At 51.3% G+C, this 51,179-nt stretch carries 47 protein-coding genes and 1 tRNA gene (1 of these 48 only partly in view); 14 read left to right on the forward strand and 34 right to left on the reverse strand.

The genetic code is table 11. From position 1 onward, the window contains the following. The 3 genes in view from gloB to A9165_RS05130 are tightly spaced (at most 55 nt apart) and all read left to right on the forward strand, a layout consistent with a single transcriptional unit that may run on beyond the window. Positions 1 to 105 carry the end of a hydroxyacylglutathione hydrolase gene (gloB, locus tag A9165_RS05120; RefSeq protein WP_008607553.1) on the forward strand. 663 nt of this gene lie to the left of the window's left edge, so the window shows 105 of its 768 coding nt (coding positions 664-768); its start codon lies off the left edge, out of view; the stop codon is at positions 103 to 105. Between the two features lie 55 nt (positions 106 to 160). Beyond that, positions 161 to 1,747 (forward strand): LysM peptidoglycan-binding domain-containing protein, encoded by a 1,587-nt coding sequence (locus A9165_RS05125; RefSeq protein WP_065955143.1) that lies wholly within the window; start codon positions 161 to 163, stop codon positions 1,745 to 1,747. Between the two features lie 18 nt (positions 1,748 to 1,765). Then, positions 1,766 to 2,245 (forward strand): hypothetical protein, encoded by a 480-nt coding sequence (locus tag A9165_RS05130; protein WP_008607550.1) that lies wholly within the window; start codon positions 1,766 to 1,768, stop codon positions 2,243 to 2,245. A 4-nt stretch (positions 2,246 to 2,249) separates the two neighbouring features. Here the strand turns inward: A9165_RS05130 and A9165_RS05135 are convergent, their stop codons facing one another. The 16 genes from A9165_RS05135 to pspA form a co-directional block, all read right to left on the reverse strand. Next, positions 2,250 to 2,456, reverse strand: coding sequence for a hypothetical protein (locus A9165_RS05135; protein WP_065955144.1), 207 nt, complete (start codon positions 2,454 to 2,456; stop codon positions 2,250 to 2,252). A 2-nt stretch (positions 2,457 to 2,458) separates the two neighbouring features. Beyond that, positions 2,459 to 3,301 (reverse strand): GAF domain-containing protein, encoded by an 843-nt coding sequence (locus A9165_RS05140; RefSeq protein ID WP_065955173.1) that lies wholly within the window; start codon positions 3,299 to 3,301, stop codon positions 2,459 to 2,461. A 234-nt stretch (positions 3,302 to 3,535) separates the two neighbouring features. After that, positions 3,536 to 4,177, reverse strand: coding sequence for a maleylacetoacetate isomerase (gene maiA / locus A9165_RS05145; protein ID WP_008607544.1), 642 nt, complete (start codon positions 4,175 to 4,177; stop codon positions 3,536 to 3,538). Beyond that, positions 4,174 to 5,193 carry a fumarylacetoacetate hydrolase family protein gene (locus A9165_RS05150; protein WP_065955145.1) on the reverse strand — a complete coding sequence of 340 codons (1,020 nt, stop codon included), beginning with the start codon at positions 5,191 to 5,193 and terminating at the stop codon, positions 4,174 to 4,176. Before A9165_RS05150 ends, maiA begins: the two co-directional genes overlap by 4 nt. 21 nt (positions 5,194 to 5,214) lie before the next feature. Continuing rightward, on the reverse strand, positions 5,215 to 6,345 hold the full coding sequence (locus tag A9165_RS05155; protein WP_008607542.1) for a homogentisate 1,2-dioxygenase: 1,131 nt from the start codon (positions 6,343 to 6,345) through the stop codon (positions 5,215 to 5,217). Then, entirely contained in the window at positions 6,338 to 7,411 is a 1,074-nt protein-coding gene (gene hppD / locus A9165_RS05160; protein ID WP_008607541.1) for a 4-hydroxyphenylpyruvate dioxygenase, read from the reverse strand. The genes A9165_RS05155 and hppD overlap by 8 nt, the downstream gene beginning before the upstream one ends. Positions 7,412 to 7,638: 227 nt before the next feature. Next, a complete protein-coding gene (gene tyrR, locus A9165_RS05165) occupies positions 7,639 to 9,201 on the reverse strand; it encodes a transcriptional regulator TyrR (protein WP_065955146.1) in 1,563 nt (520 codons plus the stop codon). A 132-nt stretch (positions 9,202 to 9,333) separates the two neighbouring features. Then, the gene (locus A9165_RS05170) at positions 9,334 to 9,675 is read right to left on the reverse strand and encodes a 4a-hydroxytetrahydrobiopterin dehydratase (protein ID WP_008951460.1); all 342 of its coding nucleotides are present in this window, start codon (positions 9,673 to 9,675) and stop codon (positions 9,334 to 9,336) included. A gap of 10 nt (positions 9,676 to 9,685) precedes the next feature. Further along, positions 9,686 to 10,486: a phenylalanine 4-monooxygenase gene (gene phhA, locus A9165_RS05175; RefSeq protein ID WP_065955147.1), complete on the reverse strand. Its 801-nt coding sequence runs from the start codon at positions 10,484 to 10,486 to the stop codon at positions 9,686 to 9,688. 211 nt (positions 10,487 to 10,697) lie between these two features. Further along, positions 10,698 to 11,633: a chemotaxis protein gene (locus A9165_RS05180; RefSeq protein WP_065955148.1), complete on the reverse strand. Its 936-nt coding sequence runs from the start codon at positions 11,631 to 11,633 to the stop codon at positions 10,698 to 10,700. A 32-nt stretch (positions 11,634 to 11,665) separates the two neighbouring features. Further along, positions 11,666 to 12,919 carry a PLP-dependent aspartate aminotransferase family protein gene (locus A9165_RS05185; RefSeq protein WP_065955149.1) on the reverse strand — a complete coding sequence of 418 codons (1,254 nt, stop codon included), beginning with the start codon at positions 12,917 to 12,919 and terminating at the stop codon, positions 11,666 to 11,668. 143 nt (positions 12,920 to 13,062) lie between these two features. Next, positions 13,063 to 14,073, reverse strand: a complete 1,011-nt coding sequence (locus tag A9165_RS05190) for a YcjF family protein (protein WP_008607532.1) — start codon at positions 14,071 to 14,073, stop codon at positions 13,063 to 13,065. Beyond that, positions 14,070 to 15,455 carry a YcjX family protein gene (locus A9165_RS05195; RefSeq protein ID WP_065955150.1) on the reverse strand — a complete coding sequence of 462 codons (1,386 nt, stop codon included), beginning with the start codon at positions 15,453 to 15,455 and terminating at the stop codon, positions 14,070 to 14,072. Before A9165_RS05195 ends, A9165_RS05190 begins: the two co-directional genes overlap by 4 nt. 21 nt (positions 15,456 to 15,476) lie before the next feature. After that, positions 15,477 to 15,893 carry an envelope stress response membrane protein PspC gene (pspC, locus tag A9165_RS05200; protein ID WP_008607530.1) on the reverse strand — a complete coding sequence of 139 codons (417 nt, stop codon included), beginning with the start codon at positions 15,891 to 15,893 and terminating at the stop codon, positions 15,477 to 15,479. Then, the gene (gene pspB, locus A9165_RS05205) at positions 15,883 to 16,122 is read right to left on the reverse strand and encodes an envelope stress response membrane protein PspB (RefSeq protein WP_008607529.1); all 240 of its coding nucleotides are present in this window, start codon (positions 16,120 to 16,122) and stop codon (positions 15,883 to 15,885) included. Before pspB ends, pspC begins: the two co-directional genes overlap by 11 nt. 30 nt (positions 16,123 to 16,152) lie before the next feature. Continuing rightward, complete coding sequence (pspA, locus tag A9165_RS05210) at positions 16,153 to 16,818, reverse strand: phage shock protein PspA (RefSeq protein ID WP_008607528.1); 666 nt, start codon at positions 16,816 to 16,818, stop codon at positions 16,153 to 16,155. Positions 16,819 to 17,005: 187 nt separating this feature from the next. Between pspA and pspF the strand changes: the two genes are divergently transcribed. The 7 genes from pspF to A9165_RS05245 all read left to right on the forward strand — a co-directional run bounded on the left by pspF (position 17,006) and on the right by A9165_RS05245 (position 24,667). Further along, entirely contained in the window at positions 17,006 to 18,097 is a 1,092-nt protein-coding gene (pspF, locus tag A9165_RS05215) for a phage shock protein operon transcriptional activator (RefSeq protein WP_008607525.1), read from the forward strand. Continuing rightward, complete coding sequence (locus A9165_RS05220) at positions 18,094 to 19,704, forward strand: ABC transporter substrate-binding protein (RefSeq protein WP_008607524.1); 1,611 nt, start codon at positions 18,094 to 18,096, stop codon at positions 19,702 to 19,704. The genes pspF and A9165_RS05220 overlap by 4 nt, the downstream gene beginning before the upstream one ends. Continuing rightward, positions 19,701 to 20,717, forward strand: a complete 1,017-nt coding sequence (locus tag A9165_RS05225; RefSeq protein WP_065955151.1) for an ABC transporter permease subunit — start codon at positions 19,701 to 19,703, stop codon at positions 20,715 to 20,717. The genes A9165_RS05220 and A9165_RS05225 overlap by 4 nt, the downstream gene beginning before the upstream one ends. A gap of 1 nt (position 20,718) precedes the next feature. Next, positions 20,719 to 21,612 carry an ABC transporter permease subunit gene (locus A9165_RS05230; RefSeq protein ID WP_065955152.1) on the forward strand — a complete coding sequence of 298 codons (894 nt, stop codon included), beginning with the start codon at positions 20,719 to 20,721 and terminating at the stop codon, positions 21,610 to 21,612. After that, complete coding sequence (locus tag A9165_RS05235; RefSeq protein WP_065955153.1) at positions 21,612 to 22,607, forward strand: oligopeptide/dipeptide ABC transporter ATP-binding protein; 996 nt, start codon at positions 21,612 to 21,614, stop codon at positions 22,605 to 22,607. Before A9165_RS05230 ends, A9165_RS05235 begins: the two co-directional genes overlap by 1 nt. Beyond that, positions 22,604 to 23,368: an ATP-binding cassette domain-containing protein gene (locus tag A9165_RS05240; RefSeq protein ID WP_065955154.1), complete on the forward strand. Its 765-nt coding sequence runs from the start codon at positions 22,604 to 22,606 to the stop codon at positions 23,366 to 23,368. The genes A9165_RS05235 and A9165_RS05240 overlap by 4 nt, the downstream gene beginning before the upstream one ends. 105 nt (positions 23,369 to 23,473) lie before the next feature. After that, positions 23,474 to 24,667: a PDC sensor domain-containing protein gene (locus tag A9165_RS05245; RefSeq protein WP_065955155.1), complete on the forward strand. Its 1,194-nt coding sequence runs from the start codon at positions 23,474 to 23,476 to the stop codon at positions 24,665 to 24,667. A gap of 58 nt (positions 24,668 to 24,725) precedes the next feature. Here the strand turns inward: A9165_RS05245 and A9165_RS05250 are convergent, their stop codons facing one another. The 9 genes from A9165_RS05250 to A9165_RS05295 form a co-directional block, all read right to left on the reverse strand. Further along, on the reverse strand, positions 24,726 to 26,633 hold the full coding sequence (locus A9165_RS05250; RefSeq protein ID WP_083216228.1) for a SurA N-terminal domain-containing protein: 1,908 nt from the start codon (positions 26,631 to 26,633) through the stop codon (positions 24,726 to 24,728). Between the two features lie 141 nt (positions 26,634 to 26,774). Then, positions 26,775 to 27,047 (reverse strand): nucleoid-associated protein HU-beta, encoded by a 273-nt coding sequence (gene hupB, locus A9165_RS05255; RefSeq protein ID WP_008607515.1) that lies wholly within the window; start codon positions 27,045 to 27,047, stop codon positions 26,775 to 26,777. Between the two features lie 210 nt (positions 27,048 to 27,257). After that, a complete protein-coding gene (lon, locus tag A9165_RS05260; RefSeq protein ID WP_065955157.1) occupies positions 27,258 to 29,654 on the reverse strand; it encodes an endopeptidase La in 2,397 nt (798 codons plus the stop codon). Positions 29,655 to 29,762: 108 nt separating this feature from the next. Continuing rightward, a complete protein-coding gene (clpX, locus tag A9165_RS05265) occupies positions 29,763 to 31,043 on the reverse strand; it encodes an ATP-dependent protease ATP-binding subunit ClpX (protein WP_008951451.1) in 1,281 nt (426 codons plus the stop codon). A gap of 50 nt (positions 31,044 to 31,093) precedes the next feature. Beyond that, on the reverse strand, positions 31,094 to 31,699 hold the full coding sequence (gene clpP / locus A9165_RS05270; protein WP_008607512.1) for an ATP-dependent Clp endopeptidase proteolytic subunit ClpP: 606 nt from the start codon (positions 31,697 to 31,699) through the stop codon (positions 31,094 to 31,096). A 134-nt stretch (positions 31,700 to 31,833) separates the two neighbouring features. Further along, the gene (gene tig / locus A9165_RS05275; RefSeq protein WP_065955158.1) at positions 31,834 to 33,144 is read right to left on the reverse strand and encodes a trigger factor; all 1,311 of its coding nucleotides are present in this window, start codon (positions 33,142 to 33,144) and stop codon (positions 31,834 to 31,836) included. A gap of 255 nt (positions 33,145 to 33,399) precedes the next feature. Next, the gene (locus A9165_RS05280) at positions 33,400 to 34,653 is read right to left on the reverse strand and encodes a glutamate-5-semialdehyde dehydrogenase (RefSeq protein ID WP_065955159.1); all 1,254 of its coding nucleotides are present in this window, start codon (positions 34,651 to 34,653) and stop codon (positions 33,400 to 33,402) included. After that, positions 34,650 to 35,771 (reverse strand): glutamate 5-kinase, encoded by a 1,122-nt coding sequence (proB, locus tag A9165_RS05285; protein WP_065955160.1) that lies wholly within the window; start codon positions 35,769 to 35,771, stop codon positions 34,650 to 34,652. The genes A9165_RS05280 and proB overlap by 4 nt, the downstream gene beginning before the upstream one ends. Positions 35,772 to 36,761: 990 nt before the next feature. Beyond that, positions 36,762 to 36,838: transfer RNA gene (locus A9165_RS05295), tRNA-Pro, on the reverse strand. A 198-nt stretch (positions 36,839 to 37,036) separates the two neighbouring features. Between A9165_RS05295 and folD the strand changes: the two genes are divergently transcribed. Next, a complete protein-coding gene (gene folD, locus A9165_RS05300) occupies positions 37,037 to 37,897 on the forward strand; it encodes a bifunctional methylenetetrahydrofolate dehydrogenase/methenyltetrahydrofolate cyclohydrolase FolD (protein WP_065955162.1) in 861 nt (286 codons plus the stop codon). A gap of 72 nt (positions 37,898 to 37,969) precedes the next feature. Here the strand turns inward: folD and cysS are convergent, their stop codons facing one another. After that, positions 37,970 to 39,349 carry a cysteine--tRNA ligase gene (gene cysS, locus A9165_RS05305; RefSeq protein ID WP_065955174.1) on the reverse strand — a complete coding sequence of 460 codons (1,380 nt, stop codon included), beginning with the start codon at positions 39,347 to 39,349 and terminating at the stop codon, positions 37,970 to 37,972. 135 nt (positions 39,350 to 39,484) lie between these two features. Here cysS and A9165_RS05310 point away from each other — a divergent pair, with 135 nt between their 5' ends. Continuing rightward, positions 39,485 to 39,982 carry a peptidylprolyl isomerase gene (locus A9165_RS05310; protein WP_008607473.1) on the forward strand — a complete coding sequence of 166 codons (498 nt, stop codon included), beginning with the start codon at positions 39,485 to 39,487 and terminating at the stop codon, positions 39,980 to 39,982. 15 nt (positions 39,983 to 39,997) lie between these two features. Then, positions 39,998 to 40,744, forward strand: coding sequence for a UDP-2,3-diacylglucosamine diphosphatase (locus A9165_RS05315; RefSeq protein WP_065955163.1), 747 nt, complete (start codon positions 39,998 to 40,000; stop codon positions 40,742 to 40,744). Between the two features lie 6 nt (positions 40,745 to 40,750). Here the strand turns inward: A9165_RS05315 and A9165_RS05320 are convergent, their stop codons facing one another. Beyond that, complete coding sequence (locus A9165_RS05320) at positions 40,751 to 41,536, reverse strand: tRNA-(ms[2]io[6]A)-hydroxylase (protein ID WP_065955164.1); 786 nt, start codon at positions 41,534 to 41,536, stop codon at positions 40,751 to 40,753. Positions 41,537 to 41,740: 204 nt separating this feature from the next. Here A9165_RS05320 and A9165_RS05325 point away from each other — a divergent pair, with 204 nt between their 5' ends. Next, positions 41,741 to 42,340: a Yip1 family protein gene (locus A9165_RS05325; protein WP_008607470.1), complete on the forward strand. Its 600-nt coding sequence runs from the start codon at positions 41,741 to 41,743 to the stop codon at positions 42,338 to 42,340. Between the two features lie 79 nt (positions 42,341 to 42,419). Here A9165_RS05325 and purF read toward each other — a convergent pair whose 3' ends face one another. From purF to A9165_RS05360, 7 genes are all read right to left on the reverse strand, one after another. After that, a complete protein-coding gene (purF, locus tag A9165_RS05330) occupies positions 42,420 to 43,931 on the reverse strand; it encodes an amidophosphoribosyltransferase (RefSeq protein WP_065955165.1) in 1,512 nt (503 codons plus the stop codon). A 17-nt stretch (positions 43,932 to 43,948) separates the two neighbouring features. Beyond that, positions 43,949 to 44,437, reverse strand: coding sequence for a CvpA family protein (locus A9165_RS05335; RefSeq protein WP_065955166.1), 489 nt, complete (start codon positions 44,435 to 44,437; stop codon positions 43,949 to 43,951). Between the two features lie 59 nt (positions 44,438 to 44,496). Further along, positions 44,497 to 45,159 (reverse strand): SPOR domain-containing protein, encoded by a 663-nt coding sequence (locus A9165_RS05340; protein WP_065955167.1) that lies wholly within the window; start codon positions 45,157 to 45,159, stop codon positions 44,497 to 44,499. Then, the gene (folC, locus tag A9165_RS05345) at positions 45,156 to 46,436 is read right to left on the reverse strand and encodes a bifunctional tetrahydrofolate synthase/dihydrofolate synthase (RefSeq protein ID WP_065955168.1); all 1,281 of its coding nucleotides are present in this window, start codon (positions 46,434 to 46,436) and stop codon (positions 45,156 to 45,158) included. Before folC ends, A9165_RS05340 begins: the two co-directional genes overlap by 4 nt. Before the next feature lie 16 nt (positions 46,437 to 46,452). Next, positions 46,453 to 47,313: an acetyl-CoA carboxylase, carboxyltransferase subunit beta gene (accD, locus tag A9165_RS05350; protein WP_008607463.1), complete on the reverse strand. Its 861-nt coding sequence runs from the start codon at positions 47,311 to 47,313 to the stop codon at positions 46,453 to 46,455. Positions 47,314 to 47,463: 150 nt separating this feature from the next. Further along, the gene (gene truA / locus A9165_RS05355; protein WP_008607462.1) at positions 47,464 to 48,252 is read right to left on the reverse strand and encodes a tRNA pseudouridine(38-40) synthase TruA; all 789 of its coding nucleotides are present in this window, start codon (positions 48,250 to 48,252) and stop codon (positions 47,464 to 47,466) included. A 52-nt stretch (positions 48,253 to 48,304) separates the two neighbouring features. Further along, positions 48,305 to 50,929, reverse strand: coding sequence for a FimV/HubP family polar landmark protein (locus tag A9165_RS05360; protein WP_065955169.1), 2,625 nt, complete (start codon positions 50,927 to 50,929; stop codon positions 48,305 to 48,307). Positions 50,930 to 51,179: the final 250 nt, after the last annotated feature.

Consider the following 51,179-nt stretch of genomic DNA (forward strand, 5'->3'; position numbering starts at 1 on the left):
TTTTTACGCTGCGAAAACAGTAGGCTACAACGGAAATTTAATCAAAACTCGGCTTTGGCTTTGTTTACTTACTTAAGACAAGCCAAAGATCAGTTTAAATCCTGACTTGCAATGTCTGGTCAGACAGGTAATATCGTCTTTTTACATTTGGAACCATGTTATGACTGTAAGAATCTCTGCCGTTGTATTGCTGGCACTGCTTACTGGCTGTGTCAGCACGACAGGGTCTAACTCTGATAACACGGCTGTTACTGCGGTTCAGCCTGCAGTAAAACCCAAAACCACTGATTTTCATAAAGATACTGCATCTGTCGAATTGATTGCTGAACGCTTGTGGAGTGCCGGCCTCAGTGAGGAGCAATTGTTGGAGGCATCCGAGCTGGAAGACCTCTGGCAACGGATCCAGGCGCAGTTATCTTTTAAAGTTCCGCAAACGCGCCCTATTATTGAGCAACGTAATTTTTATGCCGATAACCAGGGTTATCTGGATCGGATTGCCGGTCGGGCGCAACCCTTTTTGTTTTTTATCGTCGAAGAGCTGGAAAAACGGCAAATGCCACTCGAACTGGCGTTATTGCCTATCGTTGAGAGTGCCTTTGACCCTTACGCCCAATCGCCATCACGTGCTGCCGGTATGTGGCAGTTTATGCCGGCCACCGCTAAGCGTTTTGGTTTAGCGCAAAATAGTTGGTACGATGGCCGTAAAGATGTGGTGCAATCTACCCGGGCGGCGTTAGATTATTTAGAGTATCTGTATAACACCCTGGAGCATGACTGGCTCAACGCTATTGCCGCTTATAACGCCGGTGAAGGTCGTATTATGCGGGCGATCCAGGCTAACAAAAAGCGGCGCTTACCGACAGACTTCTGGTCGCTTGACTTACCCGCTGAAACTACCGCCTATATCCCAAAATTACTGGCACTGGTTGACATTCTAAAGCGACCGGAAGAGTTTGAAATTGTCTGGAAATTTATTGCTAACGAACCCAAGATTGCAATAGTCGATGCCGGCCGGCAATTGGATCTGGTCGTCGCCGCGGAGCTGGCTGGCATTAGTATTGCCGATTTACAGGCGTTAAATCCCGGCTACAGCCAGTGGGCAACCGCACCGGAAGGACCACACCAACTGGTATTACCGGTAGAAAAAGCCGAACATTTCTCTGCCCAGCTAGCCCAAACGCCGGTAGAAAAAATGATGCAGTGGCAGCCGTATCAGGTTAAAAGCGGCGATACCCTCGGTGCGATCGCCAAACGTTATGGCATCAGTGTCGCAGCGATACAGAAACTGAATAATCTGACAAACAACAATATCCGAATTGGCCAGAATCTGTTGCTTCCAAGAGGCAACAACATTGATACTGAGCAACAGACACAATTGGCAAATACCAGCGGTCAGACCCCGGCAACGGCAGTTAAGCATCAGATCCAACGCGGTGATACGCTGTGGGATCTGAGCCGAAAATATGACGTGACCGTAGCCCAGATCCGGGAGTGGAATAAGCTTGCCGCTGGCGCGCCCCTTCGTGAAGGTCAGCAGCTCACCATTTACAGCAAGCAGCAACCTCTGGTGCTGGCGACAACCCGCACGCTCAATTATCGGGTCAGGCCTGGCGACTCGTTATCGAAAATCGCGCAAAGATTCAGCGTATCAGTGGCAGATATTGTAAAGTGGAATAATATTAATACAGAAAACTTTCTACAGCCTGGCCAACAACTCACCTTGTTAGTCGACGCTGGTGCTGTCTAATTGTTGAGGTCAAGCCCCATGATCAGAGTTCTGTTGGCGTTAATGGCGATATTACTGAGCTTTAGCGCAGCAGCAGACTTTGTGATTGAAGGCAAACTCAAACTTGAACAGGCTGATGGTCAGAAAATACAAAAAACCTTCCCGTTAACGCTGTTTCGGGAAGAGGGCAGTTACCTGTTTAGTATCGGCGAGCAACAAACCCGGCTGCCGGCGCCACCGCAAAAATATTCGCTCTATATTATTTTGCAAAATGATGAGGATCTTTTTGTCACTGATTTCAGTCAGCAGCCATTACGTGCCTTTACCCTGGAGATTGCTGAGCGCCGGCTTGAAGTTAGCCGGGATCCACTGGCCCGCACCGCACGTGGTCGCTATGTGTTAAAGCTGGATGGTGAGATATTTTATTTCAGCCGTGGCCCGGGACAAATTAACTTTATTTTCGACCAGAACGGAGTAAAGGATGTGACCGTCCAGGGTATGTTTAAACCCCGACGCTGAATTATTACGACTGCGGCTCTTGCTGTGGCTGTAATGGCGACCAGAGTCCGGACACCAGGCATAACAACGGCGCCACTAGCAACAACCAGAAATGGGGTAACGGGATCTGATGCCACCAGGCATGCAAGGCGGCAGTGAGCTGAAACAGCACCCCAAACAAGCCAACGTAACATAACTGCCGGTTTAACCAACGTTGTGGAAATCTTAGCATCGTCACTCCTCCCCTAAAGCAGCGGCCTGGTGTTTCAGCTTAACCAAAATGCGGGCAAACATCCCTAACAACAACCTCTCCTGTTCAGTATAGTAGTGATACTGACGAACAGAATCAAAACCGACAAAACCATATAACTGCTGCTCATCAGCAATAGGTATCGTCAATAAACTTTTTATCCCCTGCGGTTGCAATAGCTGCTTTAGTGCATCGTCATCGGGCAAAGAGGGTACATCTGGCAGATACATCTCCCGGCCATGTCGGTGGGTATTTAGCCACTGAGGAATGGCCGCCAGCGGTACTTGTTGTAATGTCTGAATTTCGGGCGCAATACCAGGTGCACACCATTCAAAGGTGTTGGAGCAGCTTTGCCGGATAAAATCGTAATCAAACAAATAGGCCCGGTCAGCCCGCACCACTTCGCCTAACTGCTGTAACGTCAGTTGCAGCATTGCCGGCACAGCAGCAGGCTGCAAACCGATAAAACGCTCGGTAATTTCCAATAAGGTGGCACTAAGGCGAGCCGCGTCAGGTTGAATGCTAGCCTGACGGCTGACCGGTAACTCCGGCAACTGGTGTAAGGTGACTAACTGATAGCCCGGCTCAGGCGCAAAGCTGTTTACCTGATAATAAAGATGGGTGTTTGCCGAATAAAATACTGCCCGGACATTGAAGTTTTCAGCCGGCGCCTGCGCCAGTTGCTGCTCATCCAGCCCGGTAACAATTTTAAATACTGCATTGGCAGCGATACAACGATTCTGCGTGGTACTGGCGGGCAGATCCTGAAACAGCGCACTGGCAAAGGGCGCCTGACGCCACCAGCTAAAGTGATCCATAATTGACATCCGTGACTGATAACTCCCTGCCTGTTCAGAAATGACAACTGCAATAGACTGACTGCGGTAACCAGGTTGTGGCATACCGGGCTGAATTTTGCCACACAGCGCAGATGACAGCCACACCACAGCTTAGCGGATCCCGGTGCGGGACACAATCGGCGGCACTATGTTTGCAGTAGCTTTCAGAATAGGTCTGCAATGTGATAGATAAAAGCTGGCGCCCATACCGGGCGCCAGCTTTTAAAGTTGTGCGTCAGGCTGTTGTTCGGGAGCCGCCAACGCAAAAGCAGCAAGTTGCAGACAATGCTGATAAATACGGCTGATCAGCGGATAGCGGCTCAGATCCAGGTTAAAACGCAGCGCGTTATAAACCTGAGGTACCAGGCACAGATCCGCCAGACTAACGTCATCACCATAGCAATACTGACCTGCCGTTTGCTGTAGCTTTTGCTCCAGCGCATTAAAGCCCAGTGTCAGCCAATGTTGGATCCAGCGCAGCTTTTGCGCTTCATCCAACGCCAGCTCCCCGGTCAGATACTGCAGCACCCGTAGATTATTTAACGGATGCAGATCGCAAGCAATATCCAGCGCCAGTGCCCGCACTTTAGCACGGGCAAACGGCTCTTGCGGCAACAGGCGCGGCTCGGGATAGGTTTCATCCAGATACTCGATAATCGCCAGTGACTGACTCAGGCTACCTTGCTCATCGACCAGGGTTGGTACCAGCTCAGCCGGATTTAGCGCCTGATAGGCGCTGCTATGCTGCTGACCACCGTCCTTGAGCAGATGCACCGGAATGGTTTCAAAGCTCAGCTGCTTCAGATTCAGGGCGATCCGCACCCGATAAGCGGCAGATGATCGCCAGTAGCTATAGAGTTTCATTGCCCCTGATACTCCACCACTTGCTGGTCAATAGCGCCAAAAATACTCTGGCCTTGCTCATCCAGCATTTCCAAGCGGATACTATCGCCAAAGCGCATAAAGTTGGTACTGGGTTTGCCATCCCGAATGGTTTCAATCATCCGGATTTCGGCGATACAGCTATAACCCACGCCACCTTCTTCAATCGAGGTACCGTAGGCAGTACCTTGCTTATTCGATACCGTACCCGAGCCAATAATAGCACCGGCGCCCAGATTGCGGGTTTTCGCCGCATGTGCTACCAACTCGCCAAAGTGGAAGGTCATATCAAGGCCAGCATTGGGTTTACCAAAAGCAATGCCGTTATAATGCGACAGCAATGGCAGATGCAAGCGCCCCCCCTGCCAGTATTTACCCAATTCATCCGGCGTCACGGCCACCGGGCTAAAGCTGGATGCCGGCTTGGATTGGAAAAAACCAAAGCCCTTGGCCAGTTCATTTGGGATCAGACCGCGCAGTGATACGTCGTTGACCAGCATCAGCAACCGGATCCGACTTAATGCCTGCTCGGCACTGATGCCCATAGGTACATCATCCGTCACCACCGCCACTTCACCTTCAAAGTCGATCCCGTGTTGCTCACTGACGGCAGCAATAGGATCGCGCGGGCCGATAAAATCATCCGAGCCGCCCTGATACATCAGCGGATCCGTCCAGAAGGTTTCCGGCATCTCGGCGTTACGCGCCTTACGCACCAGCTCGACGTGGTTAACATAGGCACTGCCGTCTGCCCACTGATAAGCGCGTGGCAGTGGCGACTCACAGTCGGCCTGCACAAAACGTTGCTCACCCGGTACTGTGCCGGCATTTAATGCCTGATAAATTTCAGCCGCCTTCGGCGCCAGGCTGGACCAATGATCCAATAATTGCTGCATGGTGGCGGCGATATGCGGAATAGCAATACAGCGGCTCAGATCTCGGCTTACTACCACTAACTGCCCATCACGGGTCTGATTTTTTAACGTTGCTAACTTCATCTCAATTCCTTAACTGAGCGCTCAGGCTTTAACTTTCCAGCTATTCACATATTCCGGGTTTTCGGTAGCCAAGGCCGCCTCACCGACTTCCAGCGCATCCCGGGTATCCAGCATCACTGCAACTTCATCGGTAAACTTTTTCCGGTACTCTAAACCCGCCTGAAAGGCTTTCGGATGCGGACCATGGGTAAAACCGGCCGGATGGAAGGTGACCATGCCTTTTTCGATATTATCGCGACTGAAGAAATCGCCGGCATGATAGAACAGCACTTCATCGTAATCATCATTATTGTGATAAAACGGCACCTTTAAGGCGCCCGGGTCGCTTTCAATTGGCCGGGGTACAAAGGTACAGACCACAAAGCGCTGCGCGACAAAAGTCGTATGAGCTGATGGCGGTAAATGATAGCGGTGGCTCATTAAGGGCCGGATATCTCGCCAGTTAATCCGCATCACGGCTAAATCACCATGCCAGCCAATGGCATCCAGTGGATTATAGGGGTAAGTAATCACTGACACCTGGCCATGGCGTTTTACCTCAACCTGCCAGCTCTCTTCACTGTACTGAGCTTTGAAGGCAGCATCGATTTTCGGGGTATCCAGCATCGCCGGATCAAAGATCGCATGATTGCCAACCAGGCCTTTTTCCGGCAACTGATAGCTGTCGTTAGTGGCCTCAATCAGCACCACATACAACGGCTCTAGCGGCTCTAACCGCCACATGGTGGAGCGTGGAATGACTACATAGTCGCCATCGCGCAGGGTCAGATGACCATAATCGCAATACAGCTCGGCACTGCCCTCATGGATAAACAATAATTCATCGCCATCAGCATTACGCACCAGCCGGGTCATCTTATCGCTCAAGCGCCAGGTGCGGAATTTACAATGCGCATTATGTAGCAGCAAAGGGACTGCCCAGGGTGAGTCGGTACTCACTTCCAGGTTGTTAAAATCAAACAAGCGAGGCCGTAATGGGCCCTGCCAGTCACTCCAACCGGTTGGTGCATGGCGGTGATGGAAGTGTGTAGCCGGGCCGAAAAAGCCACTACGGCCGGTTTCGCGCTCGTAAATCGCTTGCTCGGGTAAATCGGCATGCGCCTGACGTGATACATCACCTTCTTTTAATGGAAAGGACGCCCATTTACGCATTGCTTAGCACTCCGCGCTGGATCTGATCTTCTTCGATCGACTCGAACAAGGCTTTAAAGTTACCTTCGCCAAAGCCTTCGTTGCCTTTACGCTGAATAATCTCGAAAAACACCGGGCCAATGACCGTCTTGGTAAAGATCTGCAACAAAATACCGTCTTTCATCGGTGCGCCGTCAATCAAAATACGCAGTTCTTTTAACTGTTCCAGATCTTCAGTATGGCCTTCAACCCGCTCATTGACCTTGGCATAGTAGGTATCCGGCGTTGGCATAAAGTCCATGCCGCGCTCACGTAAGGTACGTACCGTCTGATAGATATCATCGGTAGTCAGGGCGATATGCTGAATACCCTCACCTTTGTATTCGCGGATAAATTCTTCAATCTGTGACTTATCATCAGAGGATTCGTTAATTGGAATACGGATCTTGCCACAAGGTGCGGTCATCGCCCGAGATACCAGCCCAGTCAGCTTGCCTTCAATATCAAAGTAGCGGATTTCACGGAAGTTACCGATCTTCTCATAGAAACCGGCCCATAGGTTCATATTGCCGCGCATCACGTTATGCGTTAAGTGGTCCAGCACCTCCAGACCCACACCATGCTTGGCCATCTCGACCTGCCAGTTATCGTAGTATTTAAAGTCGATATCATAGACTGAGCTGGCACCATAGCGATCAACAAAGTACAGCAGACTACTGCCGATACCATACACAGCCGGAATATTCAGCTCCATCGGGCCAATCTGATTCTTATATTCTTTGGCACCGTTTGCTAAGGCATGTTTTAGCGCCGCAGCCGCATCTTTTACCCGAAATGCCATGGCACAGACTGATGGGCCATGCTTACGGGCAAACTCTTCCGCCTGAGAATTCGGCTCAGCGTTGATAATAAAATTGATATCGCCCTGCTTATACAGCCAGGCTTCTTTCGAGCGATGTTTCGCTACTTCAGTAAAACCGAGTGAGCTGAATAAATCTTTCAGCTTCTGAATGCCCTCGGCATCGGCTGCGGTATATTCCACAAACTCAAAACCATCAGTACCCAGCGGATTAATCATATCGGTCATGCGTCTACTCCTGTCTTTTTATCAATGGCGCCATGCGCTTGAGCGCTATCATGCGGTAGCGCCAGAAAAAAGGAAGAGGAAGCATTATTGTTGTGTCAGCGCGCTACTACGCGCTTAATGTAAAATTAGCGATACAGCGCATGATTTAGACGCAGTAACTTAAATGGAAAGGCCGTCGCTACGTAGCGGCGGCCAAAATGGCGTATAGAAGTCAGCACAAAGCGTAATTAAATTTTTACAGTCTTGCGACTAATACCATAATCACGCAGTTTATTCGCCACAGCGGTATGGCTTAAACCCAGCTTTTTCGCCAGTTGCCGTGAGCTGGGGTAAGCCGGAAACAGCTTCCGTAGCAAATTGGCCTCAAAACGTTTTACCGCCTCATCCAGGGTGCCGTCAAAATCCTGCTCCAGGTAACCAAAGTCATTGGTATAGCTTGGCAGCTGCAGATGTTGCTTTTCCAGCTCATTACCATCCAGCAGGGTAACAGCCCGATACAGCGCGTTTTCCAACTGCCGCACATTTCCCGGCCACGGATACTGCTGTAAAAACTGGCTGCAGTTATCAGTCAGTTTCGGCGCTTTACGCCCGAGTCGTGCCGCGTAACGGGCAATAAAGAACTCCGCCAGCGGCAGTACATCCTGTTTGCGCTCACGTAGCGGCGGTATGCTTAGTGTCAGCACATTCAGACGATAAAACAGATCTTCACGGAATTTGCCTTCCTGCACCATCGCCGGCAAATCTTTCTGGGTAGTACAGATCACCCGCACATCAACCCGCACTTCTTTTTCTTCTGCCACCCGGCGGAAACTGCCATCCTGCAAAAAACGCAGTAATTTGGTTTGCAGTTGCGGTGACATCTCACCGACTTCGTCGAGAAACACCGTGCCGCCATTGGCTTGTTCAAAGATCCCTTTCTTACCCTCAGCCGTACCGGGGAAGGCATTAGGCCCATAACCAAACAGCTCTGACTCGGCCACATTATCCGGCATCGAGGCACAGGGTACGGTTAAAAAGGGTTTGCCGTTGCGGCCACCGGCGGCATGACAGGCCCGCGCTAACAATTCTTTACCGGTGCCGGTTTCGCCGACGATTAAAATGGGGGCATCCAGCTGCGCCATGCGCCGCGCTTCCCGTACCACCTTGCGCATGGTATTGCTGCTGGCCTGTATACTGTTAAAACTCTCGGCATCGCCTTTTTTAAAGGCAATCATATGCTGACCGAGCCGGCTTTCCGATTTCAGGTTAATTACCGCTCCAGCTAAAATGTCCTGGCCGGTTTCATCCGGCACCAATACCGGCAAAATATCGGCGATAAAGCGTTTGCCATGAATTTCTAAACGTCGGGTTTGCGCCAGTACATCCTCGCCCTCCAGCCAACGCTGGAAATTAAAGCCTTTCACCATACCTTGTAATGACTGACCGATGATAGCGTCGTAGCTCACCGACAAGGCTTCTAATGCTGCCTCATTGATAACAGTAACATTGGCTTTCAGGTCAATGGCAATCAAACCATCGGGCAAGGTGCGCAGCAGCGTCATCACTTCGTTATGTTCACGCTCAGATGGCATAAAGGCGGTAGTTTTCACATCCTCCACGCCCTGGATGCGGCGCATCCTGGCCATCAATTCCTGAAACTGCTCAAAATTCACGGTTGGGAAAGACACATAGATCTTATTTAACGACGGATCGACTTCGATACCGCGCAGATCCAACTGATAGCTAACCAGCACATTGAGGACATCTTGCGCCAGCCCTAATCGATTTTGACACTGTATTTCTAAACGCATAGCCGCCTTACACCTCTGGCCTGACCGATGCTGCATCATACGGTAAATTAAAGCAGACAGACCAGTTTTTTTGTAAAGAATTATGAACAAAAAAGGACGCCTCTGGCGTCCTGTTACAATAAGACAGTAGGCTTAGGCTGACAGCAGCGCATCCGTCTTGGCAGCACAAATAAAATCATTCTTGTGCAGGCCTTTGATCGAGTGCGACCACCAGGTCACGGTTAACTTGCCCCACTCCAGCAGCAGCGCCGGATGATGGCCTTCCGCTTCTGCCATTTCGGCCACTTTATTGTGAAAGGCCCAGGCTTGTTTGAAGTTTTTAAATTTGTACTCGCGTTCCAGCTGTAAGATACCGTCACGGACCACCGGCGTCCAATCCGGGATCTGGCGCATTAATTCCGGCAACTCGGCCTCTGATACTTTTGGTGCATCAGCACGGCAGGCTTCACATTTCATTGCAGTTAATTCGGTCATGCTTGGTTTCCTAGCTTGCTTGCTTTTCTTTAGGTGGGAATTTCGGGGCATGTAAACCCAGGGCGCGCGCCTGCTCAACCAGCGCCATCAGATCCAGATGGGCGATATCAAACAGATCATCGATCCGGTTAATCATAAAATAAATCGGTTGCATAATATCGATCCGGTACGGCGTGCGCAGCACATCCAGCGCATCAAACGGCTTGCGCTCTGGCAGCTCGGACTCCAGCGCATAACGGGTTTCACCCGGCGATGACAGAATACCGCCACCGTAAATGCGAAGTCCGTCCGGCGTTTGCAGCAAACCGAACTCAATGGTAAACCAGTACAGTCTGGCCAGATACACCCGATCCTGCTTATTCGCTGCTAAGCCAAGCTGGCCATATATATGGGTAAACTCAGCAAAGGCCGGGTTGGTTAACATCGCACAGTGGCCAAAAATTTCATGGAAAATATCCGGCTCTTGCAGATAGTCGAATTCTTCGCGGCTGCGGATAAAGGTAGCAACCGGGAATTTCTTATTGGCTAGCAACTCAAAAAAGCGATCAAAGCTAATCAATGCCGGCACCTCAGCGCATTCCCAGCCAGTGGTTGCACGTAATACCTTACTGACTTCCTCCAACTGCGGGATGCGATCGGTGGGTAAATTCAGGCGTTGCAGCCCCGCCATATATTCGTCGCAGGCTTTACCTTCGATTACACCCAGCTGCCGGGTGATCAACTCGTGCCAAATCTGATTTTCTTCATCACTCCAATGGATAATGCCGTTGGCATCCGATTGGCGCGATACGTATTTACTGGTTTTAGTCATACACTACCTGTTGTCTTGATCGTTAACAGCGCATGGCTGCTGGCTCAGTATTTTGATTTTTTTAAAAGGGAGCCGATGCAGCGGATACTAGACGATAGTGGCGACGGTGTTAATCTTTGATCCCGGAAAAAACCACGGTTAAAGTGTAACAAAAGCATTACACCCTAACCGCTTTTCACGGTGATGATGGGGGCGATGCTGCCCCACAGGACTAAGCGTGCTGACTCTCTGCCAACCAATGATTGACGGCAGTCAGTAATTCATCCGGGTGAAACTTGGCAATAAATTGATCGGCGCCGACTTTTTTCACCATCGCCTCATTGAACACACCGCTTAACGAAGAGTGCAGAATAATATGGATCGGACGCAGTGCCGGCTCAGCTTTAATTTCTGCCGCCAGCGTATAACCATCCATCCGTGGCATTTCTATGTCTGAAATCAACAGCGGTACGCGCTGCGTCATTGTCTCGCCCCATTCTTTGGCTTTATTCCTTAACCAATCCAGCGCTTCCTGACCATCCTTAACCAACTCGGATTTAACCTGAATACTGTCCAGCGCTCTTTTGATCTGATTACGCGCGACAGCGGAGTCGTCCGCTACCAGTACCAGGATTTTATCCAAGGCTAAACCCTGCGATTTGGCCTTGGTATCATCACTAACCTCTTCATCAACGGGCATAATTTCAGCATAAACTTTTTCAACATCAATAATTTGCACCAGTTTATTTTCTATCTCAGTAACCGCAGTCAGATAATGTGATTTACCAGCACCTTGTGGTGGCGGTTTAATTTGCTCCCAGGTCATGTTCACGATCTTATCGACACTGGATACCAGGAACCCCTGCACACTGCGGTTGTACTCGGTGACAATCACAAAGGCATTCTCCGTTTTACCTATGCCCTTGCCAGTGGTGGCTTCCGCTAAATCCAGCACCATCACCGGTTCGCCCCGCAAATGCGCAATACCTTTGACACAGGGATGAGATCCCGGCATCTCGGTCAATTGCGGGCACTGGATCACCTCGCGCACCTTAAACACGTTGATCCCGAATGGCTGCGGCCCATTAAGCCGGAACAGTAATAATTCGAAACGATTCTGTCCGGCCAGATTGGTTCTTTGGTTTACCGAATTTAACAGATTACTCATGCAAGGCTTCCCGGAAATAACGTCGACTCAGTCTAGTTATAGCAGGTTTCCGGCCTCTGTTTTGGATTTAGCGCAAGCTTTGCCTTAACTTTTGCGCTTTGTTGCGTTAATGGCGCCAAGGCCTGCTGTAGATCGGCCAAAATATCATCAACATGCTCCAGGCCAACAGAGATCCGGATCAGGCCATCGCTGATCCCGGCGGCGGCCCGCTCTTCTGCAGTATAGGGACTATGGGTCATCGAGGCCGGATGCTGAATTAACGACTCAGCATCGCCCAGACTGACTGCCAGACTAAGCAAACGGCAACGATTAATCATCTCCCGGCTTTGCTCCAGACTAGCGTTGAGCTCAAACGCCAGCACGCCACCTGCGGCCTGCATCTGCGTACCAAGAAAGCGATAGCCCGGATGACCAGGCAGGCCCGGATAATGCACCACAGCCACTGCCGGGTGCGCCGCCAGATATTCGGCGACTTTTTGCGCATTACTGCAATGCCGCTCTAACCGTACCGATAGGGTTTTTAAACCACGGATAATCAGCCAGGCATCGTGTGGGCTGATAGTGGCGCCCATATCTTTTAGCGTGGTCAGTTTGATGGTGCGGATTTTTTCTTCATCCGAGACAATAATGCCGGCCACCACATCTCCATGACCATTCAGATATTTGGTCGCGCTGTGGATAATAATATCAGCGCCAAATTTCGCCGGCTGCTGTAACAGTGGCGTCAGGAAGGTATTATCAATCACCGACAGGATATTATGTTGCCGGCACAGACCACATAAGAAAGCCAGATCCAACACCACCAGATGCGGGTTAATCGGCGTTTCGGCAAACAGCATTTTGGTATTAGGCTTAATGGCGGCAATCACAGCCGCATGGTCGGTCATATCAACAAAACTGACTTCAATACCATAGCGGGCAAACTGATGGCTAAACAGCGCAAAACTGCAGCCATAAATGGCTTTACTGGCAATCAGGTGATCGCCCTGTTGTAAAAACGCCAGCGTCGCAGCTGCCACGGCGCCCATACCGGTCGCCGTCGCTGCAGCATCTGCCATGCCTTCCAGTGCTGCCACCTTAAGCTCCAGCTCGCGGGTAGTCGGGTTACCTAAGCGGGTATAAATATAACCTTCCTGCTCACCGGCGAAACGGGCTGCGCCCTGCTCGGCGTTGTCAAACACGAAGGTCGAGGTTTGGTAAATCGGTGTACTGAGCGCGCCATAGGGCTGTTTGGTTTTGCCGGCATGGATACACAGGGTTTCAGCATGTTTATTATTATTTTTCATAAGGGTGTTCTGCTAATGACTGCAACTTTATTCAGCATTAACAGAAAACGCTAAAATGGGAAGCAAGCCAGACGGCTTGCTGTCTGAAGTAATAAAAACTCTGACCAGTGCCCGCTGTCAGCTTTTGTTGGCAGACGGCGCTATCAGCTTTTGTTGGCAGTCGGCTCAGCCGGGCTAAAACGTCCAACCAGGGCTTTTGCCAGCTGTGCGGGCTGAATTTTCTGACTTTGCGCTAAGGGTAAAGGCCGTAATTGCATCATGGCGATATTGCCCAGCCGCGCCACCAATAAACCGGCAACCACGCCTTGCCCGGCCCGGGCAGAGAGTTTTGCCGTTAATTCACTGCTTAACACATCCGCCGCCATGTCGAGCGCCAATTCTGAGCTGCCGGCCCAAAGTAAGGTTGCTATCGCCTGCTTGATTAATACCAGACTACGCAACTGGCCAACAGGTGCGCCGTAGAGCCTGGCCAGCTGGCGTAACATCCGGCTGCTGCGCCACAGCACCAGTAACATATCCGCCAGCGCGAACGGGCTGATCGCGACAGCCAGACTGCTGTCGGTGGCACCGCGCCAGATCAGCTGTTGCGCCTGCCGATCCAAGGGTTGCAGCAGTTGCTGCTCAAATAAGGTCAGGATCTCGGTATCGCTGTGTTCAGGCTTGATCGCAGCACGCCAGTCAGCTATTGCAGTTTGCGTCAGCGCATCCGGCGGCAAAGCGCGCAAAATGGCATCGCAAAGCGGTAAGGCCTCTCCAAATTGCACATTCGCCGCAATGCGCTGCGCCTGTTGCTGCCACTGCTGATTACGTTGCAGCTGCCGCCACAAGCGCCACTCGCGGTAACACAGCACCAGCAGGATGGTCAGCACAGCGCCGGTAAACAGGCTAACCAGAGTACCGGCCAGCAGGCTTTGCTGCCATTGCTGTGTCAGCCAGGCTGTCCACTGCCAAAGCCCCAGTGAGATTAACGCCAGCAACGCGCACAGTGCCGCCAGCCATAACGCACTGAACCGGCTGGAGGCGGAAGGCTCTGGCGGCGCCATGTCATCCAGCGGTAACAGCGGCTGAGGTTCTAACTGCTGACGGGCTTTCGGGATTTCCACTGCTGCTATCTGCTCCTGGCTAAAATGCTGGGCCGACTTTAAGGGTTTCATCGTAGTTTGTCTCCGAGCAAAAATTCCAGCACATGATCCATCCGGACATGGGGTAAAGGTAAGGCGGCGGCCTGCGTTGTCGGCAATAAGGCTGGAAATTGAAACTGATGTTGCTGATACAAACCGGCCGGCGGGATCTGCGCCGGCACTTCGCCCGGATACAGGGTCACCGGCTCGCCAGTTGCCAGATCACGGCCGCTGATACAAGGCTGGCGTTGCCCCTGCTGCAACACAAAGCCAGCCTGACTGGCGCGCACAGCTGCAATCGCCATCGCTTCAGTGGCCGCACTGGCATAGACGCTTTGTTTGATCGGTTGCTGCAACAACTGCTGCAGCAATAACGTCAGGGCCTTATGCTGGTCCGGCGTCACATGATCCGCCTTACTGGCGGCAAACAGCACCTTGCTGATCTGCGGCTGAAATAACCGGCTTAGCAAGCTGGCCGGGCCATAGCGAAAGCTTTGCATTATCAAGCCGAGTGCCTGCTGTAACTCCTGTACCGCACTGTAACCGGCGTTTAATGCAGCCAGACAGTCCACCAGCACCACCTGACGGTCGAGCCTTGAAAAATGCTGCCGGTAAAAAGGCTTGATCACATAATCACAGTAGCTTTGATAATGCTCGGTCAGGCGGCGCAGCAGCGGCGAGTCCGTTTCCAGTTGCTCCGGCAATAACGGAAACAGTTGTAGCATCGGCGCGCCGGCCAGTTCACCGGGGATCAGTAACCGACCGGGTTGCTGCAGATAACAACCGCTCTGCTGACTGTATTGCAGCAGCAGGCTGCGGTAACTCTCTGTCAGCTGTTGCAGTTGCACCTCAGACAGGCTCTGTAAATCACACTGCTGCAAAAGTGCTTTAAACGCCACACTGCTGGCCTGACGGTGTGGCTGTTGAAACAGTTGCCAGCAAAATGTTGACCATTGCCGGTAATCCTGCTGTAGCAGCGGCAAATCGAGCAGCCATTCTCCCGGGTAATCAATAATTTCCAGCTGCAGCTCGCTATGCTGTTGCAACCGTGATCGAATAGCGCCCTGCGGGCGGTAGCGCAAGCTAAGGTTAAGCTGGCTCCAGCCGGTGGTTGATGGTGGCCATTGCGCAGGTTCGGCGCTCAGATAGTGTAAATTCTGTTCATACGGAAAGCGGGGGATCGCCAGTGGCTGGTTTTGTGCCAGCCGGCCACCGAGATAACGCCCCTGCTGTAGCACGCTAAAAAAAGGCAGATGCGCTGTTTGGTCGCCGATAGTCAACTGATGCACCAGTGAACTGATAAAGGCGGTTTTGCCGGCACCGCTCAGCCCGGTAACGCCAAGCCGCAGGTGCCGGTCCAGAGTGCGATGGCCAAGTTGCCGGCCGTGATACTGAATACTTTCCAACCAACTCATGCGCAGTCCGACAGTCAGGGGTTACAGGTTATTAAATTCACGGTTCAGCTGAAAGCGGCTGGATGTGACATGCCGCTCCATATCCCGCAATTTCAGCTCCATGCTGTTAAACTGATGATTCAGGTGTTGCAACGCCTGACGTGGTGACTCACCTCGCTGCCAAACCCGGGTTTTTAACTCCACCGGCTTATTGGCATAATCCTGGCTAGCCTCAGTCGAGCCGGCGGCAAAAGCCGCTTTCGACTTTTTTTCCAGCACCACCCAGGCCGCAATATAGAGCACCAGTACAATGCCACCACCGCCGAGGAAGAACGCCGAGACAGTAATGATCCGCACCAGCCACAATTCCCAGCCGAAGTAATCCGCAATACCGGCGCAGACCCCGGCGATTTTGCCGTTCTCGTCGTCCCGTAACAGTTCACGCTTTTTACTGACCATGCTGATTCCTCCATCTTGGGCTGTCGGCATCTAAAATGGCTTCCAGGGTTTTGATCCGCTCGGCCATTTTCTCAGCTCTGACGGTCAACTCGTTCAACTGGTTCAACTCAGCATCACTCAGGCCCTGTTTAATCTTATTTTTACTGCGGTAGTGCATAATCACCCACAGCGGTGCCACAAAGATCATAAACAGGATCAGTGGCACAAAAATAATCTCATGAATATCCATTCGTTAGTCCTTCAAAAAGGACGCCTGTACTCAGGCGTCTTTGTTCTGCATTTTGGCTTTCAGAGCAGCCAGTTCCTGGTCAATTTTGTCTTGCGCAGCCAGCTCAGCAAATTCGTCTTTTAACGATTTCTTACCTAAATCATAGGCTTCAACCTGAGCTTCCAGCGTATCAATTTTCTGCTCGTAACGCTCAAATTTGTACATCGCATCGTTAATCTTGTTGCTATCCAGTGTTTTCTTCACTTCCAGACGGTTAGCAACGGTCTGACGGCGCATTAACATGCTCTTTTGCCGTGCTTTGGCATCGGCCAGCTTTTCCTGTAACTGGGCGACTTCGTCCTGTAACTTGCTGATATGCTCATCCAGATTAGCAATGTCACGGGCAACTGCATCGGCTTGTTCGCTGGCTTTCTCCCGTTCAATCAGGGCAGAGCGTGCCAGATCGTCACGTTCCTTTGACAATGCCAGTTCGGCCTTCGCCTGCCAGTCTGCGGCTTCTTCCTGCAGCCGGTTGATCAGGCGTTGTAACTCTTTTTTCTCCGCGATGGTTTTCGCTGAAGAAGAGCGAACTTCGACCAGTGTATCTTCCATTTCCTGAATAATCAGGCGGACCATTTTCTCCGGATCTTCCGCTTTATCCAGTAAAGCGTTGATATTGGAGTTCACGATATCGGAGAAGCGTGAAAAAATACCCATAATAATTACCTCTGTTTAATGATGACTGACATCGACACCTTTTGTTATTCAGGTTTCTTGCCAACTTGCAAAATCAGATTAATCAATTGAAATTAAACATTATTTTTTATTTTAAAATTCAACTATCGCTTAGTCACGTTATGAAATACACTATTTATTAGTAATTTTCGCTAACTTATGGCTGCTCATGAATAGGAAGTTCCAACAAGATAACCTGCTAGGCCAGGCCAACAGTTTTTTAAACGTGCTGGATCAGGTGTCACAACTGGCGCCGCTGGATAAGCCGGTGCTGATCATTGGCGAGCGCGGTACCGGTAAAGAACTGATTGCAGCCCGTCTGCACTTTCTGTCGCAGCGCTGGGATCAACAATATCTTACGCTGAACTGTGCTGCCTTAAACGAAAATTTATTAGAAAGCGAACTGTTCGGGCATGAAGCCGGTGCCTTTACCGGCGCCAGTAAACGCCATGAGGGCCGCTTTGAGCGCGCCAATGGCGGCACCCTGTTTTTGGACGAATTGGCCAATACCCCGGCCATGGTGCAGGAAAAATTGCTGCGGGTTATTGAATATGGCGAATTTGAGCGGGTTGGTGGCAGCCGGCCGGTGCGGGTGGATGTGCGCCTGGTCTGCGCCACCAATGAAGATCTGCCCTCGATGGCAGAACAAGGCGAATTTCGGGCAGATTTACTGGACCGTCTGGCGTTTGATGTGATCACTCTGCCGCCGATGCGCGAGCGCCGGGAGGATATTCTGCTGCTGGCGGAGCACTTTGCCATCAACATGGCACGCGAGCTGGGGCTGGAGTTATTCAGCGGCTTTACTGAAAAAGCTAAGAAAACGCTGCTGGACTACGACTGGCCCGGTAATGTACGGGAGTTGAAAAACGTGGTTGAGCGCGCCGTATACCGCAACAATAATGGCTATGTGCCGGTACATACTATTCAGCTCGACCCCTTTGAATCAGCCTACCGGCCACAGAAAAGGATCAAAGCACCAGTGAGCCGGGTGCTATCTGAGCCGCTACCGCAGGCAACGCAGCCCCTGGCATCGGCCCTACAGCCCGGCTCGGCGGCAGTACAAGGCGTTGCCGCAGAGTTTGATTTTTCCGGCAACCTGGATTTTAAAACGCTGTCGCAGGACTTTGAGGTGCGCTTAATTAAGCAAGCACTGGCAGCTTGTCAGTATAATCAGAAAAAAACCGCCGATGTGCTGGGACTGACCTATCATCAGCTCAGGGGGTATATGAAAAAATATCAGTTACTGGATAGTCAGCAGTGAAATATCTGTCTTGTTTAAGCCTGCTTTGTGTTGCCCTGCTCGGCGGCTGCAGCCGGGATCAGGGCCCGCTGCGTGAGGGCGGTTTAGTCTATTGCGCAGAGGGCTCACCGGAACATTTTAATCCACAGCGGGTGACCTCTGGCACCACCATTGATATTATCAGCCAGCAACTGTACGACCGGCTGCTGGATATTGACCCGCAAAGTGGCGATCTGCTGCCGGCTCTGGCCAGCAGCTGGCAGCGCTCTGCCGACGGCAGAACCTATGAGTTTCAGCTCAGACCCGATGTGCAGTTTCATCAGACACATTATTTTACCCCCAGCAGACCATTGCAGGCAGCCGATGTGGTCTTTACTTTTAATCGTATTTTACAGCCAGACCATCCCTTCCATGCTGTCGGCGGTGCTGTCTATCCCTATTTTCAGAGTGTTGACTGGACAGCTCTGGTAACCGAAGTGCGGGCAACAGGCCCGCTTACCGTGCAGTTTCAGCTTAGCCGGCCTGACAGCTCTTTCCTGTCTAATCTGGCTACGGATTTTGCCGCTATTCTGTCGGCTGAATATGCCGGGCAATTACTGGCCAGCGGCCGGCCGGCACAAATTGATAGTTTGCCGGTTGGTACAGGGCCGTTTTTCTTCCGCGAGTACCAAAAAGATGTTCTGGTACGCTTTTACCGGCATGCCAACTACTGGCGCGGTGAAGCGGCGATGGCACAGCTGGTATTTGATATAGTGCCGAATAACGCCCGACGAATGGCCAAGCTGTTAACCCATGAGTGCGACATTATTGCCTATCCGCGACTGGCCGAGCTGGCGCTGATCACCGAACGGCCTGATGTCCGGGTGCAGGAAAGCACCAGTATGAATGTCGGTTTCTGGGCCTTTAATACCCGTAAAGCGCCCTTTGACAATGTTAAGGTGCGCCAGGCGCTATCGCTGGCGATTAATCAACGGGCGATTTTGCAAGCCGTGTATTTTAATCAGGCCACCGCCGCCCGCTCCGTGCTGCCGCCGACTTCCTGGGCCTTTAACCCGCAAATTCCGTTGCATGAATATAACCCACAACGGGCACGCGAGCTGCTGGCCGAGGCCGGTTATGGCAATGGCTTTAATATGAACATCTGGGCGATGCCGGTACAACGTTTGTACAACCCCAATGCATTGAAAATGGCTGAATTACTGCAGGCCGACCTGGCGCAGATCGGAGTTAACGCCAGCATTGTCAGCTACGAGTGGAATGCTTTCCGCCGCCGGCTCAGTCAGGGCGAGCATGATTCCGTATTGATTGGCTGGGCCGCGGACAATGCCGATCCGGACAACTTTTTCCGGCCACTGCTTAGCTGTGCCGCCGCAGACAGCGGCTCTAACCGTGCCCTGTGGTGCGATCCGGTCTTTGACCGCATGATTAATCAGGCGCTGCTAACCAGTGATCAGCAGCAAAGACGTAGTTACTACCTGGCAGCCCAACAATATCTGCATAACGAGCTCCCTCTGGTTGCTATGGCGCATTCGCAGCGGATCCAGGCACTGAACTCGCAGGTAGAAGGCGTCAGTATTAACCCCTATGGTGGTATTGCCTTATTTCAGGCCAGACGGGTGCAACCATGACCATTTACCTGTTGCGCCGGCTGTTTTTACTTGGCACCGTATTACTGGGGTTAAGTATTTTCGCCTTTAGCCTCGGCTACCTGTTTCCTGGCGAGCCATTGCAAAACTTCTCCGGTTTACGCTATCTGGATGACACCACACGCGAGCAGCTGACCCTGGCGTACCGGCTCGACAGCTCTTATTTACAGCAGTATCTGGCATTTATCCAGCGCCTCTGGCACGGCGATTGGGGGCTATCTCTCGCCAGCCAGCAACCGCTGTTAACTGAGATCCGTCAGGTGTTACCGGCAACGTTGGAGTTAACCAGTTACGCCCTGCTGGTATCCTTTTTTGTCGGGGTACCGCTTGGTATTCTGGCGGCAATCAAACCAGACGGTGTCGTCGGCAAATGTATCTCGGCCATCGCCATCACCGGTTATTCGCTGCCCATATTCTGGTGGGGTCTCTTGCTGATTATGGTATTCGCAGTAGGTCTGGGTTGGTTTCCATCCGGTGGCCGCCTTGGCGTGCTCTACGAGATCCCGCCGCAAACCGGTTTTATGCTGATCGATATTCTGTTGTCCGATGTCAGCTACCAACAGGCGGCGCTACAGGACGCCTTACGACATCTGTTGTTACCCACCCTGGCGCTCGCGACCTTTCCAACTACTGTGATGATCCGCTTTGTGCGCGATGCGATGCTCGATGTCTGGGAGCAAAGCTATATTAAAACCGCAAAGGCCAAAGGGTTAAGCCGGTTGCAGGTGTTGTACCGGCATGGCTTGCGCAATGCCCTGTTACCGGTGATCCGGCAAATTGGCCTGCAGTTTAGTACCCTGATCACGCTTGCCATGCTAACCGAAGTGATCTTCTCCTGGCCCGGCATTGGCCGCTGGCTGATCGACAGCATCTATCAGCGCAACTTCCCGGCAATCCAGGCCGGGCTGATGATTATTTCGGTACTGGTGATTACGGTCAATATGCTGACCGAAATCCTGCATACTTTCTTTAACCCGCTGGCCAGGAAGCGTTAAGATGCAGAAGTTTCGCTTGTATTTTGAAGAGAAAAACCGCTCCCCCCTGGTGCAGCTGTGGCGTGAATTTGCCCGTCAGCACAGTGCCCTGTTTGGCCTGGCCTTGTTTGCCGGTTTTTTGTTACTGAGTATTCTGGCGTCGCTGCTGACACCACATGACCCCTATCTGCAGGCCGATCATTTATTACTGTTACCGCCGTCCTGGTCAGAACAAGGTCTGGTACAGTATCCTTTTGGTACCGATGATTTAGGACGGGATTTGCTGTCCAGAATGCTCAAGGGTACTACCTATACCTTCGGTCTGGCATTGGTCACGGTGCTGGGAGCCTTAATCGCCGGTTTGGCGCTGGGCGCACTGGCAGGCATGAGCCGTGGCGTTAAATCGAGCTTTTTTAATCATTTACTTGATTTAATCCTGACCATCCCGTCGCTACTATTGGCGATTATTATTGTCGCGGTATTAGGCCCAGGCCTGGCGAACACTGCCTGGGCTGTTAGTCTGGCGTTACTGCCACAATTTGTGCACGGCATTCGTAATGCTATTGCTGAACAACTAAAGCAGGACTACGTTACCGCCTACCGGCTGGATGGCGCCAATAACTGGCAGGTCCTGACCCGGTTGGTGATCCCAAATATTTGGGAAAAAGTCACCATTATGTGTTCGATGGCGTTATCCACCGCCATTCTAGATATCGCCGCGCTGGGCTTTCTCAGCCTGGGCGCCCAGGCGCCAACTGCGGAATGGGGGGCGATGATCAATGACTCGCTGGATCTGATTTATCTGGCACCAGCCAGCGTTGCGATCCCAGGCTTATTGATTTTTACTGCTGTACTCTCTGTTAATCTGGTCGGCGATGGCCTGAAAATCGCCATGCAACGCAGGCGGGAAGGCTGATGCTACTACTGGATATTAAAAACCTGACCATAGAGCTGGAGACCCCGGATGGTTTGATCCGGGCTGTTGACCGGGTCAGTTTATCATTAAAAGAGGGCGAAACCCGTGGCCTGGTCGGTGAGTCAGGCTCCGGGAAAAGTCTGGTGGCCAAGGCCATTGTCGGCGTGCTAAACCGGCGCTGGCACGTGCATGCTGACCGTTTTAACTGGTTAGGGCAAGACTTACTCAGGATCAGCAGCGAGCAGCGGCGACAGATTATCGGCCGCGACATCGCGATGATTTATCAGGAGCCAAGCCGTAGCCTGGATCCGACCGCCGAAATCGGTGAACAGCTGGAAGAGGCGATTCCAAGCCATCTGCTGGAGAGTCGTTGGTGGCAAAGACCCTTTGAGCGTAAGAAACGCGCTATTGCCCTACTGCACAAAGTCGGGATCCGCGACCATCAAAATGTGATGCAAAGTTATCCGTTTCAGTTATCCGAAGGGGTTTGTCAAAAAATTATGATCGCGATGGCGATTGCGAAAAACCCGAAACTGTTAATTGCCGATGAACCCACCACGGCGCTGGAGAGCACCACCCAGGCACAACTATTTCGGTTACTGGCCAGTTTTAATCAGTTAAAAGGTATGGCAGTGCTGCTGATCAGTCATGAACTGGAAAGCGTTGCCCGTTATACCCAAAATTTAAGCGTCCTGTACTGCGGGCAGCTGGTTGAAAGTGGTGACACTGCCAGCTTGCTGCAACAGCCTTTGCATCCCTATACCGACGCCCTGATTAAAAGCGTACCGGAGTTTCAACCCGAACTGGCCCCTAAAAGTCCGCTCTATGCGCTACATGGCAGCATTCCAACGTTACAGCATTTACCCATTGGCTGCCGCCTCGGCCCCCGCTGTCCGAATGCCCGCAAGGAATGTGTAAAGACACCGCAGCAGGAACGCTTACAAAATCATTTTTTTAGCTGCCATTTTCCGCTGCTGGGTAAAGGTGAGAAATGAGTAACTTACTCGAAGTTGAACAGCTGTCTAAAACCTACGTCAAGCATTTAGGTTTATTCCGGCGTAAACGGATCCAGGCGTTACACGATATCAGCTTTAGTTTGCAGTCTGGTAAAACCCTGGCGATAGTCGGCGAAACCGGCTCTGGTAAAAGCACCCTGGCGAAGTTACTGGTTGGGATCGAAAAACCGGATAGCGGGGTGATCCGCCTGGCTGGCGAGCCGGTGGAGATCAGCCACTATAAAAAGTATAACCATGTGATCCGCTTTATCTTTCAGGATGCCAGTCAATCACTGAACCCATTGCAGAAAGTCGGTCAGATGCTGGAAGATGTACTGCGGTTCAGCACCATTCTCGACCCTACGCAACGCCGCACCAAGATCCGCAAGACACTACGTCAGCTTGGTTTATTAGACGAACATGCTGAGTTTTATCCACATATGTTTTCCGGCGGGCAGCTACAACGGGTCGCACTGGCCAGAGCCTTGATCCTCGATCCCAAGCTGTTAATTCTTGATCAGGCCCTGTCAGCACTGGACCCATCCCTGCGCGCCCAAATCGTTAATCTGCTGCTGGAATTACAGCAAAAAAACGATCTGGCCTATCTGCTGATTACTAATAACCTGCAGCTGGTACAGCATCTGAGTGATGATATGCTGGTATTGTCAGAAGGCGAAACAACGGATTATGGCCCCACGGCCGAGGTTTTTCGCGCGCCGCGCCATGACTACACCCGTAAATTACTCAATAGCTTGCTCTAAAGTACGGCTATAATTAGGGCGTGTTAACGATTGCTGCAAAAACAAGCAGCAAACGTTAACACGCCCTACTACAACTCAGGGATAGTTGCGCTTGCAGGATACTTTATGCTTACAGCACTTTTCATTCTCAGCATCCAGACCATAACGCCGGCGCAAATGGCCACCAATATGCCACTGGACAATCAGGATGCCAGCCGACGGCAGATCGACTGTATTTTCCAGCGTATGCAGCAGCCCTACCAGCTATTAAGCTTACCCTGGCTCAGAGCGCGGCAGGAAATCCGGCTAAATCGCCTTGACGGCTATTTCAGCGCTATTCTGCTTAGCGAAATGGAACCCTTTGGCGAACTCTCAGCGCCGCTGTATCTGGAAAACTGGTATTGGATTGAACATCTTCAGTCGGTAAAACTGGCAGTTCATGAAAAGGCGCTGGGGGCGGTACGCGGCAGTCATCAGCAAAAATGGTTTCAATTGATGGCAGAAACCGTCACAAGCGAAGTCAATACCGATGAGGAACTGGTCCGCCTGCTGCAATTAAAGCGCGTCGATCGGATCCTGATGGATTTAGAGGCATTTCAGTTAAACGCTGAACGCCTGGGTCTGGATCAGAGCGACTACCAGCTAAGCTTTTTCCGTTATGTGCCGTTGGGGGTTTATTTCTCAAATCAGTTTTTGCAACTGAGACCACAGTTTCTCAACCGCTTTAACGCCCTGATCGCGGGCTGCAGCCAACAGAGTTTTGCGCTCTCACCGCAGGAACAGCAGTTAATACTGCAACGCTTTTTGCCGCAGGCGCAGGCACTAAGCCGCCGTCAGGATGTGCAGCAGGCATTAGGCGCTGCCAAGCAGCAGCTGTGGACCGAACAGCAGATCCTGCAACAGGATCAACAATGGATCGAAGAAGTGGAACTGGGTATCGCGACCCTGGCAAAGCAAATGTTACTAAGCCCACTTTCCTTGCAACTACAACAGTTCCAACACAGTTTTGCCGGGCAGATTGCGGAGATTATCCTGATGGATGTGCAGGGGCGTAATGTCGCCATCAGCGAGATCACCTCAGATTTCTGGCAGGGTGACGAAGCGAAATATCAGCAAGTCTTCGGCACTAAGCAAAGCTACTTTCTGGATGAGGTACAGTTTGATGCCTCAACCGCACGCTTTCTGACCCAGCTCAGTATCCCGGTAATCGCTGCTGATGGCCGTCAGCTTGGCGTCCTTACTCTGGGACTGGATGTTGAAACTAGTCTGCAGTATTGCCAACTAAACGGTGATAGTATCGGCAGCTGCGACACTCAATAGCAGAGTGTGTGATAGCAAAAAAAAGCCCCGGATATCCGGGGCTTGTACTAGCTGAGATTTAAATATCGTCAGGTTGGGTAGTATTGCGCAATTGACGGCTGATTTTCGCATCAGCCCGCAGTACTGCCAATAACGCCTGATAATTTTGCTCCGCTTGCTGACGGGCAATAGCTTCCAACTGACCAGCATCCGGTACGCTGCTGATCTCAGCGTCCGTTACTGCCGATACCGCTACCAGAACGACATCGCCATTGGCGAGTTGCACTGAATCCAGGCTGGTAACGCCACTCTCTGGTCTTGGCATAGCGAAAGCTTTGGCACGGATCTCAGTACCCAGAGCGCCACCAAAACGCGGTGTTGCTGGATGGTCATTAATGGTTACCGCAACCTGAGTTGCCAGACTGTCCAGATCCGTTTTCGCCGCAAGTAACTCAGCTGCATAGGCCGCGGTTAATCTGGCCAGCTCTTGCTGTTGTACCGCTGCTTCAACTTCTGGGCGTACTTCATCCAGTGGCAGGGTGCGGGCAACCTGATGCTCTTTCACCCGCACGACCAACACCTGATCCCGCGCCAGTTCAATCACATCACTGTTTAAACGCTCAGCAATAAAGGTCGGATTAAACAAGCGGCTTAATACGGCGGGCTGCGCCAATAAGGCAGGTGCAGTGTTGCGGCTAAATAAGGTCGTGTGCTGGACCTTCACGCCGATAGCTTCGGCTGCATCTTCCAGGTTATCCGGCTGTTCGAAAGCGGTTTGCGCCAGTCGCTGCTGCAAGTCGTAAAACAGTGCTGTTGCCTGGTCGGCCTGTAACTGATTACGGATTTCAGTTGCTACCTCAGCTAGGGTCTTGGTTGTCGCAGGGGTAAATTTACTGAGTTTGATAATATGATAACCAAACTCGCTACGTACCACACCCGACAGCTCACCTTCTGCCGCTAATGCCATCGCCGCCGCTTCAAAGGCCGCATCCATCTGGCCGGCAACCAGCGGACCCAATTCACCGCCGTTTTGGGCTGAGAAGGTATCAGCTGAGTGCTGCTGCGCCAGGGCAGCGAAATCTGCGCCCGCTTTTAACTCAGCTAATAACGCTTGAGCCTGCTGCTCGATCGCACTGTCGTCCTGCTCGGTTTCCAACATGATATGCGCGACTTCGCGCCGCTCGGCGCTACCAAAGCGCGCCTGATTAGCCTGATAGTAGTCAGCCACCTGCTGCTCCGTCACTTCGATATCCGCTACCAGAGCCGCTGCTGATAACTCCACATACTCAACAGCCACTTGCTCGGGCGTCATGAAACGCGCAATTTGCTGCTGATAATAGCTTTGTATTTGTTCTTCGCTCAGGTTTAACTGGCTACGGAAACGCTCAGCCGGTATCGTCAGGTAGCGAATGTCGCGGGTTTGCTGTTGCAGAGCGAGTAACTGATTAATCTCACCGGCTAGACCAAACTCACTGCCCAGCAGACCTTGCATCAACTGACTGCCTGACAGATCTTCGCGGATCAGTTCACGGAACTCGGCTGGTTGATAGCCCGCTTGACGCAGAATGGCAATAAAACGGTCATTGTTAAAGACGCCATCGACCTGGAATTCCGGCAGATTCACCACCGCAGCACGCACCTGATCATCGCCAACCCGCAAACCCAAACGACGGGCAAACTGCTTTTGCAAGGTGTCGTCAATCAGCCGCTCTAACACTTCGCTACGAAAATTGGCCATATAACCCGGGTCAGCGGCCAGCATGTCGTACATTTCACCAAACTGCTGCTGCATCCGCGAGCGTTCACTTTGCAGTGCTTGCTCGAAGCGTGCCTGACTGATTTCTTCGCCGTTCACCACGGCGACTATCGCCTCACGGGGTGAGCTGAGGTAACCGCCGACGCCTGCCAATGCAAATGTCAGGATCACCAGGCCAAGAATGATCTTGGCGGTCATACCCTGTGAGCCTTCTCTGATTCGTTCTAACATCGTTGCGCTTTCTCTGTTATGTCGTGACACAAAAGTTGTGTTAAAAAAAAAGCGCATCTTAACAGATGCGCCTTTTTTATAGAAGCCTGAGCTAAGCTACCGGCTTGTGGAACTCCCCCGGCGCGCCGGACGGAAATTCTATTAGTTAACTGCGTCTTTTAACGCTTTACCCGGCTTGAAAGAAGGAATTTTCGCAGAAGCGATTTGGATAGTAGCGCCGGTTTGTGGGTTACGGCCAGTACGGGCTGCACGCTCACGTACGCTGTAAGTACCAAAACCAACTAAAGCTACTGAGTCGCCTTCCTTAAGAGCTTCGGTAACAGCGTCGATGAACGCGTCTAAAGCACGACCTGCTGCGGCCTTAGAGATATCTGCATTCGCAGCAATTTTGTCGATCAGTTGAGACTTGTTCACAATATCATCCCCTTCAATTGTTATTATTTTCTACAACTACAAGCTATTAGGTTTAATCCTTGCCTGCTTGTTATAACAAGCAAAGACATTGCTTGCAAGCAGCAGAAACATTAAAACTAATCTTTTTTGGCTTAGGCTGTAGCCCTTGCAACACAAGGGCTTAGCCGAAACTGTCCATAACTTAGCACAGCCAACGGGAATGAAAAGCCCCTAAACCGGATTTTTTTCGGTTTTTTTGCTTTTTGCTGCATTTTTTGCCGTATTTGGCACTGTTACCCGTGCCAAAGGCTCTTGCAATGCGGCTTCCAGCACCTCTTCAATCCATTTTACCGGCGTGATTTGCAACGCACTTTTCACGTTTTCCGGAATTTCTTTCAGGTCGCGAACATTATCAAAAGGTATTAATACCCGCTTGATGCCGCCTCGATGTGCGGCCAGTAACTTCTCTTTTAAGCCACCAATCGGTAACACTTCACCGCGCAGCGTAATTTCACCGGTCATGGCCACATCAGCCCGTACCGGATTACCAGTTAAACTGGAGACCAGGGCGGTGACCATCGCAATACCAGCACTTGGGCCATCTTTTGGCGTTGCCCCTTCCGGCACATGCACATGGATATCGCGTTTCTCGTAAAAATCTTCGTTTATCCGCAGCCCCTCTGCGCGGCTGCGCACCACCGTCATCGCCGCCTGAATGGATTCTTTCATCACATCACCGAGTGAACCGGTATAGGTCAGCTTACCCTTACCCACGACAGCCGCCGCTTCAATGGTTAGTAAATCGCCCCCCACTTCGGTCCAGGCGAGACCGGTCACCTGACCGATGCGGTTGCTGTCTTCGGCTTTACCGTAGTCAAAGCGGTGTACACCTAAGAACTCTTCCAGATTAGCGTCGTTAATCACGACTTGCTTTAAACCTTTGCTTAGCAGAATTTGCTTCACTGCCTTGCGGCAAAGTTTCGAAATTTCCCGCTCTAAGCTGCGCACCCCGGCTTCACGGGTGTAGTAACGGATAATGCCGATAATGGCGCTATCCTCAATCAGCACTTCTGACGGCTTCAAACCATTACGGCTGACTTGCTTCGGCACCAAATGCTGTTTGGCGATATTCAGCTTTTCATCCTCGGTATAACCCGATAAGCGGATGACTTCCATCCGATCCAGCAGAGCCGGCGGAATATTCAGGCTGTTAGAGGTGGCGAAAAACATCACATCAGACAGATCGTAGTCAACTTCCAGGTAATGATCGCTAAAGGCGCCATTCTGCTCCGGATCCAGTACCTCTAACAACGCCGCTGCCGGATCACCGCGGAAATCCGATGCCATCTTGTCAATTTCATCCAGCAGGAACAATGGGTTACGCACTCCAACTTTTGCCATCTTCTGGATAATCTTGCCTGGCATCGAGCCGATATAAGTACGGCGGTGACCACGGATTTCCGCTTCATCCCGCACCCCGCCTAAGGCCATCCGCACATATTTGCGGCCGGTTGCCTTGGCAACCGATTGCCCCAGTGACGTTTTACCGACACCCGGCGGACCAACTAAACACAGAATGGGCCCTTTTAACTTGTTAACCCGCTGCTGCACTGCCAGATATTCCATGATCCGCTCTTTGACCTTCTCCAGGCCATAGTGATCGGCATTCAGGATTTGCTCAGCGGCAGCCAGGTTTTTCTTTACCTTAGAGCGTGTCTGCCACGGCACCTGAGTTAACCAGTCAATATAGCTGCGCACCACTGTAGCCTCTGCGGACATCGGTGACATCATTTTCAGCTTTTGCAGCTCAGCCTTAGCCTTGGCTTCTGCTTCAGCCGGCATTTTCGCCTCAGCAATTTTTTTCGACAGGGTTTCAAACTCATCCGGCGCATCTTCCAGCTCACCGAGCTCGCGCTGGATTGCTTTCATTTGTTCGTTCAGATAGTACTCGCGCTGGCTTTTCTCCATCTGCTTTTTCACCCGGCTGCGGATGCGGCGCTCGACCTGCAGAATATCGATCTCGCTCTCCATCATCGCCATCAGATACTCCAGCCGTTCGGTCACGTCCGTCAGCTCCAGTACCTTTTGCTTATCTTCGACTTTCAGCGGCATATGCGCCGCCATAGTATCAGCCAGACGGGCCGCATCATCGATACCACTTAGCGCAGTGAGTACCTCAGGCGGGATCTTTTTATTTAGCTTGATATAGCCTTCAAACTGGTTAATTGCCGAACGCAGGAATACTTCCTGCTCACGGCTATCGATGTCCTGAGTTGGCACCAGCTCGACAAAGGCCGCAAAGCTGTCTTTGGTCTCAGTAAATTTACTCAGTTTTGCGCGCTTACCGCCTTCAACTAACACCTTAACGGTGCCATCCGGTAGTTTTAACAGTTGCAGAATAGTGGCAACGGTACCGATCTGATACAAATCTTTTTCGGTAGGATCATCCAGAGTGGCGTCTTTTTGTGCCACTAAAAAGATCTGCTTATCATTGTCCATCGCCGCATCTAAACACTTAATAGACTTCGCCCGGCCAACAAAAAGTGGGATCACCATATGCGGGTAAACAACGACATCCCGCAATGCCAATACCGGCATATGCAAGGTTTCTTGGTGTTCTGTGGTCATGAAATAGCTCTCGAAATTAATAACTGCAGGCGATATAAGCCAGTATATGGGGCTTTTTCCGGAAACTTCAATTCATCAGATAAAAAAGGAGCTTTGCAGCTCCCTTTTTTAATGCGATTCGGCTACCGCCGGCTCACTGCTCTCGTAGATAAGTATGGGCTGACTCTCACCGCGGATCACTGTCTCGTCGATAACAACCTTGCTGACATCCTGCATCGACGGTAATTCGTACATGGTATCCAGCAACACGCCTTCGACGATAGAGCGTAAACCCCGGGCGCCGGTCTTACGGTCCATGGCTTTTTGCGCGATGGCTTTTAAGGCATCATCGCGAAACTCCAGATCGACCTCTTCCATCGCGAACAAGGCAGCAAACTGCTTGATCAGCGCATTCTTTGGCTGACTCAGGATCTGCATCAGCGCATCCAGGTCCAGCTCGGTCAATGTAGCAACTACCGGCAGACGGCCAATAAATTCCGGGATCAGGCCGTATTTCACTAAGTCTTCCGGTTCTACATCGCGGAAGCTTTCGGTCAGGCTGCGGCTACTTTCTTTGCTTTTCACTTCAGCGCCAAAACCAATACCTGAGCCTTTCGCCATCCGCTGTTCAATAACTTTGTCCAGGCCAGCGAAGGCGCCACCACAGATAAACAGGATCTTTGAGGTATCAACCTGCAAAAACTCCTGCTGTGGGTGCTTACGACCACCTTGTGGTGGTACCGAAGCAATGGTGCCTTCAATCAGCTTTAACAGCGCCTGCTGTACCCCCTCACCGGACACATCACGGGTAATAGACGGGTTATCAGACTTGCGTGAGATCTTGTCGATTTCATCGATATAGACAATACCGCGCTGCGCTTTTTCGACGTCGTAATCGCATTTTTGCAGCAGTTTCTGAATGATATTTTCCACGTCTTCACCAACATAACCAGCTTCGGTTAATGTGGTGGCGTCGGCCATGGTAAAAGGCACATCCAGTAAACGCGCCAGGGTTTCAGCCAGCAGCGTTTTACCGCTACCGGTAGGACCGATCAATAGAATATTACTCTTACCCAGTTCCACATCCTGCTTTTGCTGGATGCTACGCAGGCGTTTGTAGTGGTTATAGACCGCTACCGCCAGAACTTTCTTCGCATGCTCCTGACCGATCACATAATCGTCCAGATGTTTGCGGATCTCGCGCGGCGTCGGCAACTTTTCGGTATCACGCTTCGGCGAGATATCTTTAATCTCTTCCCGAATGATATCGTTGCATAGGTCAACGCATTCATCACAAATATAAACTTGTGGCCCTGCGATCAACTTACGCACTTCATGCTGTGATTTGCCACAAAAAGAGCAGTACAGTAATTTGCCGCTCTTATCGCCGTCAGTGCGGTGATCAGACATGTAACTACCTCTTGTTCAACCAGCCGGGCCAAAACCCGGCCTGCTTTAAATTATTTCGCATCCCGCTGCGTTAATATGGCATCGATCAGGCCATAGTCCAAGGCTTGCTGCGCGCTTAAGAAGTTATCGCGCTCGGTATCCTTGCACACTTGCTCATAGCTCTTGCCTGAGTGTTCCGCCATTAAGCGGTTTAGCTTCTCTTTGATACTTAAAATCTCCCGGGCATGGATCTCAAAATCCGTTGCCTGGCCCTGGAAGCCCCCTAACGGCTGGTGAATCATCACCCGGGCATTAGGTAAACAGTAACGCTTACCTTTGGTACCACCGGATAACAGGAAAGCGCCCATACTTGCTGCCTGACCAACACACACAGTAGCGATATCCGGCTTGATATAACGCATCGTATCATAAATCGATAAACCCGCCGTGACCGAACCGCCCGGTGAATTGATATAAATATAGATGTCTTTTTCCGGATTTTCAGATTCAAGGAACAATAATTGGGCGACAATCAGATTCGCCATATGGTCTTCAACCTGACCAGTCAGGAATATTACCCGCTCTTTTAACAGACGCGAGTAAATATCAAAAGAGCGTTCACCCTTGGCGGTTTGTTCAATGACGATGGGTACTAAGGCGTTGACAATCTCATTCATGTCACGAGACATTGGCATAATCTGGGATCCCTTCTCTTAAAGCTGTAAGGTGTCGAAAATAGCGGTGCCGCAAAATAAAATGGCCCGAACAGGTGTCCGAGCCATTAAAACCGTGCCAGCCTAAGAAGTCAATCTTAGTTAGCAGCCTTCGGGTTCATAATCTCATCGAAAGCAGCAGCTTGTTCAGTTACTTTAGCAGCTGCCAGCACTACATCAATCGCCTGCTCTTCTAAAGCCACGTTACGCATACTTTGCATCAGCTCTTTGTTGCCTTTGTAGTACGCCACGACTTCAGCCGGATCTTCGTAGGCAGACGCCACGTTATCGATCAGCTCTTGTACCTTAGCTTCGTCAACTTTCAGGCTGTTAGTCTTGATGATTTCGCCCAATAACAGACCGACTTTAACGCGATCTTTCGCCTGCTCTTCGAACAGAGAAGCTGGCAGCTCTGGTAATTGCTTCGGATTTACGTTCTGACCAAAACGCTGCATCGCTTGCTGACGCAGTACATCAACTTCGCTGGCGATCAGGGCTTTTGGTACTTCAACTTCATTAGTTGCCAGTAAGCCTTTGATGACCTGCTCTTTCACTTTACCTTTAATGGTTTGCTTCAGCTCGCGTTCCATATTCTTACGTACTTCAGCTTTCAGTGCGTCAACAGTGGCTTCAGTTAAACCAAACAGCGCCGCGAACTCGTCGTTCAGCTCAGGCAGTACTTGCTGCTCAACTTTGTTTACCGTTACAGCGAAGCTGGCGGCTTTACCTTTCAGGTTTTCCGCGTGGTATTCTTCCGGAAAGGTCACGTTAACGGTAACCGCTTCGCCGGCTTTTTTACCGATGATGTCATCTTCAAAGCCCGGGATCATCCGGCCCTGACCTAACTCCAGCACGAAGTTAGAGGCTTTACCGCCTTCAAACTCTTCGCCGTCGATAGAACCAACGAAATCGATGGTAACGCGGTCACCAGAGGCAGCAGCAGCGTCTGAGGCTTCCCACTTGGCGTGTTGCTTGCGCAGCGTTTCCAGCATCTTGTTCAGATCGTCTTCAGAGATCTCAACCACTGGCTTAGTCACTTCCACTTTATCCAGTGCAGCAACAGTCACTTCCGGGTAGATTTCGAAAGTCGCAGTGAAAGCCAGATCTTTACCGCTTTCCAGCGCTTCCGGAGCAAAAGTTGGCGCACCGGCTGGGGTTAATTTGTGTTCGATAATGGCTTCGTAAAAAGCGCGTTGCATTTGCTCAGACGCCACTTCCTGTAGTACCGCCAGGCCAAAACGTTTTTGGATGATTGAAATAGGCGCTTTACCAGGACGGAAGCCATCGATACGCTGACGTTTTGCGACGTCACGCAGGCGGCTTTTTACTTCGTTATCTAATGTTGCAGCCGGCACAGTAATATTTACACGGCGCTCTAAACCCTGGGTGGTTTCAACAGAAACTTGCATCGTTTTACCTCAAATTCAATGTCAGGCGCCTTGGATACGCCGTACTGTCTTGGCCGGGTGTCGACAAACTTAGGATGAACCTGACCTGTTAATAATTGGACGCGGCATTATAGCGGGCTAGAAGCCGCGAGTCGAGCCCTTCAATTTACTGTATTTAAGTGTTTGTAAGAACTAATAAAAAACGGGCTTTCGTTAAACGAAAAGCCCGTTTTTTCTGCATTTTTTGCGACAAAAAGTCAGATTTATTTCGACCCGTTAGCCGCGCGTCTGCCCCTCCCCCTGGACCACAAATTTTTCAGTGGTCAAGGCTTCCAGTCCCATCGGGCCATAGGCATGTAATTTACTGGTAGAGATGCCAATCTCTGCGCCCAGCCCCAGCTCACCACCGTCAGAAAAACGCGACGACGCATTATGCATGACCACGGCCGTATCTACACTGGCGAGGAAGCGGTCAGCTGCGGCCTGATCAGCGGTGCAAATTACTTCAGTATGCTGACTGCCAAACTGATCAATATGCGCCAAAGCAGCAGCCAAATCATCCACTACCCGCACCGCAATTTCCGGAGCCAGATACTCCTGACCAAATTCGTCATCGGCAATCGGCGAAGCGCCATTAAAGTAAGGCAAACTGCGCTGACAAGCATGCACCTTGACCTGATGTTCGGCCAGTGCCTGCGCAGCCAATGGTAAAAAGTCGGCCGCGACCGCCTGATGCACTAACAAGCCCTCCAGCGCGTTACAGACGCCGGGACGCTGTACTTTACCGTTTAGCAGTAGCTTAAGCGCCATAGCCGGATCAGCTGCCTTATCAACATACAGATGGCAGACACCTTTAAAATGCTGGATCACCGGAATCCGGCTCTGCTCGGTGACAAAGCGGATCAGGCCCTCGCCACCGCGTGGGATCACTAAGTCGATATACTCTTCCTGCTTTAATAAGGCTAACAGCAGGTTACGATCCGGATCCGGTACTATCGTCAGTACCTCAGGCGGCAACTGATGCTCGGTTAATGCCTGACGCATCGCACTGGCAATCGCCAGACTGGTTTTAATCGCCTCGCGGCCACAACGCAGGATCACCGCATTACCGGCTTTAAAGCACAAGGCCCCGGCATCGGCAGTGACATTAGGCCGAGCTTCGTAAATCATACAAATTACGCCCAGCGGAATACGGCGCTTACTAATTTTAATGCCATTTGGCCGCTGCTCGATAAAGCGGCTTTGCCCGACCGGATCCGGCAACTGAATAATTTGTTCAATGGCCGCCGCCATCGATTCAATACGCTGCTCGTTGAGCGTCAGGCGATCCAGCATAGCGGCACTGGTGCCATTCGCGGCCGCTTCGGCAACTTCAGCACGGTTTTCTGCCAGAATGGCAGGCGTAGCCAGGCGGATCTTGTCGGCAAAAGCTTGTAATACTGTATTTTTTTCAGCAGTGCTCAAGGTCGCAACCGCTTTGGCGGCCTGAGCGGCACCGGCGGCTAAACTGGCCGCAACATCGCTAGTCATAATTTCTCCAGTAACATCATTTCACTGCGGTGGATCACCGCATTACTGCCATTGGGGCAAAAACCCAGATAAGAGGCAATTTTTTCACTGTGCTGGCCTTTAATCGAAAACAACTGGCTGGCACTAAAGCGGCTGACACCTTTAGCTATCGAGCGCTTGCTAACCGAACAACGCACAATCACCGCATCGCCTGGCGCAAAGTCACCTTTTACCTGCACTATACCACTGCTCAATAATGAGGCGCCATGACTACACAGGGCGTTAACACAGCCATCATCGACCCAAATTTCGCCTTTGGCACGCAGGGTATGTCTAACCCAATGTTTTTTAGCCGGTAAGGGTATTTTCTGACCATAGAAAATAGTGCCCGGATTGTTACCCGCTAAAAGACACTGAAAGGTTGCTGCCTGATGACCATCGACAATCAGAGTATCCACCCCCTGAGCGGTGGCCTTTTCTGCCGCTTCAATTTTGGTGCGCATACCGCCGGTACCGACCCGCGAGCTGGCGCCACCTGCCAACGCATAGATCTCCGGGGTAATTTGCCTTACTTCCGGGATCAGTTTGGCGGCGGGATCTTTGTTTGGATCGGCGGTATATAAACCATTCACATCTGAGCAAATAATTAAGGCATCAGCCTGAACCACACTGGCGACCATCGCAGCCAGGTTATCGTTATCACCGACTTTCAGCTCATCGGTAGCGATAGTATCGTTTTCATTAACGATCGGTAAAACACCATGATCTAACAGCCGCTTCAGGGTATTTTTAACATTAATATGCCGCACCCGATCACTGAGATCGCCATGGGTCAGTAATACCTGGGCACAGGGGAAATCGAAGCAGCGGCTCCAGAAATTCATCATTTCGGTTTGACCAACAGCAGCCATAGCCCGTTTCAGTGCGATTGGCACCCGCTGATGTTGAAACTGAAAATGATGGCGACCGGCAGCGACGCTACCTGAAGAAACCAGGATCACTTCCCGGTTAAGTTGACGACATTGTTGAATAAATTCGGCAATAGGACGCAAATATCTTTCGCTGCATCCATCTTGGTCCGGCGCAATCAGGGCACTGCCGACTTTCAGTACTACCCTGCGCCAGGATGGCTTAAGCATAACTCCTCCATTGGTTGTTCCGCCGGCTATTCTAGCAAAAACTGTAACCCGGCACCACCTTGGTTACAATTTGCATCGCGTTCACGTTTCAACATAAGCATTATTATTCATAAATTTAGCATCAAACCACAAAAACCTTGCTGCTTTAATAGACGATAAAAAATAGCGAAAACTGTAATTAAATTACAAATTTAGTGGCTATGTTGCGGCTTGAGTGCCGCCTAGGATCGGTGGGCAGCTTAGTCTGGTATTGATTTGCGAAATGTTGGGTATAGCGGTGTGGATCAACGGAATGCTTACCACCTCGTTCGATTTCTGAGAGTCGTCATGACTCACCGATATTAGTTAAGCCCTTAGCTGCGGTAGAATTTTCGTAACAGCAGCAGGGATGCTGCGGAGGCTGAAAGGGCACAGGGATGTGATCCTTGAAGCCGGTGGAGAAAATTACTACCCTGCTAAGGGCGCTGCCCCAATCTCAACGCTACTATTGCTCATCGTTACGCAGGTTCTAATTCGGAGCATCCGGCGGCAAGCACACCGTACAACTTTGACGGGACACGCTGTGAATACATCCCTGTACGCTTGCATTTTTCATCCCTGAAAAATACAGTCCCTTACAAAGTGCACGGAATGCTTACCACCTCGTTCACTATCGTGTTACCAAGAGTTCTTTCAGACAGTATTCATTACATTCACCGAGCTTCGGTCGGAAATCGTGAATGCAGAAGCCCCTGCCGAACGAGGCGGTAAATGCATAGTACACTTTTCTGGGGACGTCTTTTTCAGGGATGAAAAAGAGGAGCCCCCAGGGATGGGTTCACGGCGTGCCCCAGGAAAGTTGTACGGCGCGTTTAGCCGCCGGATGCACTGCTCCAGACTCTGAATAACGAAATTTGGTTTTTATTGAACGGAAGAAATTAGGTTGGAATGTCTAGACGACAGACCTGAACTGCAAGTGATTTTTAACGTGAATAATGCTGGAAAATAAAGTGGTCGGTGATGCAGGATTTGAACCTGCGACCCCTTGGACCCAAACCAAGTGCGCTACCAAGCTGCGCCAATCACCGACTATGCTGCACTGCTGCAACGGGGCGGAATATTAACGCCCGCGACCTGTAGCGTCAAACTATTTTTTGCTAATTTCAGCCGATTGGCGATTATTTGAACCTAAAGCGAGAAAAAGCGGCGGTTGCCGATCAAGGATGGCAGAAAACTGGCTGCTGTGCGAAAATACTGCTTTCAAATCTGGCGGGAACTCAGCAGGCATGACAGCACAAATTATTGATGGTAAAGCCGTTGCCCAGGCAACAAAAGATAAGGTCGCAGCACAGGTTCGGGCACGGGTTGCCGCCGGTAAGCGTGCGCCAGGTCTGGCAGTGGTGTTAGTCGGTCTGGATCCGGCATCGCAGGTTTATGTCGGCAGCAAGCGCAAAGCCTGCGAGGAAGTGGGTTTTCATTCGGTGTCCTATGATTTGCCGGCAGACAGCAGCCAACAGCAATTATTCGATTTAATTGATCAGTTAAATCACGACCACAGCGTCGATGGTATCCTGGTTCAGCTGCCCCTGCCTGCCGGTTTAGATGCCTCGGCGATTTTAGAGCGGATTGATCCCAGAAAAGATGTCGATGGTTTTCATCCTTACAATATCGGCCGCCTGGCACAGCGGATGCCGGCACTGCGTCCCTGTACGCCGAAAGGCATTATGACCCTGCTGCACAGCACCGGGGTCAATATCAAAGGCATGGATGCGGTGGTCGTTGGTGCCTCTAATATCGTCGGCCGGCCAATGGCGCTGGAGCTGTTACTGGCAGGCTGTACCACTACCGTATGCCATAAATTTACTAAGAACCTGGAGCAGCAGGTGCGGCGTGCCGATTTACTGGTGGTGGCGGTCGGCCGGCCGGAATTTATTCCGGGTGATTGGGTTAAACCTGGTGCTTTAGTGGTCGACGTCGGTATCAACCGTCTGGATAGCGGTAAACTGGTCGGCGATGTCGACTATGCCAATGCAGTTAAGCATGCCCGCTATATCACGCCGGTACCGGGTGGTGTCGGCCCAATGACCGTTGCCAGCCTGATTGAAAATACGCTGGAAGCCTGTGAGCTCTATCACGACGCCAGCTAAGCTGCGCTAATTTATCAAGCCAATAAAAAAACCGCGGTAAAGCGGTTTTTTTATTGACTGTGGCGACAGGCTTTAAGCTTTACGCCAACTGGTGACACCGTTTTTATCTTCCAGCACTATCCCAAGCGCAGTCAGCTCGGCGCGGGCAGCATCGGCTGCCGCCCAATCTTTCGCCGCACGGGCGGCGTTACGTTTCGCTATTAAGGCTTCAATTTGTCCGACTTCATCATCCGAAGCGCCGGATTTTAAGAAGGCTTCGGCATCACCCTGTAAAATCCCCAGCACGCCGGCCAGAGTTTGTAACACCGCAGCTAACTCAGCGGCTTTGGCCGGCTCAGTGGTTTTAAAACGGTTTACTTCCCGCGCCAGTTCAAATAACACCGGTAAGGCTTCCGGCGTATTAAAATCATCATCCATCGCCGCTTTAAAGCGTGTGACATAGTCATTATTTAAATCGACCTGAGTTGCCGGCGTAATATCCCGCAGCGCATTATATAGCCGGCCCAGTGCCGCATGTGCCTGCTCTAGATTCTCTTTTGAGTAATTCAGCTGACTGCGGTACTGGCTGGATAATAAGAAGTAACGTACGGCTTCGGCATTGTACTGCGCCAGCACGTCTTTGACAGTAAAGAAGTTACCCAGCGATTTGGACATCTTCTCTTTATCAACCTGCACCATACCGGTATGGATCCAGGTATTAACGTATTTATGGCCATGGGCACAGGTCGACTGGGCAATTTCATTTTCGTGATGTGGAAACTGTAAGTCTGAACCGCCGCCATGAATATCAAAATGTGCGCCTAAATGTTTGGCACTCATGGCAGAACACTCGATATGCCAGCCTGGCCGGCCATTGCCCCACGGTGATTGCCAGTAAGGCTCACCCGGCTTGGCCGTTTTCCACAGCACAAAGTCCAGTGGATCGTCTTTACTATCCGAGACTTCTACCCGGGCACCGGCTTGCAACATCTCCAGATTTTGCTGGCTCAGTGCGCCATAAGCGTCATATTTGCTGACATCAAACAGCACATCACCGTCTTTGGCGATATAGGCATAACCTTTATCCAGCAGCTGCTGCACCATCAGGATAATCTCCTGCATATGGCCGGTCACGGTGGGTTCAATATCCGCCGGTAATAAGCCCAGCGCGTTAAAGTCGGCATGCATGGCCTGGGTAAAACGCGCCGTTAACGCATCACAGCTTTCGCCATTTTCTGCCGCCCGCTTAATGATTTTATCGTCAACGTCAGTGATATTACGCACATAGGTCACATCATAGCCGCAAAAGCGTAAATAACGGTTAATTACATCGAAAGCGACATAGGTACGGGCGTGGCCAACATGACAGTAATCGTAGATGGTAATACCGCAGACATATAAGCCCACTTTGCCCGGCGTAATAGGGGTAAAGACTTCTTTTTGACGGCTTAAGGTGTTGTAAATCTGCAGCATGCTGTCCTCGTAATTGCTGGCCCGGTAAAAAGAGAGATAGTGTAACATTGCCGGACAAGGCCCGCTATCCTTGCTTTGTTTATCACGGCGGCTGCGCTAGAATAGACGCACTTTAACCTGACAGGACCCTTTACTATGGTTAGCTTACATACCAATTTTGGCGTTATTAAACTGCAACTGTTCGCCGACAAGGCCCCCGCTACTGTTGAGAACTTTTTAAGTTATGTAAAAGATGGCTTCTTCGACGGTACCATTTTTCACCGGGTCATTGACGGCTTTATGATCCAGGGCGGCGGCTTTACTCCGGATATGGATCAAAAAGACACCAAGAAACCTATCAAAAACGAAGCCAATAACAAAGTTTCAAATAAAAAAGGCACCATTGCGATGGCTCGCACCAGCGATCCGCACTCAGCCACCTGCCAGTTTTTTATCAACGTCGCCGATAACAACTTCCTCGATTTCAGCTCAGAGAGCATGCAAGGCTGGGGTTACTGTGTATTTGGTGAAGTGATCGAAGGCATGGACGTGATTGATAAGATCCGTAAAGTGCGTACTGGTCGCTTTGCCGGCCATGCCGATGTACCAGTAGAGCCGGTCGTGATCGAGCGCGCTGAGCTGCATAGCGCTTAAGCGACATTTACGCTGATGGCGTTTACGCTTTTTATTGCCGATCTTCATCTGGCAGCAGACAGGCCTGATATTACTCAGGCCTTTTTGCACTTCCTCGCTACTGAAACGCAGCAAGCCGATGCGCTCTATATTCTGGGTGATTTATTTGAAGTCTGGATTGGTGATGACAATCCGGAGCCATTACTGGCAGAGGTCGCAGCGGCACTGCATACGGTCAGTAAGCAGATGCCGGTATTCTTTATTCACGGCAACCGTGATTTCCTGTTAAAACAGCGCTACGCAAAACAGGCCGGCATCACCCTATTGCCGCCACAGCAGGTGATTGATCTTTACGGTACTCCTACGCTGATTATGCATGGCGATAGCCTCTGCACCCTGGATTTAGCCTATCAGAAATTCCGCCGCTGGTGGAATCAGCCCTGGTGGCAGACGCTGATGTTGTCGTTACCACTTAGCATACGACAGCGGATTGCCCGTAAAGCCCGCGAAAAAAGTGCTAAAGCGAAAGCGCAATATATGCGACAAGATGCCACCAGTATTATGGACGTGACACCAGAAGAAGTGCCAAAAGTGATGGCGCAATTTGGTGTGCAGAAACTGATCCATGGTCATACCCATAGACCTGCAGTACATCAGCTGCAGGTCTATGGCCTGCTTGCTGAGCGTTATGTGCTGGGTGACTGGTATACGCAAAGCAGCTATCTGAAAGTCACTGCCGAACAGTGGCAACTGGTATTTGATCCGCTGCCCGCGCTCTCCTGACTAGTATCAGGCGATCGCCTGCTCGCTTGCTACCGGTACCCCACTATGAAACTTAAAATCAGCATCCGGGCTTAAAATCAGCTCGGCTTCAACTTCGGCAAAAAACGCCACCCGCGCGCTGATATCGCTACCGGCAATCTGCTGCGCCAGACTCAGATAATCCTGATAATGACGCGCTTCCGAACGCAGTAGCGAAATATAAAAATCACCAATTGCACTAGGCAATAAAGGCGCTAAGCGGGCGAAACGCTCACAGGAACGCGCTTCGATAAAGGCACCACAAATCAGTTTGTCGACCAGCGCATTTGGCTCAAAAGTACTGACGTGCCTGAGCAAACCTTTGGCGTAACGGCTGGAGGTGATCTTGTCGTAGTGCACACCAAACTGCTGCATCATTTCCAGCACCTGATAAAAATGGTGTAGCTCTTCTTTAATCAGCAACACCATCTTATCGATCAGTTCCTGACCGTAAGCCGAACTGGCTTTGGGTAGCATCGACTTTTTCAGCTTATGCTCAGCCAGTTGCTGCCAGTCGCCAAGCTGGCGGTAGGTAAAATCTTCGTATGGCTTTAGCCATTGCAATAAGGCTTCAGCGCTTTGTTCGTCTACCGCATAGCGACGAATCAAAAACATCGCTGATTGTGCCGCTTTTAACTCACAGATCAGATGATCCGTCAGCAATACCGGTAAAGACTCGGGCCTCGCCGCTTGTACTAACCAGGCATCAGGGGTAACACAGCCAAGAAACTGCTGGATCGGTGCCAACAGCTGTTGATATTCGCAACTTTGCATCAGATAACCGCTCTAAAAATCAGCGGCAAAGTATACCGAATCGGTTACAGCGCCGCCAGCAGCTTCAGCTAGCTTGCTTTGCTGGTGTTTAAAAATTCAACGCCAGGCTTGACGAAGTTCTGACCATCAGTCATAACTTAACTACGGGCAACTGCGTTATTGCCCGGACAAGGGTGCAGTTTTGCAGTAATAAGGATAATAATTATGATACTAAACCATTTATGGGGCTTGTATGCCCACCCGAAAGAAGAGTGGCATACGATTGATGCCAGACACGAAAGTTTCCGCTACAGCATGATTCACATTTTATTGATCGCGCTGATCCCCTCTTTGTGTGCCTATTATTCAGCGGTGCATCTGGGTTGGAGCATCGGTGTGGGTGAAAGAATCTTTTTAACCGCCGAAAGCGCACGCTTGATGGCGGTGGCAATGTATATCGCCCTGATTGCCGGTGTCTTTGCACTGGGCTTATTAGCACATTGGATGGCCCATACCTTTGGCGCTGAACCCACTTATACCCAAACGCTGGAGCTGGCATCCTATACCTCAACGCCACTGTTTATGGTGGGTTTAGCCGCGCTGTATCCTGAGCTGTGGTTTGTAATGATGGTTGGTCTGGCCGGGCTAGCCTATTCGGTGTATTTGCTCTATGTCGGGGTACCGATCCTGATGCACATCCCGGAAGAACGTGGTTTTATTTATGCCAGTTCAGTGGTGACCTGCGGTCTGGTGCTGTTAGTGGTGGTACTGGCTGCCACAGCGATTCTATGGAGCTCGGGTTTTGGCCCTGCCTTTACACACTAACCGATAAAGACACACAAGCTACGACAAGGTAAAAAAACGGCTGCCAGTGGCAGCCGTTTTTGTTTGCTTAGCGCCGGACTCAACCCTCGTTATAGGTTTCCAGATGTGAGGCCATTGACATAACTGAAGCCACTTTAGCATCGTCACTACGCATCTGGTCCAGCCGGTTCAGATAATCCTGGTCGATATCGTTGGTGACGTAATGGCCATCAAACACTGAGGTTTCAAAACGTTTGATATCCGGATTTTCGCTACGTACTGCGGCGATCAGATCCGGCAGTGATTGGAAAATCAGGCCATCGGCACCGATGATCTGACAGATGCTTTCGACGTCATGGCCATGCGCAATCAACTCATTAGCCGATGGCATATCAATACCATAGACGTTCGGAAAACGAATTTCCGGCGCGGCAGAGGCAAAGTATACTTTTTTGGCACCGGCTTCCCGCGCCATTTCGATAATCTGGCCAGAGGTAGTACCGCGGACAATCGAATCGTCAACCAATAATACATTCTTACCTTTAAACTCCTGCCAGATCGCATTCAGCTTGCGCTTTACCGATTTCTTGCGCTGCGTTTGTCCTGGCATAATAAAGGTACGGCCGATATAGCGATTTTTCACAAAGCCCTGGCGATACGGTAAACCGAGGACACTGGCAATTTCCAGCGCTGCGTCATTACTGGTTTCAGGGATAGGGATCACCACATCGATATCCAGATGCGACCACTCGCGTTTAATTTTCTCGCCCAGATATTTCCCCATCGCCACGCGGGAGGCATACACCGAGATATTATCCATCGTCGAGTCTGGCCGCGCGAAATACACATATTCAAAGATACAGGGGGTATAGCTTGGGTTTTCTGAACATTGCTGGCTGTGCAGCTCGCCCTGCTCGGTAATATACACCGCTTCACCCGGCGAAATATCACGCAACACGGAGAAGCCATCCGCATCCAGCGCCACACTCTCTGATGCCACCATATATTCAGTGCCAGCTGGTGTTTCCCGCTTACCCATTACCAGTGGTCGGATGCCGTTCGGGTCGCGGAAGGCAATAAGGCCATGACCGATCACCAGGGCGACTGCTGCATAGCCACCGCGTACCTTACGGTGCACATTGGCAATGGCTTTAAAAATTTGCTCTGGCTCCAGCTGCATACTACTTTGCACTGCCAGTTCATGCGCCAGCACATTCAATAATACCTCGGAGTCAGAGGTGGTATTTACATGGCGGCGCGCCAGCCGGAAGATCTCGTCTTTCAGTTCATGCGCATTGGTCAGGTTACCATTGTGCGCCAGAGCGATACCAAAAGGGCTATTGACGTAAAATGGCTGTGCTTCCGCCGTGCTGGAAGAGCCCGCGGTAGGATAGCGAACATGACCAATACCAATTTTACCGGCCAGGCGCTGCATATGGCGGGTTTCAAAAACATCTTTAACCAGGCCATTCGCCTTGCGTAAGCGCAAGGTATTATTATCCACCGTAACAATACCGGCCGCATCCTGCCCACGGTGCTGTAACACTGTCAGACCATCATATAAGGCCTGATTGACCGGATACTTACCTACGATACCAACAATACCACACATTGAAATTTCCTCGCCGGCTAGGGCTTTTGCATAAAACTGGAATGGCTTTGCAAATACTCGAAAAACCATTCAATGATAAAACCAAATTCGGGGATCAATACCGATTGTCGCCACCAGTCACTGCTGGCAGCCGGGGTAAAGGCATCAGCGAAAAACAATAGCGCACTGACGACTAACACGCCACGCAGCGCACCGAAAATCAGCCCGAGCAGCCGATCGGTGCCAGACAGTCCCGTCGATTGCACCAGCTTGCTAATCAGATAGTTAATTAAAGCACCAACAATCAGTGCGCTGATAAACAAAATGGCGATCGCTACAGCGTTTCTGATGGTGTCGTCGGTAAGGTTAGTGAAAAAGCTGGCAAGATGCGGATAGTAAGAGCTGGCAATAAAGAAGGCGGCGATCCAGACGGTCAACGAGATAGCCTCTTTTACGAAGCCCCGGACCAGACTTATCACGGCGGATAAGGCAATGATCGCCAGAATGGTGAAATCAATCCAACTCATTTGCTACCAAAGGATGCTTATTGACGGCGCGCATTCTACCAAATTGCGCCGTGCAATAGCTAATTATTTTCCGCTGGCTGGTAATTGCTAATCACCAACCGCTCTACGCCGGTAAGCTGGCGTAGCTTAGGTAATCCCTGCTCCAGCTTTTCACGGCGAATTTCCGGGCCAACGAAGACACTGGTTAACTGCTGGCCACTAGCATTGGTAATGTCGCGGGTAAAGGTGGTAAAACCTTCCTGGCGCAACTTGGTCACCAGAGCATTGGCATTTTGACGGTTACTAAAACTGCCCACTCTGACAACCCAGGCAGCCTGATTCAGTGCTGGCGTAGTAGCTGATGGCGGGTTAGCCGCCGCCGGCTGACTTACCGTAGTAGGTGCCGGAGTTGTTGCAGTCTGGGTTTGCGCTTGCCCTGCCGCATCAACAGTCACAGTCGCAAATTGCTGTGATGGCAACTCTGGCCGACTGGCCGTTTGTTCGTCCAGCGGCACCTCACCCTGCTCTGGCTGTTGCTCGGAGACGACTTGCGCTTGCGTCAAGGCACTGTCATCAAAGGGTGCAACCTGCTGCACGCCTGCAAACTCCGGGCGCTCCGGAATGACCTGGAAATCGTCCTTCACCACCTGCTTTTGACCGTCCAGCAAGTCCGGCAAAAATATAATCGCCAGCATCAGTAAAATACTGGTACCGAGCAAGCGATGTTTAAATTTTGCACTCATTCTTCCTCCCGCGACAGCGCCAATACGCCGGCAACAGTAACAAAAGATCCAAAAACAACCAGCAAATCCGTCGCGGCCATGGCATCACGAAGCTGGGTAAAGGCCTGGGCCACATCCTGATGTTGCGTTGCCTGTACGGTCGGTAATACCGTATTTAGCGCCGCTGCCAGTTGCTCACTACTGGCTCCCCGATTACCGGGCAGGCTGACAAGATGCCACTCATCGATACAGGTCGTCAAGGGCAGTAGTGCCTGGGGCAAATCCTTATCTTTCAGCATACCCACCAGGCCAATCAGCCGCGGATAGCGTTGGCGCAGTTGTTGGAGTTGGCTCGCCAAATAAGCCACCGACTGCGGATTATGCGCCACATCAAGCAGAATTGCCGGTTGCTGTTGCAGCCACTGCATACGTCCGGGCAGGCTAAGCCCGGGTAACGCCTTTGCCAATAGTGCTGACTCAGGTAATACGCCCAGTTGCTCCAATACTGTCAGCGCCGTAGCGACATTTTGCAGTGGCACCGCCGGTATCGGTAAACCGCTGCGCTGCTGCTGTCCCTGCCAGCTCCAGTTATCGGCCTGCTGTTGATAATAATAATCGCGGTTGATCAGCAGCAACTTAGCCTGCGTCTGCAGTGCAACGGCACTGACACTTTGCGGTAGCTGCAGGTCGCCGCAAACAGCGACTTTATCAGCGCGGAAGACTCCGGCCTTTTCACGCCCGATACTTTCCCGATCCGGCCCCAGAAATGCCTGATGATCCAAGTCGATGGTGGTAATAACACTGATATCGGGCGCCACAATATTGGTGGCATCCAGGCGGCCGCCTAAGCCGACTTCAATCAAACAAAAATCCGGCTGCGCCGCACGCAGAATGGCAAAGGCTACCAGGGTGGTAAATTCAAAGTAAGTTAGCGGAATCTCCTGGCGTAAGCTTTCGACCTGCTGAAAAGCACTCAGCCAGGCATCATCTGCCACATCCTGGCCATCGATCCGCAAACGCTCATTGAAGCGCAGTAAATGCGGTGAGCTGTATACGCCTACCCGATAGCCCTGCGCCAGCAGCAATTGCTCCAGGGTGCGCGCTGTGGTGCCTTTGCCGTTGGTGCCGGCAATCAGGATAACCTTGCCAGGCAAAGCAGCTAAGTTACCGCGGCTGGCAACTTCGGTTACCCGCTGCAGACCCAGTTCAATTTTATCAATAGGATGGCTTTGTTCAATATAACAAAGCCAATCGGCCAGGGTATGGCACGATTGGCTGGTCAACGGCTGGACAGACATAACTCTCCGGAATGCATTACTCCGACTGCGGAGCAGGTAACTGCATAAACTTCGCTAAAAGTCGGGCAATTGTATCGCGCATTTTCCGCCGGTCAACGATCATATCAATAGCGCCGTGCTCCAACAGGAATTCGCTGCGCTGGAAACCTTCCGGTAGTTTCTCGCGTACGGTTTGTTCTATCACGCGCGGGCCGGCGAAGCCAATCAGTGCCTTGGGCTCACCGATATTGATATCACCCAGCATCGCCAGACTGGCCGAAACGCCACCCATGGTAGGGTCAGTTAATACCGAAATATAAGGCAGCCCCTGCTCACTCATCCGGGCCAGCGCAGCACTGGTTTTCGCCATTTGCATCAATGAGAACAAGGCCTCCTGCATCCGGGCACCACCACTGGCAGAAAAGCAGACAAAGGGGATTTTATGTTTCAGCGCATATTCAACGCCTGCGACAAACTTAGCACCGACGACAGAAGCCATCGAACCGCCCATAAATTCAAATTCAAAAGACGCCGCTACCACTGGCATACCATGCAGAGTACCGTGCATCACTACCATCGCATCTTTTTCATTGGTTTCTTTTTGGGCAGCGACGATCCGATCTTTATACTTCTTACTGTCTTTAAACTTTAATAAGTCTTGCGGCTCTAACTCAGCTGCCAGCTCGGTAGTTGAGTGCGTGTCAAAAAAATGCTGTAAACGGCTGCGGGCAGAGATCCGCATATGATGATCGCACTTTGGGCAAACCCCAAGATTACGATCCAGATCGGCTTTATACAGTACCGCATCGCAAGACGTGCACTTGGTCCACACCCCTTCCGGAATATTACGGCGATCTGACGATGACGTTCTGGGCAGAATCTTTTCTAACCAACTCATAACCTTTTCCTAATTTGGTAATTGCCGGCGGAAGCGGGCAAAAAATACGCTAAAACCATCGAAATGGCGAAAATGCGGCTATTAAAACACAAATCAAGCAGGGCAGAATACAGAAAACTGGTCTTAGTAGTGCGCGACGCTACCCTGCGTTCAGGTCGGTGGCAAAAATAACGGCCCCAGCTCAACCTGCGGTATCGCATAGTGCGCGGGATAATCGACCTCCACCAGATACAAGCCCCCTGCTTTCGCCGTTGCTGCCGCCTGGGTACGATCCCGGCTGGCCAGCAGTTGCGCCAGCCACGCAGGTGGCTGCCGCCGCATGCCGATTTCTAATAAGCTACCGGTAATATTACGCACCATATGATGTAAAAAGGCATTGGCCTTGATATCAAGGACAATATAGTCACCAAAGCGTTCAATGCGCAGATGATGCACATTGCGAAACGGCGTTTTTGATTGGCACTGGATGGCACGGAAAGCACTGAAATCCTGCTCCCCCAACAAGGCCGGCGCTGCTTGTTGCATCAGTGCAATATCCAGCTGCTGATGATAATGACTTAGCCCGGCGCGCAGAATAGCCGGACGATGTTTATGATTGTAAATTACGTAACGGTAACGGCGCGCTGTCGCGCTGAAGCGGGCGTGGAAATCGTCCGGTACAACCTTGGCCCAACGCACGGCAATTTGATCCGGCAGCTGGGCATTGGTACCCATCACCCAGGCTTTTTCATCCCGCACCGCGTCGGTATCAAAGTGCACCACCTGACCGGTGGCATGCACACCCGCATCGGTTCTGCCGGCACAAAAGAGTTCTACTGGCTGATTGGCCACTTTGGCCAGTGCTGTTTCCAGTTCCTGCTGCACGCTATTAACTTCGCGCTGACGTTGCCAGCCATAAAAGCTGCTGCCGTCATATTCGATTCCTAAGGCTATCCGCATCTTGGCCCCTACTAAATTTCGGGGCTAGTATAACCCAGCGAGCGTCAGTTACCTACTCTGGCCGCAGCTGACGTGCTTCGTCCTTAACATGTTCAGGTGCCACTGAGGTCAGGATTTCATCAATCAGCAGGGTTGCACTTTCAGGTTCATCCATCTCGATATAAGCCCGTACCAAATCTAACTTGGCGGCGAAGCCATTATCTTCCTGATCAACATCCATCTTGGTATGTTCACCGATAATATCGGCAAATTCATCCAAGCCAACATCCACATTCAGCTGTTCAAAACGGCTTTCGTCGTTATCAGGTTGTTCCAGCGCCGATAATAAATTATCAATTTCAACAAAATCGGTATCAGACAAGACCTCATCGGATGAGGGCGTAACCTCAGTCTGCTGCTGTTCCGTCTCAGCGCTACCTAAGTCAGGTTGCGCTTCAGGCTCATCCTGCTCAGCCGCTGGCGGCGTTATGTGCTCCAGTTCATCCAATAATTGCTCAAACTGACTATCTTCCAAATCGGTCAGATTCAGCTCTTCTGGTGTTAGCTCATTTACCGCTGTATCAAGCTGCTCAGCGTCCGGATCCGTCGTCAGATTTTCCAACTGCTGCGATAACAAAGCCAGCTGTTGCTCATCTTCCGGATCAAAATCAGACAAATCCAGTTCCGGATAGGTATCCAGTACCGCGCTGGGATTCTCAACGGCCAGCATCGCTTCTGAAGGTTGTTGTACCGACAAATCTTCGGCTTCAGTCAAATCAACGCTTGGCACCTCTTCAGCGTCAGACTCGATCTCCGGCGCAGCCATGGTATCCAGTAAATCGGCTTCTGCTTCGCTGGTTGTGACGAGCGGTAATTCTTGCTCTGCTTCCTGTTCCGCCAGCCATTCCTCATCTAAGATAGCGGCGTCTGACAACTCGGTGCTGTGATCTTCCTCATCTGATGCACTATGCTGCCCGGCAATGGCAGTTTGCTCTGCAGCCTGAATCAGTATATCGTCCAGCTCGCTCTGCAACCGCTCTTCGTCTTCGGTTAACAACTCATCCAGACTTGTCGTGTCCTGTTGTGCACCTTCGGCGGCGAGTTGCTCGGCAAAGGCTTCTAACTCTGAGCTATCAAAGCGGGGCTCAGCACCGGCAATTTCCTCAATACTCTCCGACGCTAGGAGGTCAGCTTGCTGCAGACTGTCTTCTTCCAGCCCAGCATCAAACTCGTCTGGCGTGATCTCCGGTTCTGCGACAACGGCAAGCTCTGCTGCTTGCGTATCGGGATCTTGTGGCCAGTCCAGCTCAATTTCCTCAAGCAAATTATCAATATCATCCTGATCAGTGAACTCAGTTTGCTCTCGCTCCACCTGAGCCGGGGTAAGTTCCGGTGCGGCCGCCGCTTCCGGTTCGGCAAACTCGATGATTTCCTCTGCTTCTGGTTCGTCCTCGGCCGCTAACAGCGAGGCCAGGTCAGTATCAGATAAGATATTGTTGGCATCAAAATTAAAATCTGCGCTCTCCGGTAAAGTTAAATCATCACTGCTTGGCGTGACTTCGGCATCGGAGACATCGTCCAGTGAAAAATCTAATTGATCGTCCTGCGGCACATCTAAGACATCTGTCGATAACACATCGACATCCAAATCGTCCAGCAAGATATCGTCGCTAAAATCACTCAGTCCGTCCTCTACGGCGGCACTGGTGCTGGCTTTTGCTACCGGGGTAGGCTCAAAGGCGTCGTCCAGTAAACTATCGTCTAGTGTAAAGAGACTATCGTCAAAGTCCTGACTGCTATCCAGTGGCGGTACCGGTGATTGATAACCGGCTGGCGCAACCGGCTCTTTCGTCGCAGCACTGATCACTTCTTCGGTCTTCTGACTACGACGTTTAAACCAGAACAACAAACCGACTAATGCCAGAATTGCCGGGAAAGAGGCCGCCAAAGCCCAAATCAGCGGGTTATTCAGCCAGGAACCACTGGCTGCCTGTTGCTGCGCCTGTGCTGCTGCCAGCTCTGCCAGACGACGGGCTTCCTGTTCAGCCAGTATTGCCTGCTGTTGCTCCAGTAACTGGTTCAGTTGCTGCTGTAACAGGCTATCTTCCGCTAACTGCGCTTTTAACCCCTCTAACTCTTGCTGCACCCGCCCCAGAGAACTGCGTAATTGTTCGTTTTCGCGGGCAATGCCTTCAATCAATAGCATTGAGCTTTGATAGTTATCTTTTAGCGCATTTAATTCGGTCAGTGCTTGTTGTTGCACCTGATTAGGTTTAGCGGCTTGCTCGCGCGCCCGGGCTCTGGCCTCTGCTTCACGGCGGGTACGCTCCGCCCAAGCCTGATCATCCAGTTCGGCTTTACGTCTGGCTTGCTCGGCATCGACACTGCGAATTTCCCGCAAATCTGGCAGGATTAAGATCGCGCCCGGCCGTAAATGATTAAAGTTAGCGTCATTAAAGGCACCAGGGTTTTTCAGAAAAAGCGCGTACATCACCTGATAGGTGGTCACACTGTCGTTGGGCTTAACCTGCTCGGCAATCCGCCATAGGGTATCGCTGGCCGTTAGCGGGCCAAACTGTTGCTGGATAAAGGCATTATCGCTGCTTTTCGGGCCACGGATCTGCGTTGGCGTACTTTGCGAGAACGCAAACGTCGAAAAATTGACAAGCAACAATACTAATAAAATACGAACGGGCATCAGTTTTCCTTAGCCGAGCAACCAGACTCACGTCATTAAGCCAAACTTTATTTCAGAGTTATGCAAACAGCGTTCCATCATTCTCAAAGTCAGCCCGACAACTATAATGCAGATGCACGAAACTGACCAGAGGTGAGCCTCTGTTACCCTGCACCGTTGCCGTTATTACCGCCAAAATTGGCATAGGGGCAGTCAGTGTAACTGACTGGCCCCTGCCACACCACCCGGCATGCGGGTCCGCACCGGGCGG

The sequence above is a fragment of the Alishewanella sp. HH-ZS genome (genome assembly GCF_001704375.1).
GTDB classification, from domain to species: Bacteria; Pseudomonadota; Gammaproteobacteria; order Enterobacterales; family Alteromonadaceae; genus Alishewanella; species Alishewanella aestuarii.

Bases quoted from the DNA above. Each gene is read 5' to 3' on its own strand.
- A9165_RS05125 (WP_065955143.1), top strand. From the start codon at position 161: ATGACTGTAAGAATCTCTGCCGTTGTATTGCTGGCACTGCTTACTGGC.
- A9165_RS05130 (WP_008607550.1), top strand. From the start codon at position 1,766: ATGATCAGAGTTCTGTTGGCGTTAATGGCGATATTACTGAGCTTTAGC.
- A9165_RS05135 (WP_065955144.1), bottom strand. From the start codon at position 2,456: ATGCTAAGATTTCCACAACGTTGGTTAAACCGGCAGTTATGTTACGTT.
- A9165_RS05140 (WP_065955173.1), bottom strand. From the start codon at position 3,301: ATGTCAATTATGGATCACTTTAGCTGGTGGCGTCAGGCGCCCTTTGCC.
- maiA (WP_008607544.1), bottom strand. From the start codon at position 4,177: ATGAAACTCTATAGCTACTGGCGATCATCTGCCGCTTATCGGGTGCGG.
- A9165_RS05150 (WP_065955145.1), bottom strand. From the start codon at position 5,193: ATGAAGTTAGCAACGTTAAAAAATCAGACCCGTGATGGGCAGTTAGTG.
- A9165_RS05155 (WP_008607542.1), bottom strand. From the start codon at position 6,345: ATGCGTAAATGGGCGTCCTTTCCATTAAAAGAAGGTGATGTATCACGT.
- hppD (WP_008607541.1), bottom strand. From the start codon at position 7,411: ATGACCGATATGATTAATCCGCTGGGTACTGATGGTTTTGAGTTTGTG.
- tyrR (WP_065955146.1), bottom strand. From the start codon at position 9,201: ATGCGTTTAGAAATACAGTGTCAAAATCGATTAGGGCTGGCGCAAGAT.
- A9165_RS05170 (WP_008951460.1), bottom strand. From the start codon at position 9,675: ATGACCGAATTAACTGCAATGAAATGTGAAGCCTGCCGTGCTGATGCA.
- phhA (WP_065955147.1), bottom strand. From the start codon at position 10,486: ATGACTAAAACCAGTAAATACGTATCGCGCCAATCGGATGCCAACGGC.
- A9165_RS05180 (WP_065955148.1), bottom strand. From the start codon at position 11,633: ATGAGTAATCTGTTAAATTCGGTAAACCAAAGAACCAATCTGGCCGGA.
- A9165_RS05185 (WP_065955149.1), bottom strand. From the start codon at position 12,919: ATGAAAAATAATAATAAACATGCTGAAACCCTGTGTATCCATGCCGGC.
- A9165_RS05190 (WP_008607532.1), bottom strand. From the start codon at position 14,073: ATGAAACCCTTAAAGTCGGCCCAGCATTTTAGCCAGGAGCAGATAGCA.
- A9165_RS05195 (WP_065955150.1), bottom strand. From the start codon at position 15,455: ATGAGTTGGTTGGAAAGTATTCAGTATCACGGCCGGCAACTTGGCCAT.
- pspC (WP_008607530.1), bottom strand. From the start codon at position 15,893: ATGGTCAGTAAAAAGCGTGAACTGTTACGGGACGACGAGAACGGCAAA.
- pspB (WP_008607529.1), bottom strand. From the start codon at position 16,122: ATGGATATTCATGAGATTATTTTTGTGCCACTGATCCTGTTTATGATC.
- pspA (WP_008607528.1), bottom strand. From the start codon at position 16,818: ATGGGTATTTTTTCACGCTTCTCCGATATCGTGAACTCCAATATCAAC.
- pspF (WP_008607525.1), top strand. From the start codon at position 17,006: ATGAATAGGAAGTTCCAACAAGATAACCTGCTAGGCCAGGCCAACAGT.
- A9165_RS05225 (WP_065955151.1), top strand. From the start codon at position 19,701: ATGACCATTTACCTGTTGCGCCGGCTGTTTTTACTTGGCACCGTATTA.
- A9165_RS05230 (WP_065955152.1), top strand. From the start codon at position 20,719: ATGCAGAAGTTTCGCTTGTATTTTGAAGAGAAAAACCGCTCCCCCCTG.
- A9165_RS05235 (WP_065955153.1), top strand. From the start codon at position 21,612: ATGCTACTACTGGATATTAAAAACCTGACCATAGAGCTGGAGACCCCG.
- A9165_RS05240 (WP_065955154.1), top strand. From the start codon at position 22,604: ATGAGTAACTTACTCGAAGTTGAACAGCTGTCTAAAACCTACGTCAAG.
- A9165_RS05245 (WP_065955155.1), top strand. From the start codon at position 23,474: ATGCTTACAGCACTTTTCATTCTCAGCATCCAGACCATAACGCCGGCG.
- A9165_RS05250 (WP_083216228.1), bottom strand. From the start codon at position 26,633: ATGTTAGAACGAATCAGAGAAGGCTCACAGGGTATGACCGCCAAGATC.
- lon (WP_065955157.1), bottom strand. From the start codon at position 29,654: ATGACCACAGAACACCAAGAAACCTTGCATATGCCGGTATTGGCATTG.
- clpX (WP_008951451.1), bottom strand. From the start codon at position 31,043: ATGTCTGATCACCGCACTGACGGCGATAAGAGCGGCAAATTACTGTAC.
- clpP (WP_008607512.1), bottom strand. From the start codon at position 31,699: ATGAATGAGATTGTCAACGCCTTAGTACCCATCGTCATTGAACAAACC.
- tig (WP_065955158.1), bottom strand. From the start codon at position 33,144: ATGCAAGTTTCTGTTGAAACCACCCAGGGTTTAGAGCGCCGTGTAAAT.
- A9165_RS05280 (WP_065955159.1), bottom strand. From the start codon at position 34,653: ATGACTAGCGATGTTGCGGCCAGTTTAGCCGCCGGTGCCGCTCAGGCC.
- proB (WP_065955160.1), bottom strand. From the start codon at position 35,771: ATGCTTAAGCCATCCTGGCGCAGGGTAGTACTGAAAGTCGGCAGTGCC.
- folD (WP_065955162.1), top strand. From the start codon at position 37,037: ATGACAGCACAAATTATTGATGGTAAAGCCGTTGCCCAGGCAACAAAA.
- cysS (WP_065955174.1), bottom strand. From the start codon at position 39,349: ATGCTGCAGATTTACAACACCTTAAGCCGTCAAAAAGAAGTCTTTACC.
- A9165_RS05310 (WP_008607473.1), top strand. From the start codon at position 39,485: ATGGTTAGCTTACATACCAATTTTGGCGTTATTAAACTGCAACTGTTC.
- A9165_RS05315 (WP_065955163.1), top strand. From the start codon at position 39,998: ATGGCGTTTACGCTTTTTATTGCCGATCTTCATCTGGCAGCAGACAGG.
- A9165_RS05320 (WP_065955164.1), bottom strand. From the start codon at position 41,536: ATGCAAAGTTGCGAATATCAACAGCTGTTGGCACCGATCCAGCAGTTT.
- A9165_RS05325 (WP_008607470.1), top strand. From the start codon at position 41,741: ATGATACTAAACCATTTATGGGGCTTGTATGCCCACCCGAAAGAAGAG.
- purF (WP_065955165.1), bottom strand. From the start codon at position 43,931: ATGTGTGGTATTGTTGGTATCGTAGGTAAGTATCCGGTCAATCAGGCC.
- A9165_RS05335 (WP_065955166.1), bottom strand. From the start codon at position 44,437: ATGAGTTGGATTGATTTCACCATTCTGGCGATCATTGCCTTATCCGCC.
- A9165_RS05340 (WP_065955167.1), bottom strand. From the start codon at position 45,159: ATGAGTGCAAAATTTAAACATCGCTTGCTCGGTACCAGTATTTTACTG.
- folC (WP_065955168.1), bottom strand. From the start codon at position 46,436: ATGTCTGTCCAGCCGTTGACCAGCCAATCGTGCCATACCCTGGCCGAT.
- accD (WP_008607463.1), bottom strand. From the start codon at position 47,313: ATGAGTTGGTTAGAAAAGATTCTGCCCAGAACGTCATCGTCAGATCGC.
- truA (WP_008607462.1), bottom strand. From the start codon at position 48,252: ATGCGGATAGCCTTAGGAATCGAATATGACGGCAGCAGCTTTTATGGC.
- A9165_RS05360 (WP_065955169.1), bottom strand. From the start codon at position 50,929: ATGCCCGTTCGTATTTTATTAGTATTGTTGCTTGTCAATTTTTCGACG.